We start from the raw sequence: 47,044 nt of genomic DNA, 5'->3' as shown, positions 1-47,044 counted from the left end.
ACCGAGCCTAAGCGAGGTGCCGACAGGCGGGGCAGAGCCCTTTGCTTACTTTGGGGCTTTTCCAAAGTGAGTCGCTGTAAGAGCGAAACCATAAGTAGCCGTTACCTAAAAAACGGATATACACACAACAGCCACGTAAAGATTCCGTATAGATTCAACCCAAGCCATAACGTTTACGTCGTCTCTATTGAGCAACTAATCCCCCCTAAACTACTGTGAACTTCACACCAATCACCCCCGCAGGAAGTCATCGTGGAAAGTTCAACTTTAGGCATGATCGTCCTCTCAATGATCGCCCTGTTCGGCGCCGCCGCCTTTTGCTTCGAAAAACTCGCCACCCGCGAATCAAAGAAAAAGAAAGCCAAATAAGCTGATCATCAAAAGCAGCAGAACCCCAGACTTTCAAGGGATACCCCACCCCCGGGCTATCCCTTGTTTTCGTTCGCCCACCACAAATCCATCTATACACCGTCTTAATACCCGCACCGGCAATCAGTGCCCGAACTTGATACCCAACCTCTTAACCTCCCCGCGTCCGCAATCGCGGCTTATTAATCAGGGGAGTTCCACCGTGCTCACACTCAAGTTCATCTATATCGCCAGCGGCTTATGCGCCGTCGGGCTGTTCGCTTATCTGGGCTACGCCCTCATCCGCGCCGAAAAGTTCTAGGGAGCCCGCCATGTTAGACGTGATTTTTATCGCCCTCTCCCTGGTGTTTTTCACCGCGACAGCCATGGCCATTGTCGCCATGGGCAAGATTTGAACGGAGCCTCGACATGCTAAGCACTTTGCTGGAATTTGCGCTGGTCCTGGCCTTGATGACCGGGCTCGCCGCGCTGATGGGCAAGTGGCTGACCCGGGTCTTTACCGGGACCCGCCATGCCCTGCCGGAACGCTGTACCTATCGCCTGCTGGGCATTGACCCGCACGAAACCATGGGCTGGGCCCGCTACGGCTCCGCCCTGCTGCTGTCGAACGCGGCGATGATGCTGCTCGGCTACCTCATCCTGCGTTTGCAGGCGGTGATGCCGATCAACCCCCTCGGGCTGGCCGCGCAAACCCCGGACCTGGCGTTCAACACCGCCGCGTCCTTTATTACCAACACCAACTGGCAGGCGTACTCGGGCGAAACCAGCCTGTCGAACTTCAGCCAGATGGCGGTGATCACCTTCCTGATGTTCGTCGGCGCCACCTCGGGCGTGGTCGCGGCCGCCGGTTTTATCCGTGGCCTGAGCCGCTCAAGCTCGGCGGATATAGGCAACTTCTGGGTCGACTTCACCCGCACCCTGTACCGCGTGATGCTTCCACTGTGCGTGGGCATGGCGCTGGTCTATGTGTGGCAAGGCATGCCGCAAACCTTCGCTTCACAAGCCCTGGCGACAACGCTTGAAGGCGCACAACAGCAGTTGATTGTCGGCGCCGTGGCAAGCTTTGAATCGATCAAGCATATCGGCACCAACGGCGGCGGCTTCTTCAGCATGAACGCCGCGCACCCGTTCGAGAACCCGACACCGCTGACCAACGCGCTGCACATCCTCAGCATGTTGCTGATCCCGTCGGCGCTGACTTACACCTTTGGCAGCATGCTGCTGCAACGCCGTCAGGGCTGGGTGTTTTTCGGCACGTTCCTGGTGATGTTCTTAGGCTTCCTCGCGCTGGTGTATGGCGCCGAGCAAAACGGCAACCCGCTGCTGACCCAGGCCGGTGCCAACCAGACGCTGTCCATCGAGCAAAGCGGCGGCAACATGGAGGGCAAGGAGCTGCGTTTCGGCATCGCCGACAGCAGCCTGTTTATCGCCACCACAACGGCTGCCACCACCGGCTCGGTCAATGCGATGCACGACTCATTGACCCCCATGGGCGGCTTCGTGCCCCTGGCGCAGATGATGCTCAACTGCGTGTTCGGCGGCGACGGCGTGGGCTTTATCAACCTGATCCAGTACGCGCTGCTGACGGTGTTCCTGGTGGGCATGATGATCGGCCGCAGCCCGGAATTCCTCGGCAAGAAGATCGAGGCCCGGGAGATGAAACTGGTGATGCTCTCGGTGCTCGCGCACCCCATCAGCATCCTCGGTTTCACCGCCCTCGCCGCCCTGTGGCCCGACACCATGGCCAGCCTCAACAACCTCGGCCCGCACGGTTTCAGCGAGGTGCTCTACGCCTACACCTCGGGCACCGCCAACAACGGTTCGGCGTTCGCCGGGTTGAACGCCAACACGCCGTTTTTCAACACCACCATTGGCCTCGCGATGTTGATCGGGCGCTTCTTCACCATGCTGCCGATGCTGGCCGTGGCCGGTTCCCTGGCGATGAAAAAGACCGTGCCTGCCGGTGCCGGCACCATTCCCACCGCAACCCCGCTGTTCATGGTGCTGGTGGTGTTTGTGGTGCTGGTAGTAGGCGGCCTGACTTTCCTGCCGGCGCTCGCGCTCGGCCCGCTGGTGGAGCAACTGCAGTTGCTGTCCGGCCAGACGTACAACTAAGGACACGTTGATGACGACTCAATCGATATTCAAAGGGCTGTTGCGCCCGGTGCTGGTTTCGGCGGTGTTTTTCATGGCGCTGACCGGCCTCGCGTATCCGGCCTTCACCACCTTGGCTGCGCAGTTGCTGTTCCCGTTCCAGGCCCAGGGTTCGCTGATTGAACGTGACGGGCTGGTAATCGGCTCAGCGTTGATCGGCCAGGATTTCAACCAGCCCGGCTACTTCCATGGCCGCCCGAGCATGACCCTCGGCGCCGACCCGCAAGACCCAAGCAAAAGCGTGTCGCAGCCGTACAACGCAGGCTCAAGCGGCGCCAGCAACCTGGGCCCTACCAGCCAGAAACTGGTGGATCAGGTCGCGGCCCGAGTCAAAGCGTATCGCCAGGACAACGGTCTCGCCGCCGACGCCCAGGTACCGGTGGATGCGGTCACCGCCTCCGCCTCCGGCCTGGACCCGCATATCTCGGTGGCCAACGCGCGCATCCAGCTGGCCCGGGTCGCCCGCCTGCGGCAGATCCCGGAAGCCGAACTGCTGCAACTGGTGAACGAAAACACCGCCAGCCGCACCCTCGGTTTGCTCGGCGAACCACGGGTCAATGTGCTGCAACTCAACCTCGCGCTGGACGCTCGCCTGCCTCTGCGTCAGCCCCCTATTGCGGCCAGTGAGTAAGAGATTCCCCCATGATCAAGAATGCTCGTTTACCTCTGTTTGACCGCGCCATCGTGCTCACTGCCTGCGCCGATGCGTTCAAGAAACTGCTGCCCCAGGCGCAGTGGAAAAACCCGGTGATGTTCGTGGTGTACCTGGGCAGCCTGCTCACCACGCTGCTGTGGTTCCAGTCCCTCGGTGGCCAGGGTGAAGCGCCCAGCGGGTTTATCCTCAGCATCTGCTTGTGGCTGTGGTTCACCGTGCTGTTCGCCAACTTCGCCGAAGCCCTGGCCGAGGGACGCAGCCGGGCCCAGGCCGCCAGCCTGCGGGGGATGAAACGCCAGACCCTGGCCAAGCTGCTGCAACAACCCAAGCACGGCGCGGCCTGGCTGCCCACCGAGGCAACGCTGCTGCGCAAGGACCAGGTGGTGCTGATCGAAGCCGGCGACCTGGTGCCGCTGGACGGCGTGGTGATCGAAGGCGTGGCCTCGGTGGATGAAAGCGCAATCACCGGCGAATCGGCGCCGGTGATTCGTGAAGCCGGTGGCGACTTTTCCTCAGTCACCGGCGGCACCCGCGTGCTGTCGGATTGGCTGGTGGTGCGCATCAGCGTCAACCCGGGCGAATCGTTCCTCGACCGCATGATCTCCATGGTCGAATCCGCCAAGCGCCAGAAGACGCCCAACGAAGTCGCCCTGACGATTTTGCTGGTGGGCCTGACCCTGTTGTTCCTCCTGGTGATCGCCACCCTGAGCCCGTACTCGATCTTCGCCGTGGCCATGAGCGGCAGCGGCAGCGTGGTCAGCGCCACGGTGCTGGTGGCGCTGTTGGTGTGCCTGATCCCCACCACCATCGGCGGCCTGCTCTCGGCCATCGGCGTGGCGGGCATGAGCCGGATGATGTCGGCCAATGTGATCGCCACCTCGGGCCGAGCGGTGGAGGCGGCGGGTGACATCGACGTGTTGCTGCTGGACAAGACCGGCACCATCACCCTGGGCAATCGCCAGGCCAGCAGCTTCCTGCCTGCACCGGGCATCAAGGAAGCCGAGTTGGCCGACGCCGCGCAACTGGCCTCCCTGGCCGACGAAACCCCGGAAGGCCGCAGCATCGTGGTGTTGGCCAAGCAGAAATTCGACATCCGCGCGCGGGACATCAACGCCCTGGGCGCAAGCTTTGTGCACTTCACCGCACAGACCCGCATGAGTGGCGTCGACCTGCCCGAAGGCCGAGGCATCCGCAAGGGCGCCGCAGATGCCATCCGCAGTCATATCGAAGCGTTGGGCGGGAGTTTTCCGGCAGCCCTGCAGGCCAAGGTCGACGAAGTATCGCGCCGCGGCAGCACCCCGCTGGTGGTGTCCGACGGTGCAAAAGCCCTGGGCGTGGTGGAGCTCAAGGACGTGGTCAAGGGCGGCATCAAGGAGCGTTTTGCCGAACTGCGGCGCATGGGCATCAAGACCGTGATGATCACCGGCGACAACCGGCTGACCGCCGCCGCGATTGCGGTGGAAGCCGGCGTGGATGACTTCCTCGCCGAGGCGCGCCCGGAAGACAAGCTGCAACTGATCCGCGACTACCAGGCCCAGGGCAAGCTCGTGGCCATGACCGGCGACGGCACCAACGACGCACCGGCGCTGGCCCAGGCCGACGTGGCGGTGGCGATGAACAGCGGCACCCAGGCGGCGAAAGAGGCCGGCAACATGGTCGACCTCGACAGCAACCCGACCAAGTTGATCGAGGTGGTCGAGGTCGGCAAACAGATGCTGATGACCCGCGGCGCGCTCACCACCTTCAGCGTGGCGAATGACGTGGCGAAGTACTTCGCGATCATCCCGGCGGCGTTTGTCGCGACGTACCCGCAACTCGGCGCGCTGAACGTGATGCACCTGACCAGCCCCAACTCGGCGATTCTCAGCGCAGTGATTTTCAACGCGCTGATCATTGTTGCGCTGATTCCGCTGGCACTGCGCGGCGTGACCTACCGCGCGATTGGCGCGGCGGCGCTGCTCAATCGCAACCTGCTGATCTATGGCCTGGGCGGGGTGCTGGTGCCGTTTGCCGGGATCAAGCTGATTGACATGGTACTGACCGGGCTGGGCCTCGTGTAGCACCCGATCCACTGTAGGAGCGAGCTTGCTCGCGAAGGGCGTCAACGATAACGCGGGAAACCTGACACCCAACGGCGCTCTCCTGTTTTTCGCGAGCAAGCTCGCTCCTACAGTCCATTTGAGGAATGACATGCCCGCATTAAATGAAGTACGCCCCGACCCCGACGCCCTCCTCGCCCGGGTCCAGCAGGAAGAACAGGCCGCCTTGCGCGGCAAATTGCGTATCTACTTCGGCTCCAACGCCGGCGTGGGCAAGACCTGCGCCATGCTCGACGCAGCGCAACGGGAAACCAGCCTCGGCCGCGACGTACTCGCCGGCGTGGTGGAAACCCACGGCCGCCAGGAAACCGCCGACCTGCTCGACGGCCTCGAACAATTGCCCCGCGCCCAGCGCCTGCACCGCGACTTTGCCCTCACCGAATTCGACCTCGACGCCGCCCTGCAACGCCATCCCGCCGTGCTGCTGGTGGATGAACTGGCCCACAGCAACGTGCCCGGCTCGCGCCACCCGAAACGCTGGCAAGACGTGGAAGAACTGCTCAGTGCCGGCATCGATGTGTGGACCACCCTCAACGTCCAGCACCTGGAAAGCCTTAACGATCTGGTGAGTGGGATCATTGGCATTCGGGTGCGGGAAACTGTACCCGACCACGTGTTCGACAACGCCCACGAAGTGGTGGTGGTCGACCTGCCGCCGGATGACCTGCTGCAACGTTTGAAGGACGGCAAGGTGTACCTGGGCCCCCAGGCCGAGCGCGCGTCGCGGCACTTTTTCCGCAAGGGTAACCTGCTGGCTCTGCGGGAACTGGCCCTGCGCCGTACCGCCGACCGGGTCGACACACAAATGCGCGTGTACCGTCGCGAACAGTCGATCAAGACCCTGTGGCCCGCCCGCGAGCGGTTGCTGGTGGGCGTGGCCGGTGACGCCGGGGATGAGCGCCTGGTGCGCGAAGCAGCGCGCCTGGCGCAAAAGCTTGAGGCGGACTGGATCGTAGTGCACGTCGCTGCAGCCCAAGGTCGCGGCGCCAAGCGTTACCTCACCGCGATGAAAACTCTGGCCCTGGCCGCCGAATTCGGCGCCGACACCGCAACATTGCCGGGCATGGACGTCGCTGAAGCGCTGGCCGCGTGTGCCCGGGAACACAACGCCAATCGCCTGGTGCTCGGCCATCACCCGCGCCGGGCGTGGCGGTTCTGGCATCAGTCGGTGGGCGACCGGATCAGCCGGCACCATCCACAGATCGACCAGATCGTGATCGCCCATGGCGTGTTGCCGGGCACGGCTCCCGTCATTGAAAAAACCGCGCCCGCACCTGGCCGAACCCTGGCCTATATCTGGGCCACCCTCGCCTGTTTCACCGCCAGCGCCATCGCCTCGCTGCTGCTGCAAGTGTTCGAGCTGGCCAACGTGGTGATGCTGTTCCTGCTCACGGTGGTGCTGGTGGCCCTGCGCTTTGGACGCGGCCCCGGCGTCTGGGCGGCAATGCTGGCGGTGCTGTGTTTCGACTTCTTTTTCGTCCAGCCACGCTACTCATTTACGGTCAATGACACCCAGTATTTCTTCACCTTCGCGCTGATGCTCGGCATCGCCCTGATCACCGGGCAACTCACCGCCCGCCTGCGCCACGAAGCCCGCACCGCCGCCGCCCGGGAGCGCCGCGCCACCTCACTGGCACGGCTGGCCCGGGACCTGTCGGCGGCGCTGACCGTGGAGCAGATCAGCGAAGTGGCGCTGCGCACCTTCAGCGGCGTGTTCGAGGCGCGGGTCGGCCTGGCCTTGCCGGACGCCGCCGATGGTGTGCACAGCGTGGGCGCGGGCGGGCTGCCGATCGACGACAGCATCGCCCAATGGACCTACGACCACGGCCAGTCCGCCGGCCAGGGCACCGACACGTTATCCGCCGCCAAGGGCTGCTACCTGCCGCTCAAGGCACCGATGCGCGTGCGCGGCGTGCTGGTGCTGGAACTGGCGCAAAGCGAACGCTTGAACGAGCCCGAAGAACGCCGCCTGCTGGAGGCCTGCATGAGCCAGTTGGCGATTGCCCTGGAGCGTGTGCACTTCGTCGAAGTGGCGCAAAGCACGCTGGTGCAGATGGAAGGCGAGAAGATGCGCAACACCCTGCTCGCGGCGATTTCCCACGACCTGCGCACACCGCTGACCACCCTGATCGGCGCTGCCGACACCGCCCTGCCCCATGCGCCGCCAGGGCCGCTGACCGAGTTGCTGCACGGCATTCACGAGCAGGCGACCTCAATGCAACGCCTGATCGAAAACCTGCTGGACATGGCCCGCATGCAAGAGCGTGGCGTGCGGCTCAACCGGCAATGGCATTCCCTGGAAGAGATCGTCGGCAGCGCCCTGCGCCAATTGCGCGAACCACTGGCCCGACATGTGCTGCATGCCACGCTGGACCCGCAGTTGCCACTGGTGGACGTCGACGCGCTGCTGATCGAACGGGTGCTGGTCAACCTGCTGGACAACGCTGCCAAGTACACCCCGGCCGGCACGCTTATCACCGTGGCCGCCAGTGCCGTGTCGGACAGCATCCTCCTGGAAGTCTGCGACACCGGCCCGGGCAGCGCGCCGGCCAATCTGTTCGAGCCGTTTGCCCGTGGCCAGCAGGAATCCGCCGTCGCCGGGATCGGCCTGGGGCTGGCCCTGGCCAAACGCATCGTAGAAGCCCACGGCGGGCGCATCGAAGCCAAGCCTGGCCGCGAGCGCGGCATGCATTTCGTCATCACTTTACCGGCGGGCACCCCGCCCTCAATGGACGCGCTATGAGCACTGCACGCATTCTGATTGTTGAAGACGAGGCCAATATCCGCCGCTTTGTCGGCATCGCCCTGCAGGATGAGGGCTTCCAGGTGTTCGAGGCCGACAGCGTCAAGCGCGCGTTGATCCATGCCTCCAGCCGCCAGCCGGACCTTGTGATTGTCGACCTCGGCCTGCCGGATGGCGACGGCAAGCAGTTGATCAGTGAGCTGCGGGGTTGGCTGGCGGTGCCGATCCTGGTGCTGTCGGCACGGGATCGCGAAGAAGAAAAAGTCGCCGCCCTGGACGCCGGCGCCGACGACTACCTGACCAAACCCTTCGGCGTGCCCGAGTTGCTCGCGCGCATCCGTGCGCAACTGCGTCGACACGGGCAAACCGGTACGGTGGCGGCCACCAGCAAGGTGGCGTTTGGCGAGATTGAAGTGGACCTGGCGACCCATGAAGTGTGGCGCCAGGGCCAACCGGTGCACCTGACGCCTATCGAATACCGCCTGCTGTGCGCGATGATCCGCGGCCAGAGCCGGGTGCTGACCCATCGCCAATTATTGCTGGAAGTGTGGGGCCTGGATTACGTGGACCGCGCCCACTATCTGCGGGTGCATATGGCGCATCTGCGGCAGAAGCTGGAGGCGGACCCGGCCCAGCCGCAGTACTTCATTACCGAGTTGCAGGTGGGCTACCGGCTGGTGGGGTTGTGAACAGATGCGCGGCGGCGAAGTCGACAAATACGCGTATTTTCGGTGACAGGTGCCGGCTGGACGGCCACAGGGCCCAGAACTGGCCCTGGTCGTCGGAGTGGCCGTCGAGCACGGTTTCCAGTTGGCCCTGGGCGAGGGCCTCGCGGGCCAGGAAGTCCGGCACGTAGGCAATGCCATGGCCATCCATTGCAGCCCTGAGCATGGCCTCCATATTGTTCAAGGTCAGGGCGGTGGGCAGGCGCAATTGGGTGATGGCCGGGTTGGCGGACAAGGTCCAGTCCATGATTTTTCCGGTGGTGGCGAAGCGGTAACGCAAACACGGGTGGTGCTCCAGGTCGCTCAGGGATTGCGGCCGACCGTTGGCGCGCAGGTACTCGGGCGACGCACACAACACGAACCTGAACGGCCCGAGCTTGCGGGCCATCAAGGTCGAATCCGCCAGGCCGCCGCTGCGGATGACCACGTCGAAGCCCTCCTCGATGACGTCCACCAGGTGATCGTTGAAATCCAGCTCCAGCTCGATCTCCGGGTAGGCTTTGCGGAACGCCACCATGTGCGGAAAAAGGAACCGATAGCCAATGGTGGGCAGGCTGACCCGCAGCTTGCCTCGGGGTGCCTGCATCGCATGTGAAAGCATGGCGCGGGCGTCTTGCAGGTCGTCGAGAATTTTCCGACAGCGTTCGTAGAACAACTGGCCTTCGGCGGTGAGGCTGACCTTGCGCGTACTGCGGTGCAACAGCCGCACATTCAGCGACGCCTCAAGCTTGGCGACATTCTTGCCCACCGCCGAAGCGGAAATCCCCATCGCCCGGGCCGCGCCGGTGAAGCTCAAGGCTTCTGCCGTTTTTACGAAGGCGAGCACACCGCTCAGGTTATCGGTCACGTGATTGCATCCATCAAGTCCGTTATGAACGGAATGTAAGCCCGTTTATCCACGATTGCATCCTGATTAGAGTCTTTAAATCTTCAGACCTGCGGGAATGCCCCATGAACACTGCAACCGAATCCGCGCCCGACCATGGCCGCTATTCCATCCTCGCGGCGATTTGCCTGGCGGCCCTGGTATTGCCCATGAGCTTCACCGGCGGTGCCGTCGCCACGCCCTTTATCGGCCAGGCCTTTGCGGCCCAGCCAAGCCAACTGGCGTGGATCACCAACGCGTTCATGCTGAGTTTCGGCAGCCTGTTGATGGCCGCCGGCACCCTCGCCGATCTTTATGGGAGAAAGCGTCTGTTCCTGTGGGGCATGGCGCTGTTTGCTGTGGTCTCCCTGCTGCTGGCAGCGGCGCCGGGCATTTTCTGGCTGGATGTATTGCGCGGGGTACAGGGCGTGGCAGCGGCCACCGCATTGGCCAGTGGCTGCGCCGCCCTCGCCCAGGAGTTTGACGGCCACGCCCGCACCCGCGCCTTCAGCCTGTTGGGCACGACGTTCGGCGCCGGCCTGGCGTTTGGGCCGTTGCTCTCGGGGTTGCTGATCGAACACTGGGGCTGGCGCGCGATTTTCCTCGGCACCGCCCTGCTCGCCGGCCTCTCGCTGCTGTTTGCCGCGCCGAAAATGCGCGAAAGCCGTGACCCGCAAGCATCGCGCCTGGACACTCCTGGCGTGCTGACGTTTTCGGCGATGCTGGTGGCCCTGACCACGGCGGTGATCCTGGCCCCGGAGCATGGCTGGGCGTCGCCGCTGGTTGATTCGCTGCTGGTGGCGGCGGCAGTGTTTTTGCTGGTGTTTATCGTCGTCGAAAACCGCTCAAGCCAGCCGATGCTGGACCTGCGGCTATTTCGCTTCCCGCGTTTTCTTGGCGTGCAACTCCTGCCAATCGGCACCTGCTACTGCTACATCGTGCTGATCGTGTTGCTGCCCCTGCGGTTTATTGGTGTGGAAGGCACCAGCGCGCTGGAGGCGGGCCTGATGATGCTGGCGCTGTCGGCACCGATGCTGGTGGTGCCGATGATTGCGGCTTCGCTGACACGCTGGCTGTCGGCCGGTGTGTTGTGTGCCATTGGCCTGCTGATCGCGGCGGCGGGCCTGTGGGGGTTGAGCCTGGCTGAGCAGCCCGGGCAAACCGTCGCTGCGATGCTGGTGATCGGGATCGGCACCGGGCTGCCGTGGGGCTTGATGGATGGCCTGGCGATCAGCGTGGTGCCGAAAGAGCGCGCGGGAATGGCGGCGGGGATTTTCAATACGACGCGCGTTGCCAGTGAAGGCGTGGCGCTGGCGATTACGATGGCGGTGTTGGGGGCATTGGTGGCGCATCACCTGAAGGGTCGCGCGGGGGTCGACGTTTCAGTGATTGCCCAAGGCTTGGTCATGGGTAACGTGCAACTGGCCTCGGCGGTCATCCCGCTGGAAGCACTGCGCAGCGCCTACATCGCGGGGTTCAACACCTTGCTGCAACTGCTCGCGGGACTCACCGTGCTGACGGCGATGGTGGTTCTGGTCTTCATGGGGCGAAACAGCATGGCGACAGTGCAAACCGAGCCGGGGGTTCAGTCGTTGAGCTGAATCCCGGGCACAAAAAAGCCCGCTCGATGAGCGGGCTTTGCGTGGTACCTGGCGTTCAGCATTCCAGGTGACCTGAATATGGCGCAGCGGACGGGACTCGAACCCGCGACCCCCGGCGTGACAGGCCGGTATTCTAACCGACTGAACTACCGCTGCGCGTAACACTAAGAAGCGAATGGTGGGTGATGACGGGATCGAACCGCCGACCCTCTGCTTGTAAGGCAGATGCTCTCCCAGCTGAGCTAATCACCCTTCACTTTCGGTGTGGGGCGCATTCTATAGCAATTTTTCGTAATGTCATGATTTAAATGCAATTTATTTAAAATATTTTGCCTGTGACTGCGCGCACCCCGCAAAACCGGTGCTTTGGGTGCAAACGCGAGTCTATTGCGTTTGCCCAAGCCTTGGCCCCACAATTAACAATTATTCTCAATAACACCTGGGTCGCGCCTTATGTCTGTGGGTGAACCGCCGTTCCAACGGGAGATTACCGAGTTGTACAGCGAGCATCACAGCTGGCTGTTCACTTGGTTGCGCCGAAAACTGGGCTGTACCCACAACGCCGCCGACGTAGCGCAGGATACCTTCGCGCGGATTCTGCACACGCGCGAATCGGTGACCGGCATTCGCGAGCCCCGGGCCTATTTGAGCACCACTGCCCGGCGGCTGATCATCGACCAGGCCCGGCGCAAGCAGATTGAGAACGCCTACCTTCAGGAACTGATGCTGACGGTGGAGACCCTGGAAGGGTTTCAGTCGCCTGAACGGCTCCACGCCACCCTGGAAGCCCTTGAGCACATCGCCTTCATTCTTGAAGGCATGCACGACAACATGCGTCAGGCGTTTGTGCTGTATTACCTCGAAGACCTGACCCAGCAACAAATCGCCCGCCAACTGAAACTGTCGGAGCGTACGGTGCGCAAATACCTGATCCAGGCCCTGCTGCATTGCAGCCACAGCGTGGACATCTGAGCCGCGCATGACTGATTCCCGCCAACAGATCGACGAACAGGCCGCCGAATGGATGATTCGCCTGCACGAAGGCGAATTGACCGAGGCCCAGCGCCAGGCGTTCGAACGCTGGAAGCAGCAAGGCCCGCAACACGCGGCCTCAGCGGCACGCATGGAAGACGTGGTTGCGCGGATGCAGGCCCTGCGCGGGCAAAAAGCCCCGGCGCGGGCGGCCTTGAATGCGGCGTTTCCACGGCACGGCAAAACCCGCAAGCACTACGGCCGCGCACTGGTATTGGCTTGCAGCCTGGCCCTTCCCGCCGCGGCGCTGCTCTATAGCCCTTACCCACAACAGTGGATGGCCGATGTGCACAACGGCCCCGGCGAATGGAAAACCCTGCGCCTGGCAGACGGTTCCACGCTGAAGTTGAACGGCATCAGTGCGGCAAACCTGCACTTCGACAGCCGGCAGCGGCGCATCGAGTTGCTGCAAGGCGAGATCCTGGTGGAGGTGGCTCATGATCGCGAGCGGCCATTTGTGGTGCAGACCGCCCAAGGCACCTTGCGCGCGCTGGGCACACGGTTTGTGGTGAAGCGCGAGGGTGATGTCACCGTATTGAGCATGCTCGAATCCCGCGTTGCCGCCCAAAGTGCGAATGGCCAGCAGACCCTGGAAGTGGACGCGGGCTCACAGGCGCGGGTCAGCAAGGATGCAGTGCGCCTCTCGGGCAGCGTCGATACGGCGAGCGTCAATGACGCCTGGCATCGCCACCAACTGGTGGTGGATAACCGGCCGCTGCCGGAAGTGCTGGATGAGATCGCCCGTCACCGTTCGGGGCGCTTGCAGTTTGATCGGGCCGCACTGGCGAACCTCAAGGTCTCCGCCGTACTGCCTCTGGACGACACCGACCGCACCTTGCAGATGCTGGCCCAAACCCTGCCGATCACACTCAAAACCTTTACGCCGTGGCTGATGATCGTCAGCCCGAGTGCCGAGAGCAAAAAATAATTATTCGCATTGCTTCCGCTTTTTTTCGGGTTGCCCGTCAAGGAAGGTATATCGACAACTAAAGGACTGCCTTCACCATGCCCGCCCCTTCCCACCCTCGCAGACGCCTGCTGAGTTGCGCACCGCTGACCCTTACATTGCTCGCGACGACGTTGCTGGATATCCACCTGGCCCAGGCCGACACGGTAAACGTTGCGGCACACGCCTACGACATCCCCGCCGGGCCGCTCGGCGCCACCCTCAATCGGTTTGCCCAGCAGGCAGGCGTGGCGATTGTGTTCCAGTCCCACAACCTGGAAGGGCTGAACGGGCCTGGGCTGAAAGGCACTTACAGCGTGGACGCAGGGTTCGACAGGTTGCTTCAGGGCAGCGGCTACCGGGCGATCAAAGGCGACCAGGTGTATGCAGTGGAAGCCATTCCTGCGGCCACTGGCGCCATGGAACTGGGCACCACTCAAGTCAGCGCCAACCAACTCGGCACGGTTACGGAGGGCACCGGTTCCTACACCCCAGGTACCATCGCCACCGCCACCCGCCTGGTGCTGACGCCACGGGAAACACCGCAATCGATCTCGGTAGTGACCCGCCAGGTGATGGACGATTTCGGCCTGACGGCCATCGACGATGTGATGCGCCACACACCCGGCATTACCGTATCGACCTATGACTCCGAGCGGACCAACTACTATTCCCGCGGTTTCTCCATCGTCAACTTTCAATACGATGGCATCCCGACCCTACGTGACACCCAGTACTCGGCAGGCCAGACCCTGACCGACATGGCCATTTATGACCGCGTCGAAGTGCTCAAGGGAGCTACCGGCCTGCTCACCGGTGCGGGCGGCGCCGGCGGCACCATCAACCTGATTCGCAAGAAGCCTACCGCCGACTTCCAGGGCAACATCGAACTCGGCGCCGGGACCTGGGACAACTACCGCACACAGGTTGACGTCAGTGGTCCGCTGACCGAAACCGGAAACGTGCGCGGCCGGGCAGTAGCGGCCTACCAGGACAAAAAATCTTTCCTCGACCACTATTCACGCAAGACCGGCGTTTACTACGGCATTCTTGAAGTAGACCTGGACGAAGATACCCTCCTGACGCTGGGCGCAGACTATCAGGACAGTGATCCAAAAGGCTCCAGCTGGACGGGCTCGCGTACCGTCTTCGACCCCATGGGTAACCGCCTTAACCTGCCGCGCTCATTCAATAACGGCCCGAAATGGAGCTCCTGGGCACAGTACAGCCGCACGGCGTTCGCCACCCTCGAACACACCTTCGACAATGGCTGGGTGACCAAAGGCCAGTACCACCATCAGGTCAACGGCTATGACTCGCCCTTGGGCTACATTTCCCAGGACAGCGCAACCGAGAGTTCGATCTGGGCGCAAAAGTACACCGGCGAAACCACCGCCGATAGCCTGGATGTCTACGCTTCGGGGCCATTCGAATTGTTAGGCCGCGAACACCAACTGGTGGTGGGCCAGTCACTGTCCATCTCCAAATGGAAAGGCAAGGACTATGGCAGAGCGACCTATTTTGATAACTCCTATGACTTTTACCAGTGGCATGGTGAAGCGATTGAGCCGCTGTGGAACCAACCCACCAAGATCAATGATCTGACCACCCGCCAGACGGGGTCGTACATCACGGGACGCTTCAGCCTGATGGACGAACTGCACCTGTTGCTGGGAGGCAGGGTCGCCAACTACCAAGTCACAGGCACCCGAGAGAGCCAGGAGAGCGGCAAGGTTGTGCCCTATGCCGGCCTGGTGTATGACCTCAACGACAACTTCTCCACCTACGCCAGCTACACCGAGATCTTCCAGCCCCATACCGAGTACACCGACCGTACAGGCAAGATGCTTGACCCCAATGAGGGCAAGAACTATGAACTGGGTATCAAAGGCGAGTTCTTCGGCGGGCGCCTGAACACCAGCCTCGCCTATTTCGAGGTGCATGAAAAAAATCGCCCGCTGGCCGACACACTCTTCAACTCGATTCCGGGAAACGACCGAGCTTATGTAGGCACCGAGACCAAGACCAAAGGCTACGAAGCGGAAATCTCCGGAGAACTTAAACCCGGCTGGCAGCTGCAGGCGGGCTATACCCACAAAATCGCACGTGATGCCGAAGGCGAGAAAGTCTCCACGTGGGAGCCGCAAGACCAGATCAGCTTCTACACCAGCTACAAACTCAAAGGCAGCCTGGACAAACTCACCCTCGGCGGGGGCGCACGCTGGCAAAGCGCTGGCTGGCAGACTCTCTACAACAGCGGCAAACAGGCGTCCGAGAAATTCACTCAAGACCCGTACTGGCTGGTGGATCTGATGGCACGCTACCAAGTCACTGAAAACCTCTCAGCGACCCTCAACGTCAACAACCTGTTCGATAAGGTGTACTACACCAATATCGGCTTCTACACCTCGGCCTACTACGGCGACCCGCGCAATGTGATGGTTACCACCCGCTGGGATTTCTGAACCCAATAAAAAACGCCCCCGATCACTGCACGTGATCGGGGGCGTTTCATGGCCAAGGCTTTTTACAAACCCCAGACAGCAAAAAGCCCGCTCGATGAGCGGGCTTTCCGTGGTACCTGGCGTTCAGCGTTCCAGGTGACCGAATATGGCGCAGCGGACGGGACTCGAACCCGCGACCCCCGGCGTGACAGGCCGGTATTCTAACCGACTGAACTACCGCTGCGCGTAACACTAGAAGCGAATGGTGGGTGATGACGGGATCGAACCGCCGACCCTCTGCTTGTAAGGCAGATGCTCTCCCAGCTGAGCTAATCACCCTTCACTTTCGGTGTGGCGCGCATTCTACGGAGCGACCCAGGGTCTGGCAAGCACTTTCTTAAATAATTTTTTTCAGGCCTTCCAATGGCTTAGCGAGGGTTGGCCTATGGCGCCATGAGGAGAATAATGCCCCCCTTTGTATATAAGGAGAGACTCACCCCATGTGGTTCAAAAACCTGCTTATCTATCGCCTGACCCAAGATCTGCCTGTTGATGCCGAGGCGTTGGAAACTGCACTGGCCACCAAACTGGCGCGCCCTTGTGCAAGCCAGGAGTTGACCACTTACGGTTTCGTCGCCCCTTTCGGTAAAGGCGAAGACGCGCCCCTGGTGCACGTCAGCGGTGATTTCCTGCTGATCGCGGCGCGCAAGGAAGAACGTATCCTGCCGGGTAGCGTGGTGCGTGACGCGGTGAAGGAAAAGGTCGAAGAGATCGAAGCCGAGCAAATGCGCAAGGTCTACAAAAAGGAACGCGACCAGATCAAGGATGAAATCATCCAGGCTTTCCTGCCGCGCGCGTTTATCCGTCGCTCGTCGACCTTCGCCGCCATCGCGCCGAAACAGGGCCTGATCCTGGTGAACTCGGCCAGCCCGAAACGTGCCGAAGACCTGCTGTCCACCCTGCGTGAAGTGATCGGCACCCTGCCGGTACGTCCGCTGACCGTGAAAACCGCGCCAACCGCCATCATGACCGACTGGGTCACCACCCAGAAGCCGGCCGATGACTTCTTCGTGCTCGACGAGTGCGAACTGCGTGACACCCACGAAGACGGCGGCATCGTGCGCTGCAAGCGCCAGGACCTGACCGGCGAAGAGATCCAGCTGCACCTGACCACCGGCAAAGTCGTGACCCAATTGTCCCTGGCCTGGCAGGACAAGCTGTCCTTCATGCTGGACGACAAAATGACCGTCAAGCGCCTGAAGTTCGAAGACCTGCTGCAGGATCAGGCTGAACAGGACGGCGGCGACGAAGCCCTGGGCCAGCAAGACGCCAGCTTTACCCTGATGATGCTGACGTTCGGCGACTTCCTGCCCGCGTTGGTGGAAGCCTTGGGCGGTGAAGAGACCCCACAGGGCATCTAAACACCAGCCTAATGTGGACACAGTCAATGTGGGAGCTGGCTTGCCTGCGATGCGGGCACCTCGGTTTATCAGGAGAAACCAGGTGATGCTATCGCAGGCAAGCCAGCTCCCACAGTTGATCGGGTTAGCACTTCCAGCATTCTAATAACAAGGACCCTCCCCATGCGCGCACTCGCCGCCTTGAGCCGTTTCGTCGGCAATACCTTCGCCTACTGGGTGCTGATTTTTGCCGTGCTCGCGTTCCTGCAACCGGCCTGGTTCATCGGCCTCAAGGGCGCCATCGTGCCGCTGTTGGGCCTGGTGATGTTCGGCATGGGGCTGACCCTCAAACTTGAAGATTTCGCTGAAGTCGCGCGCCACCCGTGGCGCGTGGCATTGGGTGTGGTCGCGCATTTCGTGATCATGCCTGGCGTTGCCTGGCTGCTATGCCAGGTCTTCCACCTGCCGCCGGAAATTGCCGTCGGCGTGATCCTCGTCGGCTGCTGCCCAAGCGGCACGTCCTCCAACGTCATGACCTGGCTGGCCCGGGGCGACCTGGCGCTGTCGGTGGCGATCGCCGCCGTCACCACCCTCCTCGCCCCACTGCTGACGCCCGCGCTGATCTGGCTGCTGGCTTCGGCCTGGTTGCCGGTGTCGTTCATGGAGTTGTTCTGGTCGATCCTGCAAGTGGTGTTGCTGCCGATCGTGCTTGGCGTGGCGGCGCAGCGACTGCTGGGCGCCCGAGTGCGGCATGCGGTGGAGGTATTGCCGTTGGTGTCGGTGGTCAGCATCGTGGCGATCGTTGCCGCGGTAGTGGCCGCCAGCCAGGCAAAGATTGCCGAGTCGGGCCTGCTGATCATGGCGGTGGTGATCCTGCACAACAGCTTTGGTTTCCTGCTGGGCTACTTCACCGGCCGCGTGTTCGGGCTGCCCCTGGCGCAACGCAAATCCCTCTCGCTGGAAGTGGGCATGCAGAACTCCGGCCTGGGCGCTGCCTTGGCGAGCGCGCACTTCTCGCCACTGGCCGCAGTGCCGAGTGCGCTGTTCAGCGTCTGGCACAATATTTCCGGGGCGTTGCTGTCGACGTACTTCCGGCGGATGAGCGAAAAGGAAGACCGCGAACAGTTGGCGCACAAGTCCGAAACTTGATCACCTGATCAATATTCGGCACTCTAGCGACCTTCGCGGGGACGACCTCGCGACGCCATCAAGCGATTAATCAGGGGACGACCCCACCTTGCAAGGGAGGTCATCATGTCCTGGATCATTCTGTTTTTTGCCGGACTGTTTGAAGTCGGTTGGGCCGTCGGACTGAAATACACCGACGGTTTCAGCAAGCCACTGCCCACGGCCCTGACCATTGCCGCCATGGCCATCAGCCTTGGCCTGCTGGGGCTGGCCATGAAGGAGTTGCCGCTGGGCACCGCCTATGCCATCTGGACCGGTGTCGGTGCAGTGGGCACGGTGATTGCCGGGATTATCCTGTTTGGGGAATCCATGGCACTGTTTCGGCTGGCCAGTGTGGCGTTGATCATTTGCGGGCTGATTGGGCTGAAGATCAGCGCTTAGGCCACTCGCGCTATCGCGGGCAAGCCCGCTCCCACAGTTGGAATGTGTTCACACATCAAAATGTGGGAGCTGGCTTGCCTGCGATGGGGCCAGGGAATCCAACAAAAAACTACCTGACACTCCCACGCAACTTCCCCACCACCCCATGCAACGCCTCGGGCGTCGCCGCCTCCACCGTCACCGGCGCGCCGGCCACCAGCGTCACCCGTGACCAGATGCGGTGAAAGAAACCCTTGTTCGGGTCACGACTGAAGAAACTCCCCCACAACCCCTGCAACGCCATCGGAATCACCGGCACCGGCGTCTCTTCAAGAATCCGCGTCACCCCGCTCCGGAACTCGTTCATCTCGCCATCAGAGGTCAACTTGCCTTCCGGGAAGATGCACACCAACTCGCCGTCTTTCAAATACTGGGCAATCCGCTGGAAGGCCTTTTCGTAGATCTGGATATCCTCATGCCGCCCGGCAATCGGCACCGCCCCGGCGGTACGGAAAATGAAGTTCAACACCGGCAGGCGGTAGATCTTGTAGTACATGACAAAGCGAATCGGCCGACGCACCGAACCGGCAATCAGCAGCGCATCGACAAACGACACGTGATTACACACCAGCAGCGCCGCGCCCTCGTCCGGAATCAGCTCAAGGTTTTTATGCTCGACGCGGTACATGGAGTGGCCCAGCAGCCAGATCATGAAACGCATGGTGAACTCGGGCACGATCTTGAAGATGTAGGCGTTGACCGCGATGTTCAGCAGCGACACCACCAGGAACAGCTCTGGGATCGACAGCTTGGCCACGCTCAGCAGCAGGATCGACACAATCGCCGAGACCACCATGAACAGCGCGTTGAGAATATTGTTGGCCGCGATCACCCGCGCCCGCTCGTTCTCGGCAGTACGCGATTGGATCAGCGCGTACAACGGCACGATATAGAAGCCGCCGAATACGCCGAGGCCGAGGATATCGAACAACACCCACCACGCCTGGCCGTAGCTCAGCACCGCGATCCAGTCGTTGGCCTGGACGTTCTGCGGGAAGCCGCCGGAATGCCACCACAGCAACAGCCCGAACACGGTCAGGCCAAAAGAGCCGAACGGCACCAGGCCGATTTCCACCTTACGCCCGGACAACTTCTCGCACAGCATCGAGCCCAGGGCGATGCCCACCGAAAACACCGTGAGGATCAGCGTCACCACGGTCTCATCGCCGTACATCCACTCCTTGGCGTAGGCCGGGATTTGCGTCAGGTAGATCGCGCCGACAAACCAGAACCACGAGTTGCCGACAATCGAGCGCGACACTGCCGGCGTCTGCCCCAGGCCCAGCTTCAAGGTAGCCCAGGACTGGCTGAAGATATTCCAGTTCAGGCGCATCTCGGGGCTGGAAGCCGCCGCCCGCGGAATGCTGCGGCTGGCCAGGTAGCCCAGCACCGCAATCCCCACGATGGCCGTCGAGACCACCGGCGCGTAATGGGTGGAGGACATCATGATCCCGGCGCCGATGGTGCCGGCCAGGATCGCGAGGAACGTGCCCATTTCCACCAGGCCGTTGCCGCCCACCAACTCATCCTCATGGAGCGCCTGGGGCATGATCGAGTACTTCACCGGCCCGAACAGGGCCGAATGCGTGCCCATGGCAAACAGCGCCAGCAGCATCAGTTCCAGGTGGTTGAACATGAAGCCCACCGCGCCCACCGACATGATCACGATCTCGCCGATCTTGATCACCCGGATGAGCGCGTCCTTGTTGAATTTCTCGCCAAATTGCCCGGCCAGGGCCGAGAACAGGAAGAACGGCAGGATAAACAGCAAGGCGCACAGGTTGACCCAGATCGAGCGGTCGCCCTCGATGGTCAACTTGTAGAGAATCGCCAGGATCAACGACTGCTTGAAGATATTGTCGTTGAACGCCCCGAGGGACTGGGTAATGAAGAACGGCAGGAAGCGCCGTTTGCGCAGCAAAGTGAATTGCGAGGGGTGGCTCATCGTCCGTGTTCCTGCGTGGCCTGAGACTGTTATTGCCTTTAGGCTGTTATAGAAAGTCAGGCCACGACTTTACCTAATCCCGATTACTTATTCGCTAGTCCTGCAATGCAGGGCGATACAAAAAGCTCGCCTTTATAGGCGCCCTGCACAGTGCGCTTGGCCACGATCAACCACATCAGCGCCAGCGCCGCCACCAACCCACAGCCTGCGATGCTGAAAAAATTCAGGTGCAGGGTGCTCGCCAGCTTCAGCGTGGCCAGCGAGTACACGCCCAACGGGAAGGTAAATCCCCACCAGCCGAGGTTGAACGGAATGCCGGCCCGCAGGTAACGCACGGTGATCAGCACCGCGATCAACATCCACCACAAGCCGAAGCCCCACAGGGTTATGCCGGCGATCAGACCAATACCATTGGCCATTTCACCGACGCCGGGCAAACCGTTCGCCGCAAAGATGGCCGGCGCATCACCGCCCAGCACCAGCATGCCCAGGGCGCCGGTGCCGATAGGGCCGAGCGCCAGCCAGCTCGACGCGGCCATATTGGCGTGGGGCAGTTTATGCAGGGCCATGCGCAGCATCAGGATGGTCAGGATGCTGAACGCCACCGGCAGCGAAAACGCCCACAACACGTAGCTGGTCACCAGCATCACCAGTTGCGAATGAGCGTCGGCCAGGTGCGGCGCCAGCAGGCCACCGCTGGCGGCTGCAACTTCGGCAGCCACCACCGGCAACAGCCACACGGCAGTCATCTGGTCGATGCTGTGTTCCTGGCGGGTGAACATCATGAACGGGATCAACACTCCGCAAGCCAGTGCCATCGCCACGTCCAGCCACCACAGCACTTCGGCCAGGTGCACCACGCCAGCGCCCCAACGTGGGAGACCGAACAGCAGGAAGCCATTGATGATGGTCGCCAGGCCCATAGGGATGGTGCCGAAGAACATCGACACCGTGGAGTGCCCGAAAATGCGCCGGGCCTCGTGGAAGAACATCACCCAGCGCGCCGCATACAGCACGCTGAACAACACAAACAGGCCGATGGTAAACAGCCACAGCCCTTCGGCCACGGCATGCAAGCCCGGCACGTTGACCGGCAATTGCGCCAGCGCCAACGCCAGCACCCCGGTGCCCATGGTGGCGGCGAACCAGTTGGGGGTGAACTGGCGAATCACTTCCCGGGGACGGGTCAGGTGACTGAAAGGTTTCAAGCGGCTGTGAAGCGTATTCGGGCAAGTCATGGTGAATTCCTCTTCCTCGCATGAGGTTGAGACCATGGTAGAACCGAATCGAATATCTATATAACGGGTAATATCTCTAACTGTTATCTGTTTTGCAGATATACAGTTAAACGCTGCCTTCAGATTCAATCACCAGGATCCGCGCCGGGCCCTGTGGATGAGCCACATGCTCGGTGCCGACGCTGGCATAGAAGATGTCGCCTACCTGAAGCAAGGCCATCTGTTCGGCGCCATTTTCGCGGTAGTGCATCTGCACCTGGCCATCGAGCACAACGAACACCTCTTCCCCATCGTTGACGTGCCAGCGATAGGGCTGGTCGGTCCAGTGCAAACGGGTGGTGATGCCGTTCATGTTGGCGATGTCCAGCGCCTCCCAGGCGCGGGTGCCGGTGAAGTCTTTGCTGCGGATGATCTTCATGGATGAATCCCAAGGCATACAGGTGGCGGATTATTACCGAATCAACTGCCCGCCGTCGCCCTGCTCCTGGCCAGATCCTGCAACAGCAGCGCCACCAAAGCGCCGAGCGCCAGTACGATCAGCACTACGCCATAACCGTCCGTGGTGGCGATCAAGCCGAAGCTGCGGGTGAGGTTGCCCGCCAGCAGCGACGGCACACAGAACGCCAGGTAACTCAGCACATAGAACGCCGACATCAAACCGGCCCGTTCATGGGGCAAGGCCAACGGCAAGACGCTGCGCAGTGCGCCGAGGAATCCCGAGCCAAAGCCGCCGCCGGCAATCAGCGTGGCGACAAAAAACAGCGGCAGGCTGGCGCTGTGGACGGCTGTGAGGATCAGCGCAACCCCCACCGCCAGCAGTACCGCGCCCAAGCGCAGGACCTTGTCCGCCGGGCGGTTGCGCAGGCTGAAGATCATCACCGCACCACTCAACGTCAATACCGCGACAAGCCCGCCACCGATCAGGTTCGAGGTGGAGCCGGTCGCCGCCCGCACCAGCGAGGGCGCAAGGGACAGGTAAAAGCCGCCCATGGCCCACACCGCCACGTCCACCGGCAACGAGATCCACAACGCACGCCGCGCCTGGGGCGGCACATGCAAGGTGGGCCACAGCGAGGCCAGCGCGCCGGGAATCCGGCTGACCGTTTCCGGCAGGCGCCAGACGTAGAGCGCCTGGGCCAGCATCAAGCCGAGCAAGGTCCAGTAGATCAACGTGGTCGGCATCGGCGCGAACTCCACCAGCAGGCTGCAGCCCATGGCGCCACAGGCCATGCCCAGCAAAGGCGCCACGCTGTTGACCAACGGGCCTTGCTGGCGGTCGGTGTCGAGCAGCGCGGCGCCCAATACGGCAGTGGCCATGCCGGTGGCAAAGCCTTGTACCGTGCGGGCTGCAATCAGCCAGCCGACGCTGTCGGCATTGATAAACAGCAGCATCGCCAGCATATCCAGGAGCAGCGCGGCGAAAATCACCGGCTTGCGTCCCAGGTGGTCCGACAAAGAACCTACCGTCAGCAACGCAGCCAGCAGGCTCAAGGCGTAGATGCCGAACACCAGGGTCAGCATCGCAGCCGAAAAGTGCAGGCCTTCCTGATAGAGGTGGTACAACGGCGTCGGCGCGCTGGAGGCGGCGAGGAACGTCAGCAAGGTGATCGCCAGGAACACTAGGCTGGAACGATGGGAAGTAACGCTGGACATGGGCACGCTCCGCTAAAGCTAATATTTTGCTTTTGCTGAGTGTGCTACTGGAGGGCGCTTAAAGCAAATTCTTTGTGTTAAGGTTTTACGCATGGCGATAAAAGAAGGCCTCCGCCCGGGGGGCCGTAGTGCCCGGGTACAAGAATCCGTTCATTCGGCTGTGCGTGAATTGCTCGAGGAGCAGGATCGCTCCAGCGTGACTGTGCCGCAGATAGCCACGCGCGCCGGCGTCACACCTTCGACCATCTACCGCCGCTGGGGTGACCTGGCTGCGCTGCTGGCTGATGTCGCCATGGCTCGTCTGCGTCCGGACAGTGAGCCGGCCAACACTGGCAGCCTGCGCGGTGACCTGCGGGCCTGGGGTGAGCAATATCGCGATGAAATGAGTTCGGACCTGGGTCGCGAGATGATGCGTGATGTGCAATGCAGCCAGGCGCCGGGGTATTGCGTGGGGATTCTCACCGGGCAGTTGGAGATGATTCTGGATCGCTATCCGGGCGACGCTGAAACTGCGCCCAGTGTGGACCGGCTGATTAACCTGATCGTCGCGCCCACCGTGTTTCGCAGTCTGTTTTCTACCGTGCCGCTGCAGGTGGAAGAGCTGCATGAGTTGATTGAGTTGGCTTTGCGGCGGTGAGTGGGGGTTGTGGGTTGGGTGTATATCCGCTTTTTGGGTGATGGCCGCCTATGGTTCCGCTCTTACAGCGGCTCACTTTTGAACAGCCGGAATGCCGGCCCAGTCAAAAGTAAGCAAAACGCTCTTGCCCCACCACTCGGCACCTCGCCTAGGCTCGGTGTGCCCGAACGCAGGCAGCGTGGTTTAACGGGGCGCCTAAGATCAAGATCAAAAGCTACAGCGGGCACGATCCCCTGTAGGAGCTGGCTTGCCGGCGATGGTCGTTAACGATGACGCTGGCGTCCTGAATGAACGCGGCGTTCTCAGGTTCTTCGCCGGCAAGCCAGCTCCTACAGAAAAGCGGCTTTTGATCTGGCTTTTAACACTCAGGTCGGCTTTCAGGCCGCCGTGCTTGTGATCTTGATCTTGCTCTTGATCTGACTGCCCCACTCAGCCCGAGGCCGAACGCAGGGATTGAGAGCGGGTAAACCGGCAGGACGCCGGTTTAGCCGCGACGGGGCAGAGCGTTTTGGTTACTTTGCCGCTTTTTTGCAAAGTGACTCGCTGTAAGAGCGAAACCATAAGCTGCCGTTACCTAAACAACGGATATGCCCCCAGCCAAACGCAAAAAAAACGGCCTCATCTGAAGGCCGTTTTTCATTACACCTCAACGCTTAGGTGCGCATCCCACGCCCACTCACCAGCAACCGCGCACAGCCCACATACAGCACCACAGTTGCCACCAGCATAAACGTAATCGCCACACTGATCTTGATATCCGACACGCCCAAGATGCCGTAACGGAAGGCGTTAACCATGTGCAACACAGGGTTGGCCAACGACACCGTCTGCCAGAACGGCGGCAACAAGGTGATCGAATAAAACACCCCACCCAGATACGTCAGCGGCGTCAGCACAAACGTCGGAATAATCGAAATGTCATCAAAGTTGCGCGCAAACACCGCGTTGATGAACCCCAGCAACGAAAAGATCGTCGCCGTCAGCACCACCACCAGCAGCGTGATCCCAAGGTGATGCACCTGCAAATGGGTAAAGAACAGTGACAGCAGCGTCACGATCACCCCAACCATCAACCCGCGCAGCACGCCGCCCAGGGTGTAGCCGATCAAAATCGTATGAGGTGACACCGGCGATACCATCAATTCCTCGATGGACCGCTGAAACTTGCTGCCAAAAAAGCTCGACACCACGTTGCCGTAGGAGTTGGTGATCACCGACATCATGATCAACCCCGGCACGATGTACTCCATATAGGTGAAACCACCCATGTCACCAATCTGCCGGCCAATCAGGTTACCGAAGATCACGAAGTACAAAACCATGGTGATCGCCGGCGGCAGCAGAGTCTGCGGCCAGATCCGGGTAAAGCGCTTCACTTCGCGGTAGACGATGGTCTGTAGCGCGACGAGGTTGGGTTGCAGTTCCGAACTCATACCGCCACCTTCGCCAGATTTTTCTCCACCAGGGACACGAACAACTCCTCGAGGCGATTGGTTTTGTTACGCAGGCTCAGCACTTCGATGTTCTGGGTGGCCAACTGGCCGAACAACGCGGTGATGCCCACGGCTTTGTCTACCTGGACTTCCAGCGTGTGGCTGTCCACCAGGCGGTTCGGGTAGCCGATCAACTGCGGTGGCACGGACATGTTGTTTTTCAGGTCGAGCAGGAAGGTCTCGACGTGCAACTGGCTCAGCAAGTTACGCATGCTGGTGTTTTCGACGATGGTGCCGTGGTCGATGATGCCGATGTTGCGGCACAGCTGCTCAGCCTCTTCCAGATAGTGCGTGGTGAGGATGATGGTGATGCCTTTCTGGTTCAGCTCGGTGAGGAACGTCCACATCGAGCGACGCAACTCGATGTCCACGCCCGCCGTCGGTTCGTCGAGGATCAGCAGGCGCGGTTCGTGCACCAGGGCGCGGGCGATCATCAGGCGACGCTTCATGCCACCGGACAGCGAACGCGAAGGCACGTCGCGCTTGTCCCACAGCCCCAGTTGGGTGAGGTATTGCTCGGCGCGTTCCTTGGCGATCTTCGGCGGGATGCCGTAGTAACCGGCCTGGGTCACGACGATGTCGAAGGTCTTTTCAAACTGGTTGAAATTGAACTCCTGGGGCACCACGCCAATGCTGCGCTTGAGCGCCGCCGGGGATTTGTCCAGGTCGTGGCCAAAGATATTCACCGTACCGGTGGTCTTGTTGACCAGGGTCGAGAGAATCCCGATGGTGGTGGATTTGCCGGCGCCGTTGGGGCCGAGCAAGGCGAAGAAATCACCTTCGGCGACGTCCAGATCGATACCACTCAGGGCCTGGAAACCGTTGCCGTAGGTTTTGGTTAGCTGCCGGATGGACAGAGCGGAACTCATATCGGATTACGCACCAAAGAAGAGGAATAGAATTGTTACATGAGGGCAGACCGCACGGAATACAACGGCTGCGCGTGACAAGCATGGTGCTTGTCCGCGCCGCACAAGTACAGTCACCCGTATTAATAGTGGGTATCAGGTCAACGCGGTCATGACCGATTTCTGGTAGGCCGGGCGCTGGCGCAGGCGCTGGTACCAGGCCTCAAGGTTAGGCATCGACGGGCGTTCGATGGGCATTTCGAACCAGGCATAAATGAAGCTGCCCAACGGGATATCGCCCATGCCGATCTCGCTGCCGGAGAGGTAGGGTTGAGTGGCCAAGGCCTGATCCACCGTCTGCAAGACGTCGATGCAGGCTTGGCGCCCGGCGTTGATGGTGTCCCAGTTCTGCTTTTCAGCCGGGGTTCGCAGCACGCCCCAGAACACGGTCTTGAACGGTTCGGCCAGGGTCGAGGTGGTCCAGTCCATCCACTTTTCGGCGTTGGCCCGGGTTTGCAGGTCGCCCGGGTACCAGTTCGAATCCGGCGCATGTTTGGCGGCCAGATAACGCACGATGGTGTTGGATTCCCACAGCACAAAGTCGCCATCTTCAATCATCGGCACCCGGCCGTTGGGGTTCAGCGCGCGGTATTGCGGCGTGTCGACCACACCAAAAGCCCCGCCCGCATCAATTGCCTCATAGTCCAGGCCGAGTTCCTCGGCGCACCACAGTGCCTTCCTGACATTTGACGAATTTTTACGACCCCAGATTTTCAGCATGACCGCCCCGATTTTGAAAAAGATGGTTGGATGAATGCCGGGGCAGCATACGCCGGATCACGTCCGGCTTAAATCACTCTGCATGTCCCCCAACAGGATCGGCATCTGCTCGCCAAACAGGTGCGGGTAACATTTCTGCAGGTGGGCGAAGAAGAATTCCTCGGGCACCTCGGCAAATTGCCCATGGTCCACCACGTACTCCATGGAGCGCTGACCCTTGCGGTTGAAGGCGTGGAAAACACTGTCGTGGAGGCCGTCGAAATCCAGCGGCGGCACATCGAACAGTTCGCACAGTTGCTGGTTGAAGGCGGGCGTGGCTTTCACCCAGCTGCCATCCAGATACAGCTCGGTGTAGCCGTGCATGGCAAAAACGTCACTTCTGAGCAGTTCGATCAAACGCGGCGTCGACAAGTGGTTGCGCACGTCGGCCAGGCCGATACGCGCTGGAATGCCGCAGTGCCTTGCGCACCCTGCCAGCAGCGTCGCCTTGGGCACGCAATAACTCTCGCCGGCGGCCAGGGCGAAGCTGCCGGTGAGGGTTTGCGGGTCGCGGCTGAAGGTGTAGGGGTTGTAGCGCACCGCCTCGCGCACGGCGTAGTAAAGACTGACTGCCTGGTCACGGGGTGCGGCACTCGAACCGCGATGTTTTTCGGCGAACTCCACCACCGCAGGGTGGTCACTATCGATGAAGCGGCCGGGATTCAAGTACGCATTCATGAGGTTAATCTCCGAGGCAAGCCTGGAGTCTAACCACCGCCTGCGAGCTGCGATAACGACGATTCGGCCAAATGTCGGCGCCTGATGGCGAACTTCCCCCGGCACACCACGTAACACCCTCGTCACCCTGCTTTTTCGGATGCCGACTAAGCTCAGAGGTGATTTCGCACCTGGTTTCACGGAGGATTGAATATGCTGTTGTTGTGGATACTGGTTCTGGTGGTCGGCGTTGCCTACCTGGCACACCGCCGCACCGCGCCCCTGCCCGCCATAGGCGTGGTGGCCGTCTACCTGTTGGCAATGGGCGCCTTCAGCCATGCACCAGGCTGGTTGCTGCTGATCTTCTGGGTGCTGATCGCCGTGGTGGCCGCCCCGCTGCTGCTGCCGGACCTGCGCCGCAAGTACTTCACCGCGCCGCTGTTCAACTGGTTCCAGAAAGTCCTGCCGCCGATGTCCGAGACCGAGCGCGACGCCATCGACGCCGGCACCGTGTGGTGGGACGGCGAGCTGTTCAGCGGCCGTCCTGACTGGGACAAGTTGCTGGCCTATCCCAAGGCGCAACTGACCGAAGAAGAACAAGCCTTCATCGACGGCCCTACTGAAGAACTGTGCGCCATGGTCACGGATTGGGAAATCGGCCAGGCCATGGACCTGCCGCCGGCGGCCTGGGAACACATCAAGCAGCATGGCTTTTTTGCCCTGATCATCCCCAAGGAATTCGGCGGCAAGGGATTCTCCGCCTACGCCCACTCCCAGGTCGCGATGAAACTGGCGACCCGCAGCGGCGACCTCGCCTCCACCGTCATGGTCCCCAACTCCCTGGGCCCGGCCGAATTGCTGCTGCACTACGGCACCGATGAACAACGCAACCATTACCTGCCCCGCCTGGCCCGTGGTGACGACATCCCGTGCTTTGCCCTGACCGGCCCGCTGGCGGGTTCCGACGCCGGCTCCATGCCCGACACCGGGGTGATCTGCAAAGGCGAATGGGAAGGCAAGGAAACCCTTGGCCTGCGCCTGAACTGGGAAAAACGCTACATCACCCTCGGCCCGGTAGCGACCTTGCTCGGCCTGGCGTTCAAGGCCCATGACCCGGACCATCTGCTGGGCGACGAAGAAGACCTCGGCATCAGCCTCGCGCTGATCCCCACCGACACCCCCGGCGTTGAAATCGGCCGCCGCCACCTGCCCCTGGGCGCCGCGTTCATGAACGGCCCCAACTCCGGCAAGGACGTGTTCATTCCCCTGGACTTCCTGATCGGCGGCCAGGAAATGCTCGGCAAGGGCTGGATGATGCTGATGAACTGCCTCTCGGTAGGCCGTTCGATTTCCCTGCCCGCCGTCGGCACTGGCGCCGCCAAGTTCACCAGCCTGGTGACCGGCCAATATGCCCAGGTGCGCGAGCAGTTCAACGTGCCGCTGGCCGCCTTTGAAGGCATCCAGGAAGCCCTGGCGCGCATCGGCGGCAACGCGTGGTTGATGGACAGCGCGCGGATGCTCACCGCCAATGCCGTCGACCTGGGGGAAAAACCCTCGGTACTGTCGGCGATCCTCAAGTACCACCTGACCGAACGCGGCCGCGAGTGCATCATCCATGCAATGGACGTGCACGGCGGCAAGGGCATCATCATGGGGCCCAACAACTACCTGGGCCGCAGCTGGCAAGGCGCGCCGATCTTCATCACCGTGGAAGGCGCGAATATTCTCTCGCGCAACCTGATGATCTTCGGCCAGGGCGCGATCCGCTGCCATCCGTTCGTACTCAAGGAAATGGCCCTGGCCGGCCGTGAAGACCATGACCAGGCGCTGAAGGAATTCGACGGCCTGCTGCTGCAACACATCGGCTTTGCCGTAAGCAACGCCGCCAGCACCCTGGTGCTGAACCTCGGTTTTGGTCACTTCGAAAAAGCCCCGGGCAACAGTTTGAGCCAGGGCTACTTCCGCGCACTCAACCGCCAAGCCGCAGCGTTTGCGATGCTGGCAGACCTGAGCATGATGCTGCTGGGCGGCGAACTGAAACGTCGCGAACGCCTGTCGGCACGTCTGGGCGATGTGCTGAGCCATATGTACCTGGCGTCGGCAGCGCTCAAGCGTTACCACGACCTGGACTCGCCGGACCACCTGCGCCCGCTGTTCGCCTGGGCCATGGAAGAAAGCCTCGGCCACTCCGAGCGTGCATTGGATGAATTGCTGACCAACTTCCCGAGCAAGGTACTGGGCTGCCTGCTGCGGGTGATCGTGTTCCCGTTCGGCCGTCGCCATAAGGGCCCGTCCGATGCGCTGGATGCTGAAGTAGCCGCCGTGATTGGGCGTGCCAAGGGCGATCCGGCCCTGGAAGCGGTGCTGGCTGGCTGCTATCGCCCGCAATCCGCCGAGGACCCGGTGGGCGCCCTGCAACATGCCTACGACCTGTTGGCCGACAGCCATCCGTTGCAGAAAAAACTCCACGAAGGCCTCAAGAGCGGCCAGGTCAAACCTACCGCTGGCGAACACGCCATCGACGCCGCGCTGCATGCCGGCGTGCTGCAACCGGCTGAGGCGCAGACCCTGCGTGACGCTGAAGCGGCGCGGCGCAAGGTGATCGACGTGGATGATTTCAGCAAGGAAGAGCTGAGCCAGGCTGAGGGAAAAGTCCGCTGAACCCAGCGGTCATATAAAAACGGGCGCTTGAGCTATATACTCTCGCGCCCGTTTTGCTCTTGAGGACTTATCTCGTGTCCAACGTCGTTGCCGATCATCTCGTCTTGCTCGACCACCTGCGCAGCATCCTGGTTGCCGTCGGCGAAGCCGAACAGGTTCCCGAGGAAAGCCACCTCCTGTTCCTGGAGCGCTTCGATGAACTGCGCGCCCTGCTGCCGATCGACCCGATCGAAAGCCAGTACCTGGGTCAGGACATGATGAGCCAGGTCATCCTGCGCTACCCGCAAATTGCCCACCTGGTGCCGCGCGACCTGCTGTGGTTCTTCGGTGGCGATTGCCTGCACTTCATGCCCGATGACGAACTGGACCTGTACCAGGCCCTGGAAGAACGTCGCTTTGAAGCTGAACAGAACGACGAACCGTTCGACTGGAACCAGGAAAAGCAGTTGTTGGCCATGTCCAATGACCAGCCAAAGCACTGATGTAAAAAACGCTGAAGATCAAAATATGTGGGAGCTGGCTTGCCTGCGATGCAGGCGGCTCGGTGTGTCAGTCACACCACGGCGTTGCTATCGCAGACAAGCCAGCTCCCACACAAATCCGCTGCCACATTCCTACCGTTTATTCAGCGTCGGCTCCTTAGCCATGCACTCCACCAGATAATCAATAAACACCCGCAACTTCGGCGGCAGATACCGCGTCGGTGAATGCAGCAACCACGCATCCCCGTGGTACGACGCAATAAAATCCCACTCCGGCAATACCTGCACCACCTCCCCCGCCTCCAGCGCATGCCGCGCCGTGAAGTACGGCAAGCTGCCGATTCCCACATGCTGCAACACCGCATCCAGCCGTACCCCGGTGTGATTGGCCGCGTACCGCCCGCGCACGCCCACCGCCACCGCCTTGCTGCCCTGGCGAAACTTCCAGCGCGCATCCCCCGGCGTCTCGCCCAAGTAGATGCAACTGTGCTCCAGCAAATCATGGGGATGCCGGGGCGTACCGTTCTCAGCCAAGTACTGCGGCGTGGCGCAGACCAAGTGTTCGATGGGCAGCAGTTGGCGCCCCACCAACCCCGGCGGCGGACTGTCGGTGATGCGGATGCTCAGGTCGACATTGTCATCAATCAAATCCACGTGCCGGTCCTCCAGGATCAGTTGCACATCGACCTTGGGGTAACGCCGCAAAAACTCCGGCATATGGGGATGCACCACAAACCGCCCCACCGCCTTGGGCACACTGACCCGCACCAAGCCTTCTGCCTCATGGGTGTATTGCCCGCTGATTTCCATCACCGAGCGCGCGGCGCTGACCATTTCCTGGCAGCGCTTGAACACCTCTTCACCGCCTTCGCTCAGGCGCAGCTTGCGGGTGGTGCGTTGCAGCAGGCGCGTCGCCAGGGCCTTTTCCAGGCGCGAGATACTGCGGCTCACGGATGACGGCGAAGCACCCAGTTGCCGCGCGGCTTCGGAGAAGCTGCCGGTTTCCACCACCTTGACGAAAATCGCCATTTCACCCAGCAGCGGCAAAGGAAGATTGATGCTCATGACGCACAAGTCCATTGAGATTTGAACGGATTATCACCCATTGGCGCACTTCTTATACTGCCCAATAGAAACCCTGATGCGGATGTAAATGATGACCCAGCGCCTGTTTTTTACCCATGACCACCTGAATGCCGAACTCGAAGTGCTGGGATGCACACCTTCTGACAACCAGTTTGCCGTGCTACTGCAGTCAACGATCTTCCATCCCCAAGGTGGCGGCCAGCCTTCCGACACTGGCTGGCTGGGGGAAAGCCAAGTGCTGAAGGTGGTGCAGGAAGGCGATCATGTCGTGCATTACGTCGACCGCCCCGTGGCACTGGGCACGATACAGGCACGCGTCGATGAAGAACGCCGCACCCTGCACACGCGCCTGCATTCGGCCGGGCACCTGATCGGCAATGCCGGCGAAACCCTGGGCTGGATGCCGATCAAAGCCCATCACTGGCCGGGCGAAGGCAAGATCACCTTTATTCGCGGCACCTCGGCCCAGGCCATGGACGCGCAAGCGATTCAGCAGCGAGTCGACCAATGGATTGCGGCCAACCTGCCACGCCATATGACGCTGGATGACGGCACCCGGGAAGTGGGTTTTGGCGAACTGCCGGCCTATGCCTGCGGCGGCACCCATGTGCAGGCCCTGGGGGACGTGGGCCAGGTAACGATCCTGGCCCTGTCCGAGAAAAAAGGTGCATTGTCGGTGCGCTACAGCCTCGACTGACTAGACCGCAATCGCCCCCGCCCTGCCCGGCTCCACCACAAATGACTTGAGGGTCGAGACACTGGCATGCGGGTCTCGGGGATCGGAAATCACCCGGAAGTTCGTCAGCATAGTCTTCTCCTCAAGTACCACCGACACATAGCCGCGCTGGCGGCTGTCGAAAAACTTCACATGGGGGTTAAGCGGCAGGATCGAACTGAAGGCCTCGAATGGCGGCCCGTCGGAGGTCACCGACGTGCCGACGAACTCAGTGGCGATTACCGGCGAGTCCGGGTTATTGGCATCGGCGTGCAGGTCGGTGGTCCAGAACGAGTGAATATCACCGCCCCAGAACACCGGATTATTCACCCGGCGGCGCTCGATAGAGGCCAGCACCCGCTCGCGGGTCGCGATATAGCCATCCCAGCCATCCGTCCAATGGCCCAGCGCCTTGCTCTCGGGGTCACGCTGAATCAGCGGCGCCACCAGCAGGTCCTGGGCGATCACGTTCCACTGTGCCCGGGACTCGGCAAAGCCCCGGTCCAGCCACGCTTCCTGCTCCCAGCCAAGCATGGTGCGCCGGGGGTTGCGCAGGTCAATGCAGCTGTCATCCGCGATATGCCCCTTGCGACTGCCATTTGCTGAAATACACGGTTGCTCGGAGCGATACTGCCGGCCGTCCAGCACGTGGAAACGTGCCAGTCGCCCGTAGTCCAAACGCCGATAGACACGCATGTCCGGCCCGCGCGGCAGGCTGCTGGCCCGCAGCGGCATATGTTCATAGAACGCTTGGTAAGCCGCTGCACGCTGCTTGAGAAACGCCGCCACCGGAATGTTCGGGTCCTGGGACCACTGGCTGGCGTAGTCGTTTTGCACTTCGTGATCGTCCCAGGTCGCCACGCTGGGCGCCGCAGCATGCAGCGCCTGCAAATCCGGATCGGTCTTGTACAGGGCGTAGCGGTTGCGGTAATCCGCAAGATTCAGCGCATTGCCGCTGCCGTGGGGACGAATGATCTTGCCGGAGTCGGCCGCATAGGAACTGTCGTAGATGTAGTCACCAAGGAAAAACACCAGGTCCGGCTGCTCAGCGGCCAAATGGCGATAAGCGCTGAAGTAGCCTCGCTCCCAATGGGAACAGGAGACAAAACCCAACCGGGCCGACGCCATGGCATGCAACGCTGGCGCCGTGCGCGACTGGCCTACCGGGCTTTGCGCACCAAGGCCTTCAAACTGGTACCAGTAAGGCCGGCCTGCTTCCAACCCGGCCACTTCCACATGCACCGAATGGGCGAAACGCTTGCGGGCCATGACCTCACCCCGACGCACAATGTGGGTCATCGCCGCATCACTGGCCACTTTCCAGCGTACCGGCACCGCCCGGCTCAATCCGCCGCGGCCATCTGCGGCATTGAACAGCGGCGCGAGGCGTGTCCAGATCACGAAACCATCGGGCAATGGATCGCCTGAAGCCACCCCCAGGGTGAAGGGATAGTCGATGCCCGCACTGCGGGCGAACGGGCTGAGGATCGAAAACGCCGTGGCAACCGCCAGGCCGCCCAGGACCCTGCGGCGACCTGGGTCTGGCAGATGGCTCATAGCGGGTACTCGCTGGGTTCGAGCGGATTCTGCCAATCCTTGCGCAATACGCCGAACATCGACAGGTCTTCGTAGACCCCGTCCTTGAGGAAGGCGCCCTGCTGGCAGCCCTCGTAACGCAAGCCGATTTTCTGCATCACCCGGGCCGACGCTTTATTACGGGTAAAACACTGCCCTGCGATACGGTGCAGCGCCAATTCGCTGAAGCCAAAGTGCATCAGCCCACAGGCGGCTTCGGCGGCGAAGCCACGGTCACGGCAATGCGCCGCCACCCATCCCCCCAGCAGCCCGCTGTGATGATTGGCCGACAGGCGAATGCTGGCCATCCCCACGAACTCTTGCGTTTCCCGCAGGTGAATGCCGAGGCCCAGCGCCGTCCCCGAACGATACTTTTCTTCAAGTTCACCGATAAACGCGTGGGCCACGTCAAGGGTATAGGGCGATGGGATAGTCGCAGTATTTTCGGCAATCAGCGGCCCGTTGGCCAGGGCGCAAAGCAGTTCGGCCTGGTCCTTGTGTAACGCTTTCAACACCAATCGCGGGGTGGATAAAAAAGGTAGGGCAACGCTCATGACAGAGGGCTCTGGAAATAAATTCTCCCAGAATGTACGCGCACCGTGTCAGTTTCATTACGTACATAAATAATCCGCTTGCCTGCTTGCGAGTGCCGTAATAGAGCCTTAAAAGCTTAAATTAATGTTAACCATTCGGTCATTTTTCGTTGCTAGCGTGTCGCCCCTAATCAACAACGGGGTAGCGGCATGAGAACTTGGGATGAACCCAAAAAGCGCAAGGCACACATCGAACTGATCCCGATGATCGACGTGATGATGTTTCTTTTGGTGTTTTTTGTACTGGTGAGTTTGAACGTGATTCCCGCCCTGGGCATGAAGACACAATTGCCGAGCGCCAGCAGTTCACAGCAGCTCAAGCCACAAAATAAATTCATCTTGACCCTGGGCCTGGACGGCCAGCTGCAGCTCGATGGCAAGGACATGACGGTCGACGCGCTGGTGCCTGCACTCAAGGCCGGCGAGAAGCCAGACACCAAGTCGACCATCATCGTCAACAGCGACAAAGGCGTGGAAGTGTCGCGCCTGGTTGAAGTCATGGACACCCTGCGCCTGGGTGGCTTTACCTCCGTCTCCATCGCCACGAAAAAGTCCTGATCATGTATGCCTTGTTTCGTGCGCGTCGGCTGCTGGGCAGTGTCCCGGCCCTGATCGCCCTGGTGCTGATTGCACTGGGTATCCAGTCCCAACCCCTGAAAATCCAGCCGCAGTACGACGAGTCGGCGGTTGAACTCGCCCTGGTCGAGCCCGAGCCGGAAGTGGTGCCCGAGCCCGTGGTTGAAGAACCTCCGCCACCGGTGATCGAAGACGAAGAGGCCGAGCCTGCCCCGCCGCCTCCACCACCCAAGCCAGTGCCAAAACCACTGCCAAAACCTGAGCCAAAACCAAAACCGGTCCCCAAGCCGGTGGCCGCCAAACCAACGCCAGCACCTGCGCCGGCCCCGGTCGCCGCCAAGCCCGTGCAAGCCGCTCCCGCCCCTACCCCGGCACCCGCCGCGCCACCGGCACCGCCGAAAGTCGACGGCCAGGCGCTGGAAGGCGGTTACCTCAAGGGTTTGCGCAACGAGCTGGACACGTACAAGCAATACCCCACCGGGCGCCAGGCGTCCCTTGAACGCCCCAGTGGCGAGGTGGTGGTCTGGTTAATGGTGGACCGCCAAGGCCGCGTCCTCGACTCCGGGATCCAGACCCCGGCGCCGAGCATGCTGCTCAACCGGGCCGCCACCAACAGCCTGCGCCGTATCAAGCAGGTGAAACCGTTCCCCGAACAAGCCTTCGGTGGACGTAACGAGCAGCGCTTCACCGCCACCTTCAACTACAGCGTGCAATAAGCACACACCACCAGGACGACAGTGATGAAGTTCACCCGGATTCATCTGGCACTCGTTGCCGCGACGAGCATGACCCATGGAGTGGTCATGGCAGACACCAGCGACAGTGACGTCGGGACTATTGGGGTACAGGGCAAGGCAACCGCGGGGGGCGGTTACATGGTCCAGGAAGAGAGCGCGAAGGGCCGCTCGACCATCACCAAGGAAGCGTTGGACAAACAGACCGCCACCGGCAACGCGATCGACAAGCTCAAGTACACCCCGGGCCTGAACATCTCCAGCGAAGACAACACCGGCCTCTCGGGTTTCCGCTTCACCATGCGCGGCATGAACTCCGACCAGGTGGGCATGTCGGTGGACGGCATGCCGATCAACGACTCCGGCAACTACGCGCTGTACTCCAACCTGTTGGGCGACCCTGAAAACATCGACCAGATCTTCGTCACCCAAGGCTCGTCGGAAGCCGACGGCCCGCACATCGGTTCCAGCGGCGGCAACATCGGCATCGTGACCATTCGCCCCACCAAGGAAACCGGTGCCTTCGTCAAGCAAGTGGTCGGCAGCAACGCCACCCGCAAGACCTTTGCCCGCCTCAACACCGGTGAAGTCAACGGCCTGAGCAACTGGCTGTCGGCCTCCCACACCGAAGGCCAGATGTGGCGCGGCTCGGGTGCCGTGCGCGCGGACAAGGTGGAGTGGAACAGCTTCTTCGACGCCGGCAACGGCAACACCGCCAACCTGATCCTCAAGTACCACGAGCAGGACAACAACAGTTACAGCCAGTTGACCAAGTCGCAGTTCCAGCAGTATGGCCGCAAGTACGACCCGTACCCGGCGACACCGGCGGTGGGCGCCAACGGCAAGATCAGCAGCTACTACGACCTGGCGCAGAACCCGTTCCAGACCTTCACCGCCGTGCTCAACACCCAGTACAAACTGAGCGACAACCTGTCCCTCTCGGTGATCCCGTATTACTACTACGGCAACGGCAGCGGCGTGGGCTCCTCCGCGTACGCGCTGAACAGCGGCTCGAACAAGGGCGGCGTGTTCGACCTCGGCAACCTGCCGACGCAGGCTCAATACAACGCCGACGGCTCCGCGACGACCGGCGTCTACTACCGCCCTTCGCGCACCCAGACCTGGCGCCCGGGCATCACCACCAAGCTGAACTGGGACCTGGGCGACCACAGCCTGCAATTCGGCTACTGGTACGAACGCGCCCGCCAAAGCCAGACCCAGCCGTTCATTGCCCTCAAGAACAATGGCAAGCCGAGCGACACCTGGCCTGATGGCAACTCCGTGGTCGACGCCAACGGCAACACCGTACAGGGTCGCGACCGCTACACCGTGACCCCGGCGCAGAAAGTCTGGGCCCAGGACACCTGGTATATCAATTCGGACTGGACCCTGATCGCCGGCCTTGCCTACATGAATGTCGAACGTGAAGGCACCAACCACGGCAGCCTCACCGAGCAACCGGGCAAAGCCGACCAGACCTACAACAAATTGCTGCCCAACGCCGGCCTGAAATACCAGATCGACGAGCGTGACCAGTTGTTCTACAGCCTGTCGCGCAACATGCGTATTCCGCAGAACTACGTGCTGTACGACAAGGGCGTGGGTTCGCTCGACTCCAAGCCGGAACTCAGCTGGAACCAGGAACTGGGCTGGCGCTACACCGGCGAAGACAGCACCCTCGCCGCCACCCTGTTCTACATGCAGTTCAAGAATCGCCAGTTGACCTCCCTGGACAGCAACGGTGATTCGGCCGACATCAACGCTGGCACCGTCATCAACAAAGGCCTGGAGCTGGAGTGGAGCGGCAAGCTGCCGCACAACTTCAACTACTACACGTCCTACACCTACACCAGTTCCAAGCAGCAGGACGATTTGACGGTGTACAGCGCCGGCAAGCCGATCGTCTTGCCCACCAGTGGCAAGCAGTTCGCCAACGTGCCGACCAACATGCTCGCGGCAAACATCGGGTATGACGACGGGCGCTTCTACGGCGCCTTCGGCGGCAAGTTCACCAGCAAGCTCTACGGCGACCTGACCAACGACGAAGCCATCTCCGCCCGCACCATTTTCAACCTCGGCGCCGGTATCTACCTGCCGGTGGACAAGAAAGTGGTCAAGGACGCAACCCTGCGCCTGAACGTCGACAACCTGTTCGACAAGAAGTACCTGGACGGCGTGTACACCACCAAGACCAACTCGGCGAGCTACAGCGGTTTCCGCGATGGCGACCCGGCTTACATCGTTGGCCTGGACCGCACCGTAACCGTTTCCCTTGAAGCCAATTTCTAACTGCGAGGCTCAGAATCATGGACATGAACCTGCTTCACCAAATCACCTTTTATGTGATGTACGCCGCGCTGGCGATTGCGATCTTCATCACCATCGAACGGGGCATCTACTTCGCCTACGTGCGCCGCCAGGCCCGCGCGCTGACTGAAGTGCTGGGCGCCAACGTGCACAGCGAACGTGACCTGCCGCAAAACCTGACCCGCCGCGACAGCCTGCCGTTGAACATGGTGCTGCCGATCCTCGCGCAGAAGTCTTCCCATGGTTCGCGCAAGGACCTGGACGACGAGATCGAAACCCAGTACCTCAAGACCCGCGCGCCGCTGTCCCGCAGCCTGTGGATCATCGAGACCATCACCACCGCCGCGCCGTTGCTGGGCCTGCTGGGCACCATCCTCGGCATCATCGACACCTTCAAGGCGCTGGCCAGTGCCGGCGTGTCCGACCCGGGCCAGATTTCCGGTGGCATCGGTACGGCCTTGTTCGCCACCGGCCTGGGTATTGCCATCGCCCTGTTCTGCGTGGTGTTCCACAACTTCTTCCAGGACAGCCTGGAACGCATCAACGACCAGCTGAAAATCCTGCTGATCCGCGCCGCAACCGGTGCCCGCGTACAGGGTGAGGTGCCGCACCTGGTGCCGACGCCGCTGCACACCCGCACTGCGTGACCTTCCCGGGGCGGGCGCAGCACGCGCCCGCCCCTTCTTTTTGCCCGATGAGACGCCTATGTCCATATCGCTGAAGTTCCGTATCGCCGGCCTCGCAGGCCTGCTCCTCAGTCCGCTTGCCCAGGCGGACTTTTCAATTCCGGGGTTTGAGCTGGTGCACACCGTGCCGGTGGACACCCAACTGGGAACCGCAGACCTGCGCCAACCAGGCCCGGTGTGGATCGGGCTGTTCGACGGCGCGAAAAGCCGGATCGACATCGGCCAGTTCTACGCGGCGGACCATCCCGGTTCGGTGATGGACAAGGTGATTGAACACCTGGAAGCCGCCGGCAAACGCGGGGTGAAAATTCGCTTCCTGCTGGAAGAAAAAGGCGTGCGGCTGTCGGAAGCCTCCACCCTGGAGCGCCTAAAAGCGATTCCCAACCTGACCTTCCGCATCCTGCCCTTCGGCAAGCTGAGCGGCGGGATCATCCATGCCAAATACATGGTGGTGGACGGCAAGCAGGCGTTTATCGGCAGCCAGAATTTCGACTGGCGCTCCCTGGAGCATATCCACGAAACCGGGCTGTTGATCAGTGATACCAACGTCGTCGCCCAGACCCAGGCCATCTTTGACCAGGATTGGCAGGCCCAGGCGGCACTGACCGACAACAAGCCTGTGCCCCTGCCCGCCGCGGGCGCTCTACCTGCGCGCACCGGCAACTACCTGGTAGCCAGCCCACAGCGCTACAATCCGCCGGGTGTGGGTGATTCACAGCTGGAACTGCCGCGCCTGCTGGGCGAGGCGAAAAAAGAAGTGCGGGTGCAACTGCTGGATTACGCGCCGCTCTCCTACGGGCCTGACAGAACCCGGCCTTACTACGCGATGATCGACAACGCGGTGCGTGCAGCGGCGGCCAGAGGGGTGTCGATCAAGTTGATGGTGTCCAACTGGAACACCGAAGCGCTGGAATTGCCGTACCTGAAAAGCCTGGCAGTGCTGCCGAATGTCGAGGTCAAGATCGTCACGCTGCCCGAGGCCAAGCAAGGATTCATTCCTTATGCGCGGGTGATCCACAGCAAGACCATGGAGATCGATGGGCAAGTGGCGTGGGTGGGCACCAGTAACTGGCTGGGGGGTTATTTCGATAACTCGCGCAACCTGGAAGTGGTGATGCGCAGCGAAGCGATGGCCAAGCGCGTGGGAGATTTACACGAACAGCTGTGGGACGGGCCGTACGCCAAGGCCCTGGAAGTGACGAGCGAGTACCCGCAGCCGCATCCGGGCAAACCTTGAGCCGTTGCCCGCAAATGGCAAGACTTTGCGGGCAATGTCACATCGCCAGATATCCAGGTTGCACTTTTTCGCCTGTGCGCTGACCAACCCTGCATAACTCATGGAGGGAGAGCAGGGATGAACAACACACGCAATGGACTGTATGGTGCCGCGCTGGTTTGGGCGGCCATCGGGCTTGGCGGCTGCGCCAATTCGATGACCACCACCGGTGAGCCCGGGGTGAAGATGGGCGAGAGCTATGAGCAGGTGCTTGCCGTGGTCAGCCGCAACAATACAGTGACCAGGAAGATCGACGGGGAAGCATTCCGGGCTGAAGGTTACTCGGAGACGTTCAAGGATTGTCGCAACAAATATTTTATCTTCCAGGGCGCTGATGGCTTGCAGATGGTCAAGCTTGAGCCCGCGCCGCATCTGTCGGTCAGCCAGAACTGCCGCCAGCCATGAGAACCTTACGTGTAATCCCCGCCCTGTTCCTGGTTTTTCTCAGCGGTTGTGGCCAGGTATATAACGTCCGCTCCCTCAACACCGCCTATACAGCACCGCCGTCTGCCGAGACGGCGCGCTTGCGCATTATCAGCGACGGCATGGTGCGCGCAGTGCCCGCGCGCGATTGCCTGGACTGGAACGTTCCCGGCGCTGGCGTAATGGTGTCAGCCAAATCCGGCTTCGCCGACCGCAATGGCGCAAGCCTGGGGATGCCGGGGCCGATTTACACCTGGGACGGTGCGGTGTCGTCCGAACAGGTGATTCCGGCGAACACACCCATTGCCTTTCATTACCTTGGGTTGCCGCAGTATGGCCGGCAATGTTTCAACACCATGACCTTTATCCCCAAGCCCGGCATGGACTACATGGTGCGAGCGTCAATGTCCGGGAGTTGCTCATTCGAGCTTGCTGAGCTGGCGAAGGGTGCTGAACGCTGGACGCCGATTGAACCAACGCCGTCGGGAAGGCTGTCGATGTGCCACGCGATGGATAATTTCTAGAGAGCCGGGCGCAGCGTACGTCGAGACTTTGCGCCCTCACCCACAAAAAACAGCCAAAACTGACAGCCCTTTACGCTCTCAATTGTAGGACCGCTCTTGTTCTCCCACGCTCTATTGAGTCGCCAAATCTTGTCAGCCTAGAGTGACGTCAGCAACGAACAAGCAGCACTCACGTTGCACCTCTTAACCTGCAAGAGTGTAGACGACACGATGAGTGACGCCCCATCGAACACAGCCTCCCACACAGAACCCGTTACTTCGCCCGAGCCCCCTCATGAACCGGGAGCCACAGGCATCAATGCTGCCCCCTGCTTGCCGGTCCTGAATTCGACATACGCGATGTGGCCTGGAACCCGCTGTGTGATGCGGCTACGCCTCTGATCGGCCTGGTGATTCGCCTGTGCCGTTTGGACTGGCACGACAATGTGCCCGCGCCGTGAGAACCATCAGGAGGCCCCATGCCCCGCCAAAGCGACCTGCGTTACACCTTCCAACCGCTACGGGGCGATCCCTTCGAAGTGGTCTCGTTCACCCTCGAAGAAGGCCTCTCCCAGCCGTTCAAACTTGAGCTGGAGCTGGTCAGTCATCACCCCGCCATCGACTTCTACCGCATGCTCGACCTGGCCGCGGTGTTCACCATTTGGCGCGACGACACCCCGGTGCGCTACGTCCACGGCCTGGTCAGCCTGTTCCAACAAGGCGACACCGGCTTTCGCCGCACCCGCTACACCGCCGTGGTCGAGCCGACCCTGTCCCGTTTCGACCTGCGCTCCAACTGGCGCATCTTCCAGGCCCAGACCGTGCCCGACATCATCACCAGCATGCTCGCCGAGCAGAAGCTGACCGATGTCAAAACCTATCTCTACTTCGAACACCAGCCTCGCGAATACTGCGTGCAAGCTGGCGAAACCGACCTCGACTTCATCGCCCGTCTCGCCGCCGAAGAGGGCCTGCTCTACACCTTCGAACACCGCGTCGACGGCCACACCCTCGTCCTCACCGACCGCGTCGGCTGCCTCGGCACCATCGGCACCCACACCGACTGCCCGGTGATCTACCAACCCATGAGTGGCGGCGACTCCCTGGAACCGGCATTGAACCGCTTTCACTACACCGAACAAGTGCGCACGGCGCGCCAGGTGCAGCGCGACTACACCTTCACCCACCCGTACTACAACCAGCAGCACACCGCCACCGGCGACCAGGATTTGAACAACCAGCACAAGGACTACGAACGCTACGACTATCCCGGCCGCTACAAACGCGATATCGCCGGCAAACCCTTTACCAAGACGCGGCTGGCGGCGCTGCGCAACGACGCCAAGCTGGCGCATCTGGAAGGCGACGATGAACGCCTGCAACCGGGGTTGGCCTTCGACCTCAACGATCATCCGCGTGAGGACTTCAATGATCGCTGGCGCACCATCGCCATCAGGCACGAAGGCAGGCAGCACACCAGCTTGCAGGAAGAATCGTTTGGTAGCGGCCTCGGTACCTCTTACACATTGAAGGCCAGCGCCATCCGCTGGACCTCGGACTGGAAGGCTCCGCTATGCGACAAACCCTGCATCGACGGCCCGCAGATCGCCACCGTGGTCGGCCCGCCGGGAGAAGAGATTTATTGCGATGAATGGGGCCGGGTCAAGGTGCAGTTCCCGTGGGACCGCTCGGACAAAAACAACGATCAGAGTTCTTGCTGGATTCGTGTGGCTCAAGTCTGGGCCGGGGCAACCTGGGGCGCCATGGCCGTACCTCGGGTCAATCAGGAACTGATCATCAGCTTTTTGGATGGGGATCCGGACCAGCCTATTGCAACGGGCCGCACTTACCGCGAGACCAATCTGCCGCCGTACGAGCTGCCCAAACACAAAACGCGGATGACTATCAAAAGCCAAACCCATAAGGGTGCCGGTTTCAATGAGCTGCGCTTCGAGGATGAGCTGGGGCACCAGGAGGTGTTTATCCATGCCGAGAAAGACAAGAACGTTCATATCAAGCACAACAACGCCATCTTCGTCGGCAATGACCGCACGGAGCGGGTTGATCACGATGAGAGGATAGAAATTGGCCATGACCGCGCAGAGCAAGTCAGCAACAACGAAACCGTCAGTATTGGCCAAGATCAACGCCATACCGTCGCCAGGGACCGATTTCACCACATCGGCCACAACCACGAAATAACTACCGAAAACAACCGCATCGAATATGTTGGCAATGAGCGTCATGACAAAACCGGGACTAACCATCACATCCAAACCGGCGGAAACGTTGAACACCAAGTACAAAGTCATTATCGGCTTTCGGCTGGCAAGGCTATTGAACAAAAGACGATGCACTACGAAGTAAAAGCTGGACAGCGGATTGTCTTCAAGGCCCCTGGAGGGACCATCACTCTTGACGAGAGTGGCATCATTATCGACGGCATATTGGTCACCATCAAAGGTCAGGTTGCTATGCCCGGCGAAGGTAAAAGCCATGATGGCTGGAGAGGCGAAGGCCGTCCTGCAACGGGAAACTTAAAAGAGTTTTTTATCCTGCGCGACGCCATTACCGGCGAACCGATAGTTGATCGACCTTATGAAATATTACGCGGCAGCGGCCACACTTTACGCGAAAAAACAGACGCCGAAGGCAAAACCAAAATCGTTGATTCAAGCGATGCAGAACCCCTGGAAATCCAAGTATTAGCTGACGAGAAAAATCTCGTGAAGCTCAGTGCCGGATACTGGGATGACTTCGGCGTGATGGACATCGACTTTTCTTCCAACCCTACTTCGGAGGAAAACTAAGTCATGAATGATCCGTTAAAACCGCGAACAGCAAGCCGAGCCCCAGATGGCAAAACCCGCAGCGTTACCAAACCCACTGGCAGCGGTATGGTATTGCCCGTCACCGACCCGCTCGATTTATGGTACCTGTGTGAAAAAGCCTCCTACGCCAAGGCTATCCCCTATAAGCGGGCGAAAGACGGCTACCCGATGTATCAGCGCACCGTATCGCAATTAGTACGATGTGATAACGAGGCATTCAAGTATCACTTTCCCTACTGCGGTGAAGTTGGGTTTGATATGAGTAAAAACCCACCACAACCCATCATGAGCAAACGCGAACCTCATCGCCCAAGCAGTTTTCCGCTTTCACAATACCAACAGTTGCGCAACCACCACTTTGAACAACTGGCAAACATGCGCGTTGAAACCGACCTATTGAGCAAAACAGACCTTGAACAAATGCTGTCACCCACGCCATCAACGAGTGACGGCGCACAGTGGATTGACGGACAAAGAAGACCGCGTGGATTGCTGCGTATACCTGATGTTCTGCGCCTCAGAGCGTTCGGCAATCCAAGTAAGCCGCAATACAGTCAACGTAATTTGGCATCGGTGATTGAGATGAAGTTTCCGGGGGATAGGCTAGCTCGTGATCAACAGATGGCATACGAGGACATCGCAGGGGATTATCAAAAGCTAAGGCTGCTTGAGACCAAAAATTGCGATTCAAGCGACAAGCAAAAATGGCGCGAGTGGGTTCGCGCCTCAGTAAGCGAGCCAGTGTATAGACCGGTCGAGCAAGTCACTAGTCTGGCGTCCCGCGCCTCCGCGGCCAGACACAAGCTGTTGGCGGGTCGTATAGATGCTGAACATGCAGCGGCGCGGCTCAGACTGGAAACTCAGTTCGTGGCGCCTGGAACGCCCGTGATGACGTCGGCCCCGGATGAGCGAGCGATACAGGCGCAAAACCGGCGAGCCGTTGCAGGCATTGAAATGACTCTGGCGGCGCCCTTTGTCGCTATTGGCGCTGCGATGGCAGCCATGGCGACCGCCCCCGCTACTGCTACCGCAGAAGCGACCGCTCTGGTTGCCAACGCGGGTGGACATTCGATCCGTTTCAAGCCTTTTATCACTGCTGCCAAGCGCATTTTGGTGGGTGGCAGTTTAGGGACTGGAGCCGCTATGCCCGCCTTTGCCCAATCCCAAACAGCGTCTTCAGATTCGTCCTTATTCACCGACGATCAGGACACTCAGGCCCGTTGGGCTGAATGGAACCAACGCCAGCAGCACCAACAAACCACCCTCCAGAACTATGTATTTTGGGAAGATGTACCGGAGATAAACCATGAATGAAGAGCAGTTTTTTAAAGACTTCAATGCTCATCGCTGGAATTTCACCATCGTCGATGAGGAAGATGAGGAACAGCCGGTCCTGCAAGTGGGATTGGTAGCAACTTTTTATCTGGTGGATGCTTACCTTCCCATTCGCAGAAAACATATTTCTGACGCCTTTGAACTCTACTGCAAACACTTTGGTGAAAAGCTGGCATGGGGATATACGGGAGGCGAGAATATGATTGAGCAAAACTTCAGCCCCCAAGCCATGCAAAATTGTATTTCATATATACAATCGGATGGCTTTGTAGAGTCAGCTGCACTTATGTGGTCATCCAACAAGGGCTTTCAAAATGTCGGCGCTTACATGTTCGACGCCTATTCTCCTGCTGGGTGGTACGAAAAAGTTCATAGCTCAATAACAACCGTAAGACTGTACCTTCCAATCGACGAACTTAAAGGCGCGGGCAAAAAAAAATTTGATGAGCTTATATTCGAAATGTGCACTATTTTACGCCCACTGCACGGCGCAGCAGGATTAGGCATTCAACACAGTTACGAATGGGAAAATTACCAACATATTGAATATGAGCTCGCACAAGAATACCGTGGTGCAGACCTGTGTATTCCCAGCGGCAATAAAAAGTGGCGCGTCGGCTACAGCAACCTCAACTGGTACACCTACCTGGCCCACCATTGGGTAAGCAAACTAGGCACAACCGAAAACTTGCTCGAACAGCTCAACGACGTACGCATAAACATCTTGCCTTACGAATGGGGCACGATTTTTCGTGCTGGAGAGTGGCCCGCCCTAGGCGAAGCCAATGTAGATCCACGCCCTGAGTTATATGTGATGCTCAATGAAGTGCTCAAACCATTGCGGGTTGACAACATTGGCTCATTGCACTACGGCTCGATTGCCGGTGAAGTGCGCCTCAACGAGCGCACCAGCAACCAATGGATGCGCCGCTTTGATCTCCCCGAAGATACCCCGAAGCACCAGCCTTTATCGCTGTACCGCCGCATATCTGCATCAGAACAAGAAAAATTGAACGCCAGCAGGCAGATGTTTGATGACTTTCTAAACCAGGCCCCTGATGACAAATTCAAAATGTAATCGAACCCTGCGAACGACAGGAGTGAAAAAGATGAGCGAGTCAATACCTGACAAAAACGCGCCTACAACGGAAAACACCCACCAACTCTTCAACTACTCACCACAGGACACCCGCAGCAAAGCAGCAGAACCCACTGTGGAACAGGTCAAGCCAAAACCGCCCGTGCTACTCGCCGACCCTGAATTCGTTATGCGCGGTGTGGCCTGGAACCCGTTGTGCGATGCCGCCACGCCGCTGATCGGCCTGGTGAT

Annotated in this window: 39 protein-coding genes, 4 tRNA genes and 1 pseudogene; 28 read left to right on the top strand and 16 right to left on the bottom strand. The window is 60.6% G+C overall.

The window, feature by feature from the left end; genetic code table 11:
- The first annotated feature begins 571 nt into the window (after nucleotides 1–571).
- From kdpF to M2400_RS29075, 6 genes are all read left to right on the top strand, one after another.
- Nucleotides 572–670, top strand: a complete 99-nt coding sequence (gene kdpF / locus M2400_RS29100) for a K(+)-transporting ATPase subunit F (RefSeq protein ID WP_003219423.1) — start codon at nucleotides 572–574, stop codon at nucleotides 668–670.
- A 107-nt stretch (nucleotides 671–777) separates the two neighbouring features.
- Nucleotides 778–2,484, top strand: coding sequence for a potassium-transporting ATPase subunit KdpA (kdpA, locus tag M2400_RS29095; RefSeq protein WP_177048485.1), 1,707 nt, complete (start codon nucleotides 778–780; stop codon nucleotides 2,482–2,484).
- A gap of 10 nt (nucleotides 2,485–2,494) precedes the next feature.
- Entirely contained in the window at nucleotides 2,495–3,154 is a 660-nt protein-coding gene (gene kdpC, locus M2400_RS29090) for a K(+)-transporting ATPase subunit C (RefSeq protein WP_259200967.1), read from the top strand.
- 11 nt (nucleotides 3,155–3,165) lie between these two features.
- Nucleotides 3,166–5,238: a potassium-transporting ATPase subunit KdpB gene (gene kdpB / locus M2400_RS29085; protein WP_177048490.1), complete on the top strand. Its 2,073-nt coding sequence runs from the start codon at nucleotides 3,166–3,168 to the stop codon at nucleotides 5,236–5,238.
- Between the two features lie 130 nt (nucleotides 5,239–5,368).
- Nucleotides 5,369–8,020 carry a sensor histidine kinase KdpD gene (locus tag M2400_RS29080; protein ID WP_259200963.1) on the top strand — a complete coding sequence of 884 codons (2,652 nt, stop codon included), beginning with the start codon at nucleotides 5,369–5,371 and terminating at the stop codon, nucleotides 8,018–8,020.
- Nucleotides 8,017–8,709, top strand: a complete 693-nt coding sequence (locus tag M2400_RS29075) for a response regulator (protein ID WP_177048495.1) — start codon at nucleotides 8,017–8,019, stop codon at nucleotides 8,707–8,709. The genes M2400_RS29080 and M2400_RS29075 overlap by 4 nt, the downstream gene beginning before the upstream one ends.
- Here the strand turns inward: M2400_RS29075 and M2400_RS29070 are convergent.
- Nucleotides 8,669–9,592 carry a LysR family transcriptional regulator gene (locus M2400_RS29070; protein WP_259200961.1) on the bottom strand — a complete coding sequence of 308 codons (924 nt, stop codon included), beginning with the start codon at nucleotides 9,590–9,592 and terminating at the stop codon, nucleotides 8,669–8,671. The genes M2400_RS29075 and M2400_RS29070 overlap by 41 nt on opposite strands.
- A 104-nt stretch (nucleotides 9,593–9,696) precedes the next feature.
- Here M2400_RS29070 and M2400_RS29065 point away from each other — a divergent pair, with 104 nt between their 5' ends.
- Nucleotides 9,697–11,211: an MFS transporter gene (locus M2400_RS29065; RefSeq protein ID WP_259200959.1), complete on the top strand. Its 1,515-nt coding sequence runs from the start codon at nucleotides 9,697–9,699 to the stop codon at nucleotides 11,209–11,211.
- A gap of 79 nt (nucleotides 11,212–11,290) precedes the next feature.
- Here the strand turns inward: M2400_RS29065 and M2400_RS29060 are convergent.
- Together M2400_RS29060 and M2400_RS29055 are read right to left on the bottom strand one after the other, a co-directional pair.
- Nucleotides 11,291–11,367, bottom strand: a tRNA-Asp gene (locus M2400_RS29060).
- Between the two features lie 20 nt (nucleotides 11,368–11,387).
- Nucleotides 11,388–11,463, bottom strand: a tRNA-Val gene (locus tag M2400_RS29055).
- Nucleotides 11,464–11,664: 201 nt separating this feature from the next.
- Here M2400_RS29055 and M2400_RS29050 point away from each other — a divergent pair.
- The 3 genes from M2400_RS29050 to M2400_RS29040 all read left to right on the top strand — a co-directional run bounded on the left by M2400_RS29050 (nucleotide 11,665) and on the right by M2400_RS29040 (nucleotide 15,654).
- A complete protein-coding gene (locus tag M2400_RS29050; RefSeq protein WP_177048512.1) occupies nucleotides 11,665–12,183 on the top strand; it encodes a sigma-70 family RNA polymerase sigma factor in 519 nt (172 codons plus the stop codon).
- Between the two features lie 7 nt (nucleotides 12,184–12,190).
- Nucleotides 12,191–13,171 (top strand): FecR family protein, encoded by a 981-nt coding sequence (locus M2400_RS29045; protein ID WP_259200956.1) that lies wholly within the window; start codon nucleotides 12,191–12,193, stop codon nucleotides 13,169–13,171.
- 77 nt (nucleotides 13,172–13,248) lie between these two features.
- The gene (locus tag M2400_RS29040) at nucleotides 13,249–15,654 is read left to right on the top strand and encodes a TonB-dependent siderophore receptor (RefSeq protein ID WP_259200954.1); all 2,406 of its coding nucleotides are present in this window, start codon (nucleotides 13,249–13,251) and stop codon (nucleotides 15,652–15,654) included.
- Between the two features lie 146 nt (nucleotides 15,655–15,800).
- On the opposite strand, the gene M2400_RS29035 is transcribed toward M2400_RS29040, so the two are convergent.
- A tRNA-Asp gene (locus M2400_RS29035) sits at nucleotides 15,801–15,877 on the bottom strand.
- Nucleotides 15,878–15,896: 19 nt separating this feature from the next.
- Nucleotides 15,897–15,972: transfer RNA gene (locus M2400_RS29030), tRNA-Val, on the bottom strand.
- 161 nt (nucleotides 15,973–16,133) lie between these two features.
- Here M2400_RS29030 and rdgC point away from each other — a divergent pair.
- From rdgC to sugE, 3 genes are all read left to right on the top strand, one after another.
- Nucleotides 16,134–17,054 (top strand): recombination-associated protein RdgC, encoded by a 921-nt coding sequence (rdgC, locus tag M2400_RS29025; protein ID WP_008430455.1) that lies wholly within the window; start codon nucleotides 16,134–16,136, stop codon nucleotides 17,052–17,054.
- Nucleotides 17,055–17,216: 162 nt separating this feature from the next.
- A complete protein-coding gene (locus M2400_RS29020; RefSeq protein ID WP_259200950.1) occupies nucleotides 17,217–18,182 on the top strand; it encodes a bile acid:sodium symporter family protein in 966 nt (321 codons plus the stop codon).
- Between the two features lie 105 nt (nucleotides 18,183–18,287).
- A complete protein-coding gene (sugE, locus tag M2400_RS29015; RefSeq protein WP_010166396.1) occupies nucleotides 18,288–18,602 on the top strand; it encodes a quaternary ammonium compound efflux SMR transporter SugE in 315 nt (104 codons plus the stop codon).
- 109 nt (nucleotides 18,603–18,711) lie between these two features.
- Here the strand turns inward: sugE and M2400_RS29010 are convergent, their stop codons facing one another.
- The 4 genes from M2400_RS29010 to M2400_RS28995 form a co-directional block, all read right to left on the bottom strand.
- Nucleotides 18,712–20,586, bottom strand: a complete 1,875-nt coding sequence (locus M2400_RS29010; RefSeq protein WP_177078253.1) for an MFS transporter — start codon at nucleotides 20,584–20,586, stop codon at nucleotides 18,712–18,714.
- A gap of 83 nt (nucleotides 20,587–20,669) precedes the next feature.
- The gene (locus M2400_RS29005; RefSeq protein WP_177078251.1) at nucleotides 20,670–21,824 is read right to left on the bottom strand and encodes a TDT family transporter; all 1,155 of its coding nucleotides are present in this window, start codon (nucleotides 21,822–21,824) and stop codon (nucleotides 20,670–20,672) included.
- Nucleotides 21,825–21,930: 106 nt separating this feature from the next.
- Nucleotides 21,931–22,242 carry a cupin gene (locus tag M2400_RS29000; protein WP_177048523.1) on the bottom strand — a complete coding sequence of 104 codons (312 nt, stop codon included), beginning with the start codon at nucleotides 22,240–22,242 and terminating at the stop codon, nucleotides 21,931–21,933.
- A 41-nt stretch (nucleotides 22,243–22,283) separates the two neighbouring features.
- Complete coding sequence (locus tag M2400_RS28995; RefSeq protein ID WP_177078249.1) at nucleotides 22,284–23,477, bottom strand: MFS transporter; 1,194 nt, start codon at nucleotides 23,475–23,477, stop codon at nucleotides 22,284–22,286.
- 91 nt (nucleotides 23,478–23,568) lie between these two features.
- On the opposite strand from M2400_RS28995, the gene M2400_RS28990 reads away from it, so the two are divergent.
- Nucleotides 23,569–24,114 carry a TetR/AcrR family transcriptional regulator gene (locus tag M2400_RS28990; RefSeq protein ID WP_177048527.1) on the top strand — a complete coding sequence of 182 codons (546 nt, stop codon included), beginning with the start codon at nucleotides 23,569–23,571 and terminating at the stop codon, nucleotides 24,112–24,114.
- Between the two features lie 653 nt (nucleotides 24,115–24,767).
- Here M2400_RS28990 and M2400_RS28985 read toward each other — a convergent pair.
- The 4 genes from M2400_RS28985 to M2400_RS28970 all read right to left on the bottom strand — a co-directional run bounded on the left by M2400_RS28985 (nucleotide 24,768) and on the right by M2400_RS28970 (nucleotide 27,952).
- The gene (locus tag M2400_RS28985) at nucleotides 24,768–25,547 is read right to left on the bottom strand and encodes an ABC transporter permease (RefSeq protein WP_003217229.1); all 780 of its coding nucleotides are present in this window, start codon (nucleotides 25,545–25,547) and stop codon (nucleotides 24,768–24,770) included.
- Entirely contained in the window at nucleotides 25,544–26,476 is a 933-nt protein-coding gene (locus M2400_RS28980) for an ABC transporter ATP-binding protein (protein WP_177042728.1), read from the bottom strand. Before M2400_RS28980 ends, M2400_RS28985 begins: the two co-directional genes overlap by 4 nt.
- Before the next feature lie 135 nt (nucleotides 26,477–26,611).
- Complete coding sequence (locus M2400_RS28975; protein ID WP_259200935.1) at nucleotides 26,612–27,235, bottom strand: glutathione S-transferase family protein; 624 nt, start codon at nucleotides 27,233–27,235, stop codon at nucleotides 26,612–26,614.
- Between the two features lie 57 nt (nucleotides 27,236–27,292).
- Complete coding sequence (locus M2400_RS28970; protein WP_177079834.1) at nucleotides 27,293–27,952, bottom strand: transglutaminase family protein; 660 nt, start codon at nucleotides 27,950–27,952, stop codon at nucleotides 27,293–27,295.
- A 192-nt stretch (nucleotides 27,953–28,144) separates the two neighbouring features.
- Here M2400_RS28970 and M2400_RS28965 point away from each other — a divergent pair, with 192 nt between their 5' ends.
- Nucleotides 28,145–30,592, top strand: coding sequence for an acyl-CoA dehydrogenase (locus tag M2400_RS28965; protein ID WP_259200933.1), 2,448 nt, complete (start codon nucleotides 28,145–28,147; stop codon nucleotides 30,590–30,592).
- Between the two features lie 74 nt (nucleotides 30,593–30,666).
- Nucleotides 30,667–31,074 carry a PA2817 family protein gene (locus M2400_RS28960; RefSeq protein WP_003217220.1) on the top strand — a complete coding sequence of 136 codons (408 nt, stop codon included), beginning with the start codon at nucleotides 30,667–30,669 and terminating at the stop codon, nucleotides 31,072–31,074.
- Between the two features lie 132 nt (nucleotides 31,075–31,206).
- Here M2400_RS28960 and M2400_RS28955 read toward each other — a convergent pair whose 3' ends face one another.
- Entirely contained in the window at nucleotides 31,207–32,139 is a 933-nt protein-coding gene (locus M2400_RS28955) for a LysR family transcriptional regulator (protein WP_259200926.1), read from the bottom strand.
- Between the two features lie 91 nt (nucleotides 32,140–32,230).
- Here M2400_RS28955 and M2400_RS28950 point away from each other — a divergent pair, with 91 nt between their 5' ends.
- Nucleotides 32,231–32,857 (top strand): alanyl-tRNA editing protein, encoded by a 627-nt coding sequence (locus tag M2400_RS28950; RefSeq protein WP_259200924.1) that lies wholly within the window; start codon nucleotides 32,231–32,233, stop codon nucleotides 32,855–32,857.
- Here the strand turns inward: M2400_RS28950 and M2400_RS28945 are convergent, their stop codons facing one another.
- A complete protein-coding gene (locus tag M2400_RS28945; RefSeq protein WP_259200921.1) occupies nucleotides 32,858–34,432 on the bottom strand; it encodes an alkaline phosphatase in 1,575 nt (524 codons plus the stop codon).
- Entirely contained in the window at nucleotides 34,429–35,004 is a 576-nt protein-coding gene (locus tag M2400_RS28940) for a GNAT family N-acetyltransferase (protein WP_259200911.1), read from the bottom strand. The genes M2400_RS28945 and M2400_RS28940 overlap by 4 nt, the downstream gene beginning before the upstream one ends.
- Nucleotides 35,005–35,193: 189 nt before the next feature.
- On the opposite strand from M2400_RS28940, the gene M2400_RS28935 reads away from it, so the two are divergent.
- The 11 genes and pseudogenes from M2400_RS28935 to M2400_RS28885 all read left to right on the top strand — a co-directional run.
- A complete protein-coding gene (locus M2400_RS28935) occupies nucleotides 35,194–35,601 on the top strand; it encodes a biopolymer transporter ExbD (protein ID WP_177042736.1) in 408 nt (135 codons plus the stop codon).
- 2 nt (nucleotides 35,602–35,603) lie between these two features.
- Nucleotides 35,604–36,335, top strand: a complete 732-nt coding sequence (locus tag M2400_RS28930) for an energy transducer TonB (protein ID WP_177079829.1) — start codon at nucleotides 35,604–35,606, stop codon at nucleotides 36,333–36,335.
- A gap of 24 nt (nucleotides 36,336–36,359) precedes the next feature.
- Nucleotides 36,360–38,642, top strand: coding sequence for a TonB-dependent receptor (locus M2400_RS28925; RefSeq protein ID WP_259200907.1), 2,283 nt, complete (start codon nucleotides 36,360–36,362; stop codon nucleotides 38,640–38,642).
- 17 nt (nucleotides 38,643–38,659) lie between these two features.
- The gene (locus M2400_RS28920) at nucleotides 38,660–39,307 is read left to right on the top strand and encodes a MotA/TolQ/ExbB proton channel family protein (protein WP_177079827.1); all 648 of its coding nucleotides are present in this window, start codon (nucleotides 38,660–38,662) and stop codon (nucleotides 39,305–39,307) included.
- A gap of 58 nt (nucleotides 39,308–39,365) precedes the next feature.
- Nucleotides 39,366–40,583 (top strand): phospholipase D-like domain-containing protein, encoded by a 1,218-nt coding sequence (locus tag M2400_RS28915; protein ID WP_259200904.1) that lies wholly within the window; start codon nucleotides 39,366–39,368, stop codon nucleotides 40,581–40,583.
- Nucleotides 40,584–40,700: 117 nt separating this feature from the next.
- Entirely contained in the window at nucleotides 40,701–41,027 is a 327-nt protein-coding gene (locus M2400_RS28910; RefSeq protein WP_177042741.1) for a hypothetical protein, read from the top strand.
- The gene (locus tag M2400_RS28905) at nucleotides 41,024–41,569 is read left to right on the top strand and encodes a hypothetical protein (RefSeq protein WP_259200876.1); all 546 of its coding nucleotides are present in this window, start codon (nucleotides 41,024–41,026) and stop codon (nucleotides 41,567–41,569) included. Before M2400_RS28910 ends, M2400_RS28905 begins: the two co-directional genes overlap by 4 nt.
- 458 nt (nucleotides 41,570–42,027) lie before the next feature.
- Nucleotides 42,028–44,358, top strand: coding sequence for a type VI secretion system Vgr family protein (locus M2400_RS28900; RefSeq protein WP_259200874.1), 2,331 nt, complete (start codon nucleotides 42,028–42,030; stop codon nucleotides 44,356–44,358).
- Nucleotides 44,359–44,361: 3 nt separating this feature from the next.
- Nucleotides 44,362–45,693: a VRR-NUC domain-containing protein gene (locus M2400_RS28895; protein ID WP_259200863.1), complete on the top strand. Its 1,332-nt coding sequence runs from the start codon at nucleotides 44,362–44,364 to the stop codon at nucleotides 45,691–45,693.
- Nucleotides 45,686–46,792: a DUF3396 domain-containing protein gene (locus M2400_RS28890; protein WP_259200859.1), complete on the top strand. Its 1,107-nt coding sequence runs from the start codon at nucleotides 45,686–45,688 to the stop codon at nucleotides 46,790–46,792. Before M2400_RS28895 ends, M2400_RS28890 begins: the two co-directional genes overlap by 8 nt.
- Nucleotides 46,793–46,823: 31 nt before the next feature.
- Nucleotides 46,824–47,044: pseudogene (locus M2400_RS28885) on the top strand (DotU family type IV/VI secretion system protein); the annotation flags it as partial.

The organism is Pseudomonas sp. BIGb0558 (genome assembly GCF_024807515.1).
Classification (GTDB): Bacteria; Pseudomonadota; Gammaproteobacteria; order Pseudomonadales; family Pseudomonadaceae; genus Aquipseudomonas; species Aquipseudomonas yamanorum_A.
This window is presented reverse-complemented; position numbering and strand designations above follow the sequence as displayed.

Bases quoted from the DNA above. Each gene is read 5' to 3' on its own strand.
- kdpA (WP_177048485.1), top strand. From the start codon at position 778: ATGCTAAGCACTTTGCTGGAATTTGCGCTGGTCCTGGCCTTGATGACC.
- kdpC (WP_259200967.1), top strand. From the start codon at position 2,495: ATGACGACTCAATCGATATTCAAAGGGCTGTTGCGCCCGGTGCTGGTT.
- kdpB (WP_177048490.1), top strand. From the start codon at position 3,166: ATGATCAAGAATGCTCGTTTACCTCTGTTTGACCGCGCCATCGTGCTC.
- M2400_RS29080 (WP_259200963.1), top strand. From the start codon at position 5,369: ATGCCCGCATTAAATGAAGTACGCCCCGACCCCGACGCCCTCCTCGCC.
- M2400_RS29075 (WP_177048495.1), top strand. From the start codon at position 8,017: ATGAGCACTGCACGCATTCTGATTGTTGAAGACGAGGCCAATATCCGC.
- M2400_RS29065 (WP_259200959.1), top strand. From the start codon at position 9,697: ATGAACACTGCAACCGAATCCGCGCCCGACCATGGCCGCTATTCCATC.
- M2400_RS29050 (WP_177048512.1), top strand. From the start codon at position 11,665: ATGTCTGTGGGTGAACCGCCGTTCCAACGGGAGATTACCGAGTTGTAC.
- M2400_RS29045 (WP_259200956.1), top strand. From the start codon at position 12,191: ATGACTGATTCCCGCCAACAGATCGACGAACAGGCCGCCGAATGGATG.
- M2400_RS29040 (WP_259200954.1), top strand. From the start codon at position 13,249: ATGCCCGCCCCTTCCCACCCTCGCAGACGCCTGCTGAGTTGCGCACCG.
- rdgC (WP_008430455.1), top strand. From the start codon at position 16,134: ATGTGGTTCAAAAACCTGCTTATCTATCGCCTGACCCAAGATCTGCCT.
- M2400_RS29020 (WP_259200950.1), top strand. From the start codon at position 17,217: ATGCGCGCACTCGCCGCCTTGAGCCGTTTCGTCGGCAATACCTTCGCC.
- sugE (WP_010166396.1), top strand. From the start codon at position 18,288: ATGTCCTGGATCATTCTGTTTTTTGCCGGACTGTTTGAAGTCGGTTGG.
- M2400_RS29010 (WP_177078253.1), bottom strand. From the start codon at position 20,586: ATGAGCCACCCCTCGCAATTCACTTTGCTGCGCAAACGGCGCTTCCTG.
- M2400_RS29005 (WP_177078251.1), bottom strand. From the start codon at position 21,824: ATGACTTGCCCGAATACGCTTCACAGCCGCTTGAAACCTTTCAGTCAC.
- M2400_RS29000 (WP_177048523.1), bottom strand. From the start codon at position 22,242: ATGAAGATCATCCGCAGCAAAGACTTCACCGGCACCCGCGCCTGGGAG.
- M2400_RS28995 (WP_177078249.1), bottom strand. From the start codon at position 23,477: ATGTCCAGCGTTACTTCCCATCGTTCCAGCCTAGTGTTCCTGGCGATC.
- M2400_RS28990 (WP_177048527.1), top strand. From the start codon at position 23,569: ATGGCGATAAAAGAAGGCCTCCGCCCGGGGGGCCGTAGTGCCCGGGTA.
- M2400_RS28985 (WP_003217229.1), bottom strand. From the start codon at position 25,547: ATGAGTTCGGAACTGCAACCCAACCTCGTCGCGCTACAGACCATCGTC.
- M2400_RS28980 (WP_177042728.1), bottom strand. From the start codon at position 26,476: ATGAGTTCCGCTCTGTCCATCCGGCAGCTAACCAAAACCTACGGCAAC.
- M2400_RS28975 (WP_259200935.1), bottom strand. From the start codon at position 27,235: ATGCTGAAAATCTGGGGTCGTAAAAATTCGTCAAATGTCAGGAAGGCA.
- M2400_RS28970 (WP_177079834.1), bottom strand. From the start codon at position 27,952: ATGAATGCGTACTTGAATCCCGGCCGCTTCATCGATAGTGACCACCCT.
- M2400_RS28965 (WP_259200933.1), top strand. From the start codon at position 28,145: ATGCTGTTGTTGTGGATACTGGTTCTGGTGGTCGGCGTTGCCTACCTG.
- M2400_RS28955 (WP_259200926.1), bottom strand. From the start codon at position 32,139: ATGAGCATCAATCTTCCTTTGCCGCTGCTGGGTGAAATGGCGATTTTC.
- M2400_RS28950 (WP_259200924.1), top strand. From the start codon at position 32,231: ATGACCCAGCGCCTGTTTTTTACCCATGACCACCTGAATGCCGAACTC.
- M2400_RS28945 (WP_259200921.1), bottom strand. From the start codon at position 34,432: ATGAGCCATCTGCCAGACCCAGGTCGCCGCAGGGTCCTGGGCGGCCTG.
- M2400_RS28940 (WP_259200911.1), bottom strand. From the start codon at position 35,004: ATGAGCGTTGCCCTACCTTTTTTATCCACCCCGCGATTGGTGTTGAAA.
- M2400_RS28935 (WP_177042736.1), top strand. From the start codon at position 35,194: ATGAGAACTTGGGATGAACCCAAAAAGCGCAAGGCACACATCGAACTG.
- M2400_RS28930 (WP_177079829.1), top strand. From the start codon at position 35,604: ATGTATGCCTTGTTTCGTGCGCGTCGGCTGCTGGGCAGTGTCCCGGCC.
- M2400_RS28925 (WP_259200907.1), top strand. From the start codon at position 36,360: ATGAAGTTCACCCGGATTCATCTGGCACTCGTTGCCGCGACGAGCATG.
- M2400_RS28920 (WP_177079827.1), top strand. From the start codon at position 38,660: ATGGACATGAACCTGCTTCACCAAATCACCTTTTATGTGATGTACGCC.
- M2400_RS28915 (WP_259200904.1), top strand. From the start codon at position 39,366: ATGTCCATATCGCTGAAGTTCCGTATCGCCGGCCTCGCAGGCCTGCTC.
- M2400_RS28910 (WP_177042741.1), top strand. From the start codon at position 40,701: ATGAACAACACACGCAATGGACTGTATGGTGCCGCGCTGGTTTGGGCG.
- M2400_RS28905 (WP_259200876.1), top strand. From the start codon at position 41,024: ATGAGAACCTTACGTGTAATCCCCGCCCTGTTCCTGGTTTTTCTCAGC.
- M2400_RS28900 (WP_259200874.1), top strand. From the start codon at position 42,028: ATGCCCCGCCAAAGCGACCTGCGTTACACCTTCCAACCGCTACGGGGC.
- M2400_RS28895 (WP_259200863.1), top strand. From the start codon at position 44,362: ATGAATGATCCGTTAAAACCGCGAACAGCAAGCCGAGCCCCAGATGGC.
- M2400_RS28890 (WP_259200859.1), top strand. From the start codon at position 45,686: ATGAATGAAGAGCAGTTTTTTAAAGACTTCAATGCTCATCGCTGGAAT.